Origin of the sequence: Streptomyces sp. NPDC050625, from assembly GCF_040654755.1 — a bacterium.
Classification (GTDB): Bacteria; Actinomycetota; Actinomycetes; order Streptomycetales; family Streptomycetaceae; genus Streptomyces.
Genome location: NZ_JBFAIQ010000038.1, coordinates 1 through 57,671, shown reverse-complemented (window position 1 = coordinate 57,671; position 57,671 = coordinate 1). Strand labels below are relative to the sequence as shown.

General features: G+C 66.9%; 45 protein-coding genes and 5 pseudogenes (1 of these 50 running past the window's edge). 21 read left to right on the top strand and 29 right to left on the bottom strand.

What is annotated here, in order from left to right; genetic code table 11:
- The 3 genes from AB0I54_RS42120 to AB0I54_RS42110 all read right to left on the bottom strand — a co-directional run.
- On the bottom strand, positions 1 to 331 hold the 5' end (the start) of the coding sequence (locus AB0I54_RS42120; RefSeq protein WP_363301655.1) for a DUF2332 domain-containing protein. The gene continues 629 nt to the left of window position 1, outside the view; only the first 331 of its 960 coding nucleotides appear in the window; it begins with the start codon at positions 329 to 331; its stop codon lies beyond the left edge, outside the window.
- The gene (locus tag AB0I54_RS42115) at positions 328 to 1,335 is read right to left on the bottom strand and encodes a polyprenyl synthase (protein WP_363301654.1); all 1,008 of its coding nucleotides are present in this window, start codon (positions 1,333 to 1,335) and stop codon (positions 328 to 330) included. The genes AB0I54_RS42120 and AB0I54_RS42115 overlap by 4 nt, the downstream gene beginning before the upstream one ends.
- A 162-nt stretch (positions 1,336 to 1,497) precedes the next feature.
- Positions 1,498 to 1,641 (bottom strand): hypothetical protein, encoded by a 144-nt coding sequence (locus AB0I54_RS42110; protein WP_363301653.1) that lies wholly within the window; start codon positions 1,639 to 1,641, stop codon positions 1,498 to 1,500.
- Positions 1,642 to 3,054: 1,413 nt separating this feature from the next.
- On the opposite strand from AB0I54_RS42110, the gene AB0I54_RS42105 reads away from it, so the two are divergent.
- Entirely contained in the window at positions 3,055 to 4,488 is a 1,434-nt protein-coding gene (locus tag AB0I54_RS42105) for an amino acid permease (RefSeq protein WP_363301652.1), read from the top strand.
- A 651-nt stretch (positions 4,489 to 5,139) separates the two neighbouring features.
- A pseudogene (locus tag AB0I54_RS42100) lies at positions 5,140 to 5,275 on the top strand (transposase); the annotation flags it as partial.
- Between the two features lie 418 nt (positions 5,276 to 5,693).
- On the opposite strand, the gene AB0I54_RS42095 reads toward AB0I54_RS42100, so the two are convergent.
- The 3 genes from AB0I54_RS42095 to AB0I54_RS42085 form a co-directional block, all read right to left on the bottom strand.
- The gene (locus tag AB0I54_RS42095; protein ID WP_363301651.1) at positions 5,694 to 6,848 is read right to left on the bottom strand and encodes a DUF418 domain-containing protein; all 1,155 of its coding nucleotides are present in this window, start codon (positions 6,846 to 6,848) and stop codon (positions 5,694 to 5,696) included.
- A gap of 269 nt (positions 6,849 to 7,117) precedes the next feature.
- Positions 7,118 to 7,453, bottom strand: coding sequence for a DUF4913 domain-containing protein (locus AB0I54_RS42090; protein WP_363301664.1), 336 nt, complete (start codon positions 7,451 to 7,453; stop codon positions 7,118 to 7,120).
- Between the two features lie 244 nt (positions 7,454 to 7,697).
- Positions 7,698 to 9,473, bottom strand: coding sequence for a TraM recognition domain-containing protein (locus AB0I54_RS42085; RefSeq protein WP_363301650.1), 1,776 nt, complete (start codon positions 9,471 to 9,473; stop codon positions 7,698 to 7,700).
- Positions 9,474 to 9,844: 371 nt separating this feature from the next.
- On the opposite strand from AB0I54_RS42085, the gene AB0I54_RS42080 reads away from it, so the two are divergent.
- Positions 9,845 to 10,165 carry a hypothetical protein gene (locus AB0I54_RS42080; protein ID WP_363301649.1) on the top strand — a complete coding sequence of 107 codons (321 nt, stop codon included), beginning with the start codon at positions 9,845 to 9,847 and terminating at the stop codon, positions 10,163 to 10,165.
- Between the two features lie 31 nt (positions 10,166 to 10,196).
- On the opposite strand, the gene AB0I54_RS42075 is transcribed toward AB0I54_RS42080, so the two are convergent.
- From AB0I54_RS42075 to AB0I54_RS42045, 7 genes are all read right to left on the bottom strand, one after another.
- On the bottom strand, positions 10,197 to 11,618 hold the full coding sequence (locus tag AB0I54_RS42075) for an ATP/GTP-binding protein (protein WP_363301647.1): 1,422 nt from the start codon (positions 11,616 to 11,618) through the stop codon (positions 10,197 to 10,199).
- 131 nt (positions 11,619 to 11,749) lie between these two features.
- On the bottom strand, positions 11,750 to 13,240 hold the full coding sequence (locus AB0I54_RS42070) for an SCO6880 family protein (RefSeq protein WP_363301646.1): 1,491 nt from the start codon (positions 13,238 to 13,240) through the stop codon (positions 11,750 to 11,752).
- 180 nt (positions 13,241 to 13,420) lie between these two features.
- A complete protein-coding gene (locus AB0I54_RS42065) occupies positions 13,421 to 14,638 on the bottom strand; it encodes a hypothetical protein (RefSeq protein WP_363301645.1) in 1,218 nt (405 codons plus the stop codon).
- Position 14,639: 1 nt separating this feature from the next.
- Complete coding sequence (locus tag AB0I54_RS42060; protein ID WP_363301644.1) at positions 14,640 to 15,140, bottom strand: hypothetical protein; 501 nt, start codon at positions 15,138 to 15,140, stop codon at positions 14,640 to 14,642.
- A 248-nt stretch (positions 15,141 to 15,388) separates the two neighbouring features.
- Positions 15,389 to 15,664: a hypothetical protein gene (locus AB0I54_RS42055; protein WP_363301643.1), complete on the bottom strand. Its 276-nt coding sequence runs from the start codon at positions 15,662 to 15,664 to the stop codon at positions 15,389 to 15,391.
- Positions 15,665 to 15,707: 43 nt separating this feature from the next.
- Entirely contained in the window at positions 15,708 to 15,983 is a 276-nt protein-coding gene (locus AB0I54_RS42050) for a hypothetical protein (RefSeq protein ID WP_363301642.1), read from the bottom strand.
- Entirely contained in the window at positions 15,980 to 16,444 is a 465-nt protein-coding gene (locus tag AB0I54_RS42045) for a DUF6668 family protein (protein ID WP_363301641.1), read from the bottom strand. The genes AB0I54_RS42050 and AB0I54_RS42045 overlap by 4 nt, the downstream gene beginning before the upstream one ends.
- A 517-nt stretch (positions 16,445 to 16,961) precedes the next feature.
- On the opposite strand from AB0I54_RS42045, the gene AB0I54_RS42040 reads away from it, so the two are divergent.
- Positions 16,962 to 17,714, top strand: a complete 753-nt coding sequence (locus tag AB0I54_RS42040; RefSeq protein ID WP_363301640.1) for a lytic transglycosylase domain-containing protein — start codon at positions 16,962 to 16,964, stop codon at positions 17,712 to 17,714.
- Between the two features lie 54 nt (positions 17,715 to 17,768).
- Here the strand turns inward: AB0I54_RS42040 and AB0I54_RS42035 are convergent, their stop codons facing one another.
- Positions 17,769 to 18,686 carry a C40 family peptidase gene (locus tag AB0I54_RS42035; RefSeq protein ID WP_363301639.1) on the bottom strand — a complete coding sequence of 306 codons (918 nt, stop codon included), beginning with the start codon at positions 18,684 to 18,686 and terminating at the stop codon, positions 17,769 to 17,771.
- A 454-nt stretch (positions 18,687 to 19,140) separates the two neighbouring features.
- On the opposite strand from AB0I54_RS42035, the gene AB0I54_RS42030 reads away from it, so the two are divergent.
- From AB0I54_RS42030 to AB0I54_RS42015, 4 genes are all read left to right on the top strand, one after another.
- On the top strand, positions 19,141 to 20,106 hold the full coding sequence (locus AB0I54_RS42030) for a hypothetical protein (RefSeq protein WP_363301638.1): 966 nt from the start codon (positions 19,141 to 19,143) through the stop codon (positions 20,104 to 20,106).
- A gap of 258 nt (positions 20,107 to 20,364) precedes the next feature.
- A complete protein-coding gene (locus AB0I54_RS42025; protein WP_363301637.1) occupies positions 20,365 to 20,610 on the top strand; it encodes a transposase in 246 nt (81 codons plus the stop codon).
- Positions 20,611 to 21,766: 1,156 nt separating this feature from the next.
- A complete protein-coding gene (locus AB0I54_RS42020; RefSeq protein WP_363301636.1) occupies positions 21,767 to 24,127 on the top strand; it encodes a BTAD domain-containing putative transcriptional regulator in 2,361 nt (786 codons plus the stop codon).
- 2,161 nt (positions 24,128 to 26,288) lie between these two features.
- Positions 26,289 to 29,222, top strand: a complete 2,934-nt coding sequence (locus tag AB0I54_RS42015) for a BTAD domain-containing putative transcriptional regulator (protein WP_363301635.1) — start codon at positions 26,289 to 26,291, stop codon at positions 29,220 to 29,222.
- A 60-nt stretch (positions 29,223 to 29,282) separates the two neighbouring features.
- Here AB0I54_RS42015 and AB0I54_RS42010 read toward each other — a convergent pair whose 3' ends face one another.
- Positions 29,283 to 29,411: a hypothetical protein gene (locus AB0I54_RS42010; protein WP_363301634.1), complete on the bottom strand. Its 129-nt coding sequence runs from the start codon at positions 29,409 to 29,411 to the stop codon at positions 29,283 to 29,285.
- A 227-nt stretch (positions 29,412 to 29,638) separates the two neighbouring features.
- On the opposite strand from AB0I54_RS42010, the gene AB0I54_RS42005 reads away from it, so the two are divergent.
- The 5 genes from AB0I54_RS42005 to AB0I54_RS41985 all read left to right on the top strand — a co-directional run bounded on the left by AB0I54_RS42005 (position 29,639) and on the right by AB0I54_RS41985 (position 33,972).
- Positions 29,639 to 30,367, top strand: coding sequence for a GntR family transcriptional regulator (locus tag AB0I54_RS42005; RefSeq protein WP_363301633.1), 729 nt, complete (start codon positions 29,639 to 29,641; stop codon positions 30,365 to 30,367).
- A gap of 87 nt (positions 30,368 to 30,454) precedes the next feature.
- Positions 30,455 to 30,811: a hypothetical protein gene (locus tag AB0I54_RS42000; RefSeq protein WP_363301632.1), complete on the top strand. Its 357-nt coding sequence runs from the start codon at positions 30,455 to 30,457 to the stop codon at positions 30,809 to 30,811.
- Between the two features lie 373 nt (positions 30,812 to 31,184).
- Positions 31,185 to 32,288 (top strand): hypothetical protein, encoded by a 1,104-nt coding sequence (locus AB0I54_RS41995; RefSeq protein WP_363301631.1) that lies wholly within the window; start codon positions 31,185 to 31,187, stop codon positions 32,286 to 32,288.
- A gap of 531 nt (positions 32,289 to 32,819) precedes the next feature.
- Positions 32,820 to 33,413, top strand: a complete 594-nt coding sequence (locus tag AB0I54_RS41990) for a sigma-70 family RNA polymerase sigma factor (RefSeq protein ID WP_363301630.1) — start codon at positions 32,820 to 32,822, stop codon at positions 33,411 to 33,413.
- 253 nt (positions 33,414 to 33,666) lie between these two features.
- A complete protein-coding gene (locus AB0I54_RS41985; protein WP_363301663.1) occupies positions 33,667 to 33,972 on the top strand; it encodes a hypothetical protein in 306 nt (101 codons plus the stop codon).
- A 69-nt stretch (positions 33,973 to 34,041) separates the two neighbouring features.
- Here the strand turns inward: AB0I54_RS41985 and AB0I54_RS41980 are convergent.
- The 3 genes and pseudogenes from AB0I54_RS41980 to AB0I54_RS41970 all read right to left on the bottom strand — a co-directional run.
- A pseudogene (locus tag AB0I54_RS41980) lies at positions 34,042 to 34,170 on the bottom strand (IS110 family transposase); the annotation flags it as partial.
- 200 nt (positions 34,171 to 34,370) lie between these two features.
- Positions 34,371 to 35,528: a hypothetical protein gene (locus tag AB0I54_RS41975; protein WP_363301629.1), complete on the bottom strand. Its 1,158-nt coding sequence runs from the start codon at positions 35,526 to 35,528 to the stop codon at positions 34,371 to 34,373.
- A gap of 498 nt (positions 35,529 to 36,026) precedes the next feature.
- A pseudogene (locus AB0I54_RS41970) lies at positions 36,027 to 36,708 on the bottom strand (helix-turn-helix domain-containing protein); the annotation flags it as partial.
- A 1,597-nt stretch (positions 36,709 to 38,305) separates the two neighbouring features.
- Between AB0I54_RS41970 and AB0I54_RS41965 the strand changes: the two are divergent.
- Entirely contained in the window at positions 38,306 to 39,031 is a 726-nt protein-coding gene (locus tag AB0I54_RS41965; protein ID WP_363301628.1) for an alpha/beta fold hydrolase, read from the top strand.
- Here AB0I54_RS41965 and AB0I54_RS41960 read toward each other — a convergent pair.
- A complete protein-coding gene (locus AB0I54_RS41960) occupies positions 38,994 to 39,140 on the bottom strand; it encodes a transposase family protein (protein WP_363301662.1) in 147 nt (48 codons plus the stop codon). The two genes, AB0I54_RS41965 and AB0I54_RS41960, sit on opposite strands and share 38 nt — an antisense overlap.
- 307 nt (positions 39,141 to 39,447) lie before the next feature.
- Here AB0I54_RS41960 and AB0I54_RS41955 point away from each other — a divergent pair, with 307 nt between their 5' ends.
- Positions 39,448 to 40,092 (top strand): TetR/AcrR family transcriptional regulator, encoded by a 645-nt coding sequence (locus tag AB0I54_RS41955; protein WP_363301627.1) that lies wholly within the window; start codon positions 39,448 to 39,450, stop codon positions 40,090 to 40,092.
- Between the two features lie 400 nt (positions 40,093 to 40,492).
- Here AB0I54_RS41955 and AB0I54_RS41950 read toward each other — a convergent pair whose 3' ends face one another.
- A complete protein-coding gene (locus AB0I54_RS41950) occupies positions 40,493 to 40,993 on the bottom strand; it encodes a transposase (RefSeq protein WP_363301625.1) in 501 nt (166 codons plus the stop codon).
- A 100-nt stretch (positions 40,994 to 41,093) separates the two neighbouring features.
- Between AB0I54_RS41950 and AB0I54_RS41945 the strand changes: the two are divergent.
- Positions 41,094 to 41,453, top strand: a pseudogene (locus AB0I54_RS41945) (transposase family protein); the annotation flags it as partial.
- Positions 41,454 to 42,307: 854 nt separating this feature from the next.
- Here the strand turns inward: AB0I54_RS41945 and AB0I54_RS41940 are convergent.
- The 6 genes and pseudogenes from AB0I54_RS41940 to AB0I54_RS41915 form a co-directional block, all read right to left on the bottom strand.
- A pseudogene (locus AB0I54_RS41940) lies at positions 42,308 to 42,598 on the bottom strand (transposase); the annotation flags it as partial.
- Positions 42,599 to 42,738: 140 nt separating this feature from the next.
- A complete protein-coding gene (locus AB0I54_RS41935) occupies positions 42,739 to 43,068 on the bottom strand; it encodes a transposase family protein (RefSeq protein WP_363301624.1) in 330 nt (109 codons plus the stop codon).
- A 198-nt stretch (positions 43,069 to 43,266) separates the two neighbouring features.
- The gene (locus AB0I54_RS41930; protein WP_363301623.1) at positions 43,267 to 44,007 is read right to left on the bottom strand and encodes an MHYT domain-containing protein; all 741 of its coding nucleotides are present in this window, start codon (positions 44,005 to 44,007) and stop codon (positions 43,267 to 43,269) included.
- A 533-nt stretch (positions 44,008 to 44,540) separates the two neighbouring features.
- Positions 44,541 to 44,681: a hypothetical protein gene (locus tag AB0I54_RS41925; RefSeq protein ID WP_363301622.1), complete on the bottom strand. Its 141-nt coding sequence runs from the start codon at positions 44,679 to 44,681 to the stop codon at positions 44,541 to 44,543.
- Positions 44,682 to 44,696: 15 nt separating this feature from the next.
- Entirely contained in the window at positions 44,697 to 46,112 is a 1,416-nt protein-coding gene (locus tag AB0I54_RS41920; RefSeq protein WP_363301621.1) for an amidase, read from the bottom strand.
- A 375-nt stretch (positions 46,113 to 46,487) separates the two neighbouring features.
- Entirely contained in the window at positions 46,488 to 47,315 is an 828-nt protein-coding gene (locus AB0I54_RS41915) for an SDR family NAD(P)-dependent oxidoreductase (RefSeq protein ID WP_363301620.1), read from the bottom strand.
- A gap of 305 nt (positions 47,316 to 47,620) precedes the next feature.
- On the opposite strand from AB0I54_RS41915, the gene AB0I54_RS41910 reads away from it, so the two are divergent.
- On the top strand, positions 47,621 to 49,345 hold the full coding sequence (locus AB0I54_RS41910) for a dihydroxy-acid dehydratase (protein WP_363301619.1): 1,725 nt from the start codon (positions 47,621 to 47,623) through the stop codon (positions 49,343 to 49,345).
- Between the two features lie 33 nt (positions 49,346 to 49,378).
- Here AB0I54_RS41910 and AB0I54_RS41905 read toward each other — a convergent pair whose 3' ends face one another.
- The 3 genes from AB0I54_RS41905 to AB0I54_RS41895 all read right to left on the bottom strand — a co-directional run bounded on the left by AB0I54_RS41905 (position 49,379) and on the right by AB0I54_RS41895 (position 53,041).
- Positions 49,379 to 50,620, bottom strand: a complete 1,242-nt coding sequence (locus AB0I54_RS41905) for a helix-turn-helix domain-containing protein (RefSeq protein WP_363301618.1) — start codon at positions 50,618 to 50,620, stop codon at positions 49,379 to 49,381.
- 365 nt (positions 50,621 to 50,985) lie between these two features.
- Positions 50,986 to 51,729: a GntR family transcriptional regulator gene (locus AB0I54_RS41900; protein ID WP_363301617.1), complete on the bottom strand. Its 744-nt coding sequence runs from the start codon at positions 51,727 to 51,729 to the stop codon at positions 50,986 to 50,988.
- Between the two features lie 421 nt (positions 51,730 to 52,150).
- Positions 52,151 to 53,041, bottom strand: coding sequence for an alpha/beta hydrolase (locus tag AB0I54_RS41895; protein WP_363301616.1), 891 nt, complete (start codon positions 53,039 to 53,041; stop codon positions 52,151 to 52,153).
- A gap of 317 nt (positions 53,042 to 53,358) precedes the next feature.
- On the opposite strand from AB0I54_RS41895, the gene AB0I54_RS41890 reads away from it, so the two are divergent.
- From AB0I54_RS41890 to AB0I54_RS41875, 4 genes are all read left to right on the top strand, one after another.
- The gene (locus AB0I54_RS41890) at positions 53,359 to 54,225 is read left to right on the top strand and encodes a fumarylacetoacetate hydrolase family protein (RefSeq protein ID WP_363301615.1); all 867 of its coding nucleotides are present in this window, start codon (positions 53,359 to 53,361) and stop codon (positions 54,223 to 54,225) included.
- Positions 54,226 to 55,100: 875 nt separating this feature from the next.
- A complete protein-coding gene (locus AB0I54_RS41885; protein ID WP_363301661.1) occupies positions 55,101 to 55,505 on the top strand; it encodes a GntR family transcriptional regulator in 405 nt (134 codons plus the stop codon).
- A 13-nt stretch (positions 55,506 to 55,518) separates the two neighbouring features.
- The gene (locus AB0I54_RS41880) at positions 55,519 to 56,505 is read left to right on the top strand and encodes an ABC transporter ATP-binding protein (protein WP_363301660.1); all 987 of its coding nucleotides are present in this window, start codon (positions 55,519 to 55,521) and stop codon (positions 56,503 to 56,505) included.
- Positions 56,502 to 57,512 (top strand): ABC transporter, encoded by a 1,011-nt coding sequence (locus tag AB0I54_RS41875; RefSeq protein WP_363301614.1) that lies wholly within the window; start codon positions 56,502 to 56,504, stop codon positions 57,510 to 57,512. Before AB0I54_RS41880 ends, AB0I54_RS41875 begins: the two co-directional genes overlap by 4 nt.
- Positions 57,513 to 57,671: the final 159 nt, after the last annotated feature.

Sequence of the window (57,671 nt, the reverse complement as noted above, 5' to 3'; positions counted from 1 at the left end):
TCTCGGCCGGGTGAGTCAACAGGGCCTGCCGAAACAACGTCCATGTGCGTTCGATGTACACGGAGTTGCCGAGGTTGGGTGTGAGGTGCTGCAGATGCGCTGCCAGATGCGGGGCGCGCCCTGTGAGCACAAGCCAGCGCACGCCCGCCAGGGCCCTCAGGCCGAACAAGGGCTCGCACGCGTCCGGATGGTTGCTGATCAGTTGGCCGATGGGGCCGCGTGCCACGATGTCGTCGGTGAGCCGGGTGAGCATGCTCGCCGACATCGACATATCTGGCCCCATGGCCGCCGCCATGCGGCGCAGCTCCTGAACACGACTGTCCGGAATCACGCCGTGTCCTCCGTTGCGCCCAGTCGCGATGCCTTGGCCGACGCCTCGAGCATCCATCGGATCAGGTCTCTGTCCTCAGAGGGGGGAGCCAGCTTTTCAAGCAGCAGGCACATGTGCCGGTGCACCGAGCGAATGCGCTGGTTGTACGTGACCGATACGTCCGGTGTGTTGAGCCATTCACCGAAGGCCACTCGCGCCGCCGGATCGTGCCGTGCCCGCACCCGAAGCGACGTCAACGTATCCCATTCGGCGGTTCCGGCCGCCGACTCAGCGGCATGGGCGAGCAGCAGGGTGGGCGTACCGTTGATCAGATCCTCGTCGGTCTCGGCCGACTCCGCGGCCCGGTCGTTGGCCAGTTGGCGCACTACGCCGAAGAGTCTGCCAAAGGCCCGCCACCCGCGCAGCAGCTCCTCGCCTGCACCGGCCAGTTGGGCGGCCATCACCGCATCCCTGGCATACGGTGCCCCGGACTTGCCGGCGTACGTCCTCATCACCGTGGCCCATGAGGGGAAACCGGATTCGGCGGAGACATCGGCCAGCTGACCTTCGGCGGCATGCAGCGAGCTGTCAACGCACTCCCGCCCCCAGCTCGATCTGAGATGAGGGGGAAGTGCGTACTGGTCGAGCACCGTCAGAGGGACAAGGGCGAGGCACGCCGCACTGGCGATGCTCGCCTGGGCTGTTGACAGCCCGGTCGAAGCGGCGTTGTACTGGCCATCCGCCAGATCGTCGAAGACCTCCGCTCCCGTCCACCAGATCCGGGAAGCGACGGCCAGTGGAAGTGCACGGTCGGGGTCGCCGCCAAGTGCGCCCAGCACGGGAAATGGCAGCAGCCGGGAGACGCTGGCCTTGCTGCGGTCGCTGTGAAGAAGCCGCGCCACAGCGTCTGCGAGCACGGGATGATCGTCGCCGAGCAGGCAAACGGACGTTCGTACCGCTGCCGTGATCTCCTCTTCCCGGGACAGCAGGTCCTCGTAGGCCCGGGTGACGTCGATGACTACCATGACTCACAAAACCTCCGGATATGAGACCTGGAGCCGTGAGCACCGGAGCATTGCGGCGGCGGGAAAATGATCCGCCCTTGCTCCTTGCACCCACGGCCCCCGCTTCGCGAGCGTGCCAGTCTGGGAATTAGGGACACGCTCGACAGTCCTGGTCAGATCCGCTCAGCAATACATACCGCTGCCATAGCCGCCCCCCTCTTCATTGGACACCGTGTAGTCGACCTGACCGGCAAGCTCGGGAATGTCGACGTCCAGGTGGCCAGCAAGGATCTGCTCCGCAATCGCCGTAGCCGTGGTGCAGTTCATGTCAGCCCCACTTTCAGAGGGAGCCCTCGACAGTCTCCTGCCGGAGGCGTCGTTTGATGACGCCGACGGTAGAGCGAGGCGCATTCGAGCGTCAAATCAAAAATGAGATTGAATTCACACTGAACTATCTGCTCTACGTATACGTTGTGTCCGTAGCTGCGGTTTCCTCAATCGATCGACAGTCCGCTCGCGGCTCCCCCCGACGCCCTCTCCCACCCCCGTGTCGATCCGGGGCCATGCCGACCCTCAAAGGACTCGAAATTGCGCAGGTCGAGTGAGAAACCATCCGCTTGCCGAACATGACCCTTTGGTTCGGCTTGGGCGGTAGGCGTGAACTCCGGGCCTCGCCAGGAGACGGACGGTGCCCTCCTTGTCAGTCCCAGCGAAGCAGCGTGGTGAGCGAGTTGAGCCTTTCAGCGTTGGCGCTCCAGGGTGAGGACGACTGCGATTGATGACATTCGATTCGGCTGCACCGGGCTCTGCGGAAGATCCGCCACGACTTCAGTCTGCGCCGCCGCGCTCGACTGGAGCCCGTGCCCCGGACGGTGTTGACGGTCGTCCTCACCCCCCGAGAGGCACGCCCGGGAAACACGGTGCGGCCTGCGTGCCGCCGACGGAGCAAGTATCGAGCGCCCAGGCAATCCGCCTGATAGGGCAGAGGGAGGAGCACAAGCAGCCGCCCACCTGTCGCGATGACAGTTCCCCCGGCCACCGGAGGCTCGCGTGCTCAGGACGCCAAGAGCAACACGAGAGCCAGGTCTCGCCAGCCCTCGAAGAGGGCCAACCTGGCCGACGAGGATCGCCGGGGGTCGCCCAGCGGAGTCTCGCGTATGCCGAAGATAGAAGCGCCCTCTCCCCCGCACCATGGACAGATGCCACGCTCGCAGTGGCCTGGGTTCATACATATGCTCAACCACCGCCAGGCACTGGGCAGTCCGGCGGATCGACCAACCACGCTGAGGACGTGGGTCTAGCCAGGCACCAAGGCGGTCTTGCCTGTTTTGCACAACGGCGAAGGTGGCGTTCACCGAAACGCGGGGTGTACGAATCCGAATCCATCCCCTACTCTCTCGTCCCTGGTGGGACGTCCAGGCCATCGAGCTGGCTGTTGAGCTGGACGATCTCAATCGCTGGAACCGTGCGGAATTCCGTTGCACGTCTGCCCCACAGGGCCCCACGGTGCGCCTCGCCCGCACCGCGCCGTGCAGCGTTCCCTGTATCCAGGACGCCAACACCGTGCCCGTCCTTACCGGCCGGAATCGCGGCAGAACCACGATCAGCGCGCCCGCAGACCTCGTGTGAGCGCGCGGCTGCCCTCTGCCCCAACAACGCGTGGCGCCTTCGCGCGCCCTGTTCCCCGTGGATCAACCTGCTCCGAACATGCCCCAAACTCCTTCGATCGCTGAGGAATTCATGAGCACGCAACCGACCACCACCACCCCACAGCAGTCGCCGAGCGGCCTCGCGCAAACCTCCTCCCCGGACGGGCTCAAGGCCGGACTCAAGAATCGCCACCTGTCCATGATCGCCATCGGTGGTGTCATCGGTGCCGGACTGTTCGTGGGCTCCGGCTCCGGTATCGCCGCCGCCGGCCCGGGCATCCTGCTGTCGTACGCCCTCGTGGGCGCGATGGTCGTCCTTGTGATGCGGATGCTGGGCGAGATGGCCGCGGCCAATCCGACCTCCGGCTCCTTCTCCTCGTACGCGGACCGGGCCCTCGGCCGCTGGGCCGGCTTCTCCATCGGCTGGCTGTACTGGTTCTTCTGGGTCGTGGTGCTCGCGGTCGAGGCCACCGCGGGTGCCAAGATCCTGGAGGGATGGGTTCCCGCCGTGCCACAGTGGGCCTGGGCACTGATCGTGATGGTCGTGCTGACCGCGACGAACCTGGCCTCGGTCGGCTCCTACGGCGAGTTCGAGTTCTGGTTCGCCGGCATCAAGGTCGTCGCCATCGCCGCGTTCATCCTGGTCGGCGGGCTCGCGGTATTCGGCGTTCTGCCCGGCTCGGACAGCCACACGGCCGGGCTGGCCAACCTCACCTCACACGGCGGCTTCCTGCCCAATGGCCCCGGCGCCGTACTCACCGGTGTGCTGATGGTCGTCTTCTCCTTCATGGGCAGCGAGATCGTCACCCTGGCCGCCGGTGAGTCCGAGGACCCGCAGCGCGCGGTCACCAAGGCCACCAACAGCGTGATCTGGCGGATCGCCATCTTCTATCTGGGCTCGATCTTCGTCGTAGTCAGCCTGCTGCCGTGGAACGACAAGTCGATCATCAAGAACGGCTCCTACGTCGCCGCGCTCGACTCGATCGGCATCCCGCACGCCGGCCAGATCATGAACGTCATCGTGCTCACGGCTGTGCTGTCGTGCCTGAACTCCGGCCTGTACACCGCCTCCCGGATGGCCTTCTCGCTCGGCGAGCGCGGTGACGCGCCGAAGGCCTTCGCCCGCACGAACAGCCGCGGCGTACCGCAGGCCGCGATCCTGGGATCGGTGATCTTCGGCTTTGTCGCTGTGTTCTTCAACTACAAGTGGCCAGACACCGTCTTCTCGTTCCTGCTGAACTCCTCCGGCGCGGTGGCCCTGTTCGTATGGCTGGTGATCTGCTTCACCCAGCTGCGGATGCGCCGGATCATCCTGAAGGAGCCCCCGGGCAGGCTCGTCGTACGGATGTGGCTGTTCCCGTATCTGACCTGGGCGACCATCGCGATGATCTCGTGCGTGCTGGTCTACATGCTCACCGACCCCGAAGGCCGCGAACAGGTGTTGCTGTCGCTGCTGGCCGCCGCCCTCGTGCTCGCCATCTCCGTGGTCCGCGACCGGCTCGACATCGGCCGCGCCACCAAGTAGGCCGGCGTCCCGCGCAGGCGCGGCGGAGTCGGACGCGCCACGACCCTGCGCCGGGGCAGGTCGGCAGGAGCTGGTACCTCCTCCGGATACTGCCGGAGCTTCCCGGCCCGGCGCACCTCGCCGGGCCGGAAGGGAACGGCTCTTCGGCCACGCTGCCACCAGCTTCCGCGCGGCGGGCAGCAGTTCCGTTCGCAGCTCGCTCCGATGAGCCGAAGCCCCGGAGCTGACGAAAACCATCGGTCAGTGCCTGGTGGGGCTCATGCGCTACGCATCCTTCCGGCTCCTTCCTAGACGAACCACTCGACATGCCGCCGTAAGTCGGTGAGCACGAACCCGGGAAGAATCACCAGTCGTCTGCCCGTGAGGAAGCTCGGATCGCCGGTGACCGGTAGTCAGCTCGGTCGGCGCCTATGTGATCCGTATCGTGCCTTCGTCCAGCTCGCCGTCCTCGCCTCGCAGCTCGGCCAGCTCTTCCGGCCGGAGTGTCGCGAACGCGCGAGCAGGACCATCAGCTGCCAGAAAGGCTTCGTCTCCGCGATGACGGCAAGCAGCACGTGGGTGTCGCCCATGCCGGCGTGGTTGGGGGCCTGTCCCCGAGAGGTGGACACCTCCTCCCCGGCCCCGCCAGGGGCCGGGGAGGAGGGATCCCTCATGGTGATGAAGTTCTACTCGCCCGAGTTCACGGCGGACGCTGCCGCGTTGTACCTGTCGGACCCCACCCACCACCTTCAAGGGCATCGGCAAGGACCTGGGGATCAGCCGGGAGACGCTGCGCAACTGGGTGCGGCCGAGCGGGCCCGCCGCGATCAGAGCGGCACGAGCCTGATCACGAAGGACGGTCCCGGTGAGCGAGGGAGAAGAGCTGGAGGCCGAGATAGCGGCCCTGCGCGCGGAATTGAAGACCTCGCCCCGGCGTGGTCCGGCACGGGCCGGGCCACGCCGGGGCGGTTCGGGCAATACGAAGTTTGCGGCGGTACTGCCGCATCTGAACAAGCGGCTCCATATTTGGGCCAGCAGGACCCCATGAGGCGTCATCCGCAGTTGAACGGCCGTCTCCTGTGAAGTCACGGACGCCTGACCGGCCACGCGCCTTGCGACATCGCCTGGCTGGCCGACGATTCCAGCCAAGGACAATCGAAGCGTCACTCAGTCGAGGACCAGATCACCGACCGATCCATGGCCAGTCACTGTCAATTGACGAACACTCAGCAACGCACGGTGGACGTCCCGGTGATGCGCCGCAGGAGCAACTCTGCGGGACCGTACCGGGCGTGTGCCATGGCATGTCTGGCGGCCAGGAGCTGTGTTACGTAGAGGCCAAGGCACCCCAGTGCCAGGACGCCGGGGCCGACGCGTCCGTACAGTGCGAACCCGTAACCGGTGAAGACGAACGCGAGGACCAGGGACTGAAGCAGATAGTTTGTCAGCGCCATACGTCCCGCCGGAGCCAGCGCTTCCCGCAGCCGCCTGCCGAACCGTGAACGCCCCATCAGCAGAAGGAGGCCACAGACGTATGCAGCGGTCAGCACAGGAGCTGTCAGGATGCCAAAGGCCCTCCCGACGTAAGCGAAGCGGGCGTCCAGCGGACCGTTCTCACACATCGCCATGAACATGCTTCCCGGAAGCCCGATCAGCGCACCGAGTCCCAGTATGGGCTTCGCCCACAGGGTGTATCGGGCCGGTTCCTCGAGAACTCGGTGTTTTCCGGCTGCGAAGCCGACCAGGAAGGCGGCGAAGAGATGACCCGAGTAGAGAATGGCTCCGCCGACCATCTGTCGATAAGCACCGACGTTGGCACGGATGATGTCAAGCAGTCCACCCCGATACGCTGCGGCATCGCTTGCGGCAACATCAGTAGCAGCACCCGAGCCCGGCCCCGTCAGGACCAGCGTCAGCACGCCGATCACCAGAAAGACTGCCGTCAGAAAGGCGATGATTAGACCGGCGATACGCAGCGCAGTTCGCGCCCGCAGACGTCGTACAGCCATCAACACCAGCCCGAGCACAGCGTAGGTCGTCAGGATGTCGCCGGGATACAGCAGCACCGCGTGCGCTGCGCCTATGAGGAACAGTCCAAGGAGTCGACGCCCGTGACGCCGGGCGAAGGGCACTCCATCCCTGTCGGCAGCACGCATCTGCAGGGTGAAGCTGTATCCGAAGAGAAAGGAGTAGAGCAGATAGAACTTCATCGTGCACAGGGCCGTGACGAGCCATGCGGCAAAGTGGTCACCGACAGCGACGGGACCTGTGGGCAAGACGTCCACGCCCGCGATGACCTGGGCGTTGACCAAGCAGATACCGAGCAGAGCGAAGCCGCGCAGGGCGTCGATTTCCGCAATGCGAGCAGCCGTACCCTCCATACCGGCCTCCGGGGCTGGCTTTCCGCGCAGCGTGCCTGGCAAGTGAAGCGGAGGCATCTTCGTCGCCCTCCATGTTCGAGATGTGAGCAAAGTGAGCCGGTCCACCTGCGATTCGGCGGAGACCGAGCCGAGGCCGACACATTGACGCGCGTGGACACCCGAGGTTGGGCCGGGCAGCTGACGTGCCGAGAGATGTGGCGCTGAATCCCGGTCCTTCAGGGTCCGGGGTTGTCAAGCCCCCTCGGGGACCCAGCGGGTCGCCATCGCTGTCACTCCATCCCGGACTCGACGGGCGGCGGTTCCTTTGGCCGGTGACCGCCCGGCTTGCACCCGGCGAACGGGCCGGAAGGGTCGCGCAGGGAGGACATCACCGGCTGGAGGTAGTCGCGGTGCCACGATGCCGGCCCCGTCAGCGGTGCCCTGGACCCGGTCAGCTCCTGCCAGGCCATCCAGAGGCCGTAGAGCTGGGCGACGGCCTCCATGTGTTCCCACCAGCGTGGGCACCAGGGAGCGTTGGAGGTGGTCTCCCGGCCGTAGACCGGCAGCAACAGATGATGGACCCAGCGCATCAGACTGAACAGCGCAGTCGTGTACTCCTCCTCCATCTTGTAGAGGATGAAGGGGGATTCGGTGTCCTCGGGGGGCTGCTCGTCGCCGCCGGGCTCCGCGGTCGCCGGGGAGTCGGCACCGGGCTCGTGCTCGGGGCTTGCATCGTCCGCTCCCGCGGGCCCGGGTTGACCCGTCCTCGTGGCTTCTGCTTCGAGCGATGCGGTTCCCGTGCCACCGGGCTGCACATCCGTTTGCCAGTCCTCACCGGTGACCGGCGGCGTGTTCGGTGCGGCATGCAGCTCATCGTTGTTCGACAGCATGTGTGGTCCATTTCTGTGTGGCCCGGAGGGTGATGGCCTCGGCCTCCTTGGCCGCCGCCGCCGAGATGGCCGCCGCGCCGGCCTCCTTGTACCAAGGGCGCAGGCGGATCAAGGCCGGCCTGATGCCGGTGGCCAGCAGCAGAGCGGTGCCCTTGGGAAGGGCGCGGATGCGGTCGGGCGGAAGGATCGGATCCAGGCGATAGGAGACGGAGCGGGAGGTGCCTTCCTTGCTTTTGGAGAGGCTCACCGTGCTGACGTCCCTCTGGCCGACGAGTTTGGAGATTTTCTCCACGAAGTCGGCGTCGTCGAGCCCGGCACCGAGCAACTTGATGGTCGCGGCACTCCAGAGCGCGTCCATGCCGGCTTCTCCCCACACGCGGCTGCCCTGCCGGTAACTCTGCAGCAGAGTGACGACGTTGACGCCGCGGGATCCCAAGTGGCTGTAGAGGTCGGGCAAATCGGAGATGCGGCAGACGTTGGCCGCCTCGTCCAGGACCGCCGTCATGGGCGGATCGAGGCGCCCGCCCATACGCTCGGCCGCGACCACGCCTGCACGCATGGTCGCATCTGCAAGACCGGCGATGACACCGGCTGCCGAGCCACCGCCGTCTTTGGACAGCAAGTACAGCGTGTCGTTGCCGAGAACATGCTCGTGCGGCCGGAACTCCGGCAGGTCCGGGTTGGGCATCACCCAGGCGACGATGTCGGGGTCGAGCAGGCATGAGACACACTGGCGTGCGGTCTCGTAGATGCCATCGCGGGTCTGCTCGGCGCCGCGGATGGTGCCCTGCAGTTGCTCGGCGAGGGCTGTCATGCTTGCGTCGCGCAGTAGGTCGATCGGGGTCCGGTCGGCCGGATCGGCCAGCCACGCAAGAAGGTCGAACACCGATGCCTTGCCGCGTGCGGCAGCGAGGAAGAGGGCCGTCAGCGTGTTCTGAGCGGCCGAAATCCAGAAGTCCTTCTTCGACGCGTCGTCGTTGACCGATGCCACGAAGTGGCCGGCCAGACGGCGCGCGCCCTCGACGGTCACGCATTCGGCGAGCATGTCCCACCACATCTCACGCGGTGCATGGGCGATGCCTTGCGGATCGAACGTCCATACCTTGCCGACGTTGGCGCGCTCCGCTCTGGTGACCGCGAAGACATCGGACTTGTTGGACGTCAGGAGCACCGAACCGCGAGCCCTGAGGACTCGGGGGATCGCGATGCCCGTGGACTTGCCCGCGCGGGGAGCCATCAGATGGAGTTCGACGTCTTCGAAGGAAGAACGCAGTTCGGGGCCGTCGGGTTCCAGGTTGCCGAGGAGATTGCCGGTGTCGTCCGGATGCAGTTCTTTCTTGCCCTTGAGCGAGGGGCGCAGGTCGCGGGCACGTCCGGCGATGCCCTCGGGTGTCAGGGCCGCCAACTCGCGCGCGTTCGCTAGTCCCTTGGGCCGTGAACTCGATTTCCAAACTTTGCGCAGTACAAGGACCATCGGTGCGAGGCCCATGGCGAACACGGCGACAATGCCTGCATACACTCCTGCAGGCGCGGCGTCCGGCCACAAGCGGGCGGGGCCACGGGCAGTGAGCTCGACGAAGGTCGAGAGGGCGAAGGGCGGTGGGTCCCAGCCTGCTCCGGTCAGGGCGGCACCGAGGGTCCCGCCGAGCCAGACGCCGCCGAACACGACGAGGGACACCGCCGCCACGGCGACGATTGCCCACGGCGCCAGTTCGGAGCTGTGCATCCTCCCCTTGGCTGCGGAGGTGGCTTTCATCTGGTCTCCTCCGAGGTAACCCCGCCCTCCTGGGCAGGGAGGTGCGGGACCGCTGTGGAGTGGGTCAAAGGCGGCAGGCTCGCCGCCGGTGCGGACCGATGTTCACTGCCGATGGCCCGCAGGTGGTGACGAAGTGGTGTAGTAGGAGGTGCGCCACGAGGGCGGCGTGCGCCAAGTGAGCGTTCAATTACTGCTGCATCCCCAGTGATGCGCAGGTGGCCGAGTCGGGGCACTGCGCCCGCTGCTTGGGTGACGGCAGGCTGACACTGGCGCAGATGACCGGTCCGCTGGACATCGTCCGGGCCCGTCCGCTCCTGCCGGGCGCGCACTCGTCCACGGTATCCATGCAGGACGCGGCAGGCCGCTGATGCGTGTCCCTGCTGGTCAAGGGACCGGCCTCGGGGACGCTGCCCGCCACCGACACGGCCGACGGCAGGTTCGCTCGCTCCGGCCCGGATGCGGCGTGGCGCGAGTTCCGCAGCGTGCTGCGCCTGCGGGACACGATGCGGCTGCACGTCCGGACCAGGACGTGCGAGGGCGGCATCACCCATGACCGCGACGTGAGCACGGCACGGAGCCTCTTGGCCGACGGACTGGCGGCATCGGCCTGTGGAGCCAGTACAAGATCTCAACGGAACACTCCGGGCGGGCAGTCGGTGATGAAGCAGGAAGTGCCGCGGCGCGAGCTGTAGGAATTCACGGCCCTTCACGGCCGGGAGGATGTCAAACTTGTGCTTCCCAGCTCGTGTCCACCGCTTGGATGTGCGGCTGGCTGGCCGTCCAGCGGCTGTTGGTGTCGTGCAGTTCGCGTTCGGTGTCGGTGATCGCGACCTTGATGGGGATGCCGGGCCGACCACCTACCTTGATCAGGAACCGGCCGCGACCGGGTGGCTCCTCGTGGCCTCCGCTCATCGCCCAGCCGGGGGGTGACGACCAGGAGGAGACCAGTTCGACCTCGCGTCTGGAGAGTCCGACGACCCGGCCGAGTTCCTCCATCTCGGCGCGGGGCAGCCCAGCGCAGACGACCATGCCCGCACGCTCGACGAATCCCCGTGCCTTGGCCCGGTCGGACTCGCTGCCCAGGGCTTCCGCGTCCTTCAGGGTGTGGGTGATCTTGGCGTCACCCAGGCCGAGGGAACGGTTGAGCCGGGTGAGGGCGTCGATGCGGTCGACGATGCCGGAGGCGGCGCGCAGTGGCCGCCACAGCTCGTCGAGCACGGTGAAGAACCAGCGGCGCGGGGCGAGTCCGGCGTCGGCCAGGGCGTGGGAGGCGGCCACCGTGCCCAGGCCGTCGGACCACGCCGCCAGCATGGCTCCCGCCGTCAGTTGGGTGTCCCCCTCACCGATGCGGGAGATGTCGATGCACACCGCGGCCGCGTTGGGGTTGATGCGGGTGGAGGTCTCGGAGGCGAAGGTGTTGCCGAGCGGGCCGTCGAGAATGCCGAGCAGGGAGCGGTGCAGCGGGTCGACCGCGTCGTGGTAACGGGATTGGTCGCCCCTGTCCAGTGTCACGGCGCGGACCCGGTCCGGCCCTTCACGCAGCACCGCCAGCAGATCGGGCAGCAGCGGTGCCTTGCCCGCCGGTGTCCTCTCCCGCAGGTGGTGCAGGGCGGCGGAGAGCACCGATTGCTCGTGGTCGTCCATCGGGCGGGAACGTACGACCGTGATGAGCGCGGCGACCATGTTGAGGACGCGGCCGTGGGTCTCGGCCTCCAGCGCCTTTCCGGCCTCGCCTCCGAGCCTGGCCGCGGCGGCACCCATCGCGCCCGGGTCGAGGATGTTGATGCCGCCAACCCCACGCCCGATGGAGATCACCTGCCCTCCCAGTGCCCTTACGGTGTCGGCGTAGTCGGGCTTGAGGTCGCCCAGCACCAGCGGTACGACGCCGGTTGCGGACAGCCCGATGAGCATCCGGTTGACGAGGGTGGACTTGCCCAGGCCCGGCATGCCGAGCATGAACAGCGACGGGTTGGAGATGTAGCGGGCGCGGGTGAACCAGGAGATCGGATCCCCGCACACGGTGGCGCCGGTCTGCAGGTGCTGGCCGAGCGGCACCCCCGTCATGGGAGCGGCGGAGCCCGCCGCGAACGGCCACAGTCCGCACGCCTGGACGGTGGTGGCCCGCCACATGGTCGGCGCGTCCATATTGCCGATCTGCCCTCCGCCCGGTCCGGGCCAGCCGCGTGTGCCGGCGAGCGTGGGCCGAGGGGCGGAAGCACCTCGACTGCCCTTGGTCCGGGACCGGCTCGTGGAAGCCGGGGGGGCTGCCTTGCCGTTCACAGTGCCTCCTGCAGCTCGTGCGGAACGAGAGTGTGCTGCCACGGCAGGACGCCGACGGGAAGCGTGCAGGAGAAGGCCGCGGCCTGCATCCGGTCGGCCGGGCGCAGGCTGATACGGGCGGCTGCCTGGAGGTTGCGTACGGTCACATTTGCGTCCGCGAGCTGGTCGGCCGAGTCGACGGTCACCGTGAGCATCAGCGAGAACTCCACCAGACCGGCACCTGCGGCCTCCTCCGCCGCCGTCTGCTCGGCCGCCTGCATCTCCGAGGCCGCCCGCGCCTGGACCATGCCGCGGCCCGAGGTGGCCATGAACTGCGCTGCGCGACGGTCGGCTTCGACGATCCGCGCCGAGGTCGCCGGGTCGATCGGGCGATACAGCAGGGCGACCCGCTTGCGCCGGGTGCCCGGGGCGGCCTCCAGGAGTCCGTGCAGCACGTTGGAGCGGACGGTGCCGCGCGGGGCCAGGGTCAGCAGCCACGTGCGCGAGACACCGGAGTCGTGATGGTAGGCGTTTGCCGTCTCCACGCACGCGGCCGGACCGGCGTCGTCCCACTCGAGGCCGGTGCCGCCGTACTGGGCACGGGCCTCGAGGACCTCCGCCGAGACGGCAGGATCGTAGGCGACCCGTACGACCTCGGCGATGCGCTCCGCCGACAGCGGTGCGGCCGAGCCACCGCCGGCCCCGACCAGTCCCGCGAGCAGGCCCGGGATCCGGATGGCCAGGTCTGTGACGACCTCGGCCTGGTCCCGCTTTTGCCCCTGGGGTATCCCGTAGGTGAGGGTGATGTAGGTGTGCATCTCGGAGGAGGCCGACGGATAGCGCTGGACCACCTCTTCCATGACAGCCCGCGCCGCAGGCGGTGCGTCCGCCTTGATGCGTGGCAGCACCTCGCTGGCCAGCCGGGTGCCCGGATCGGGGGCCGTCTCTACGACGACGGAGGCACCGCGCAGCTCCGGCTCGTGCGACAGCCTGGCCAGCCATTCACCCCAGGAGGCCACCCACACGTCCACCTGGTCGGGGTCGACGAGAGAGCCGCCATCCGGCTCGCAGCCGAGCACGATGGTGTAGAGGTTGCGGCCGCTGTAGTGCAGTACGCCGAAGGGCCGGTCGTACGCGTCACGCCCTTCGCTCATCGTGACCCGGCTGAGCAGCCCTGGGGGGAGGAACCGCCCGCCGGGGCGCTGGGACAGCGGGCCCGACACGTAGGTATGGGACCCCTTCGCCTTGCGGCGGAACCAGCCGATGCGCAGGGCGAGCAGCTGGTAGAGGTTACGCCCGTCCTGCGTACGCATCGTGAGGGGTGCGAGGCCGAGGGCGAGCGGGACCAGCACGACCAGCGCGGCCAGCAGGGAGACCAGCGAGACCAGCAAGGTCAGCACGAGCCCGCCGAACACGCCGAAGGTGCCGATCAGACCGAACGGGCCGAGCCCGGGACGTCTGGGGCGGCGCCAGTTCCCGTAGGTGGGGCGCGCCACTTCCGTGGACATGGAGATTCCTTCCCGAAGAGCTGTGCGTGTGCAGGTGCTGGAATCGCGAGTGCCGGGCGGGCGGGAGCAGCCACACCCGTCGGTCACCGGTTCCCTTCGTCGCGCGAAGCGACCTGGTGTGGCGTCGCCTGCAGGGGCGGTGAAGGTCGACCGGCGCAGGGCAGCATCTTCCGCCTGCCGTCAGCGTTGGCCACCGTTGGCACCGCCGGCCGCTTTGGCGGCATTCTGCCCGACTGCCTTGGCAGCGTTCGCGGCCGCCCCGATGGCCATGCCCGCGGGACCGGCCGCTGCCGCCGAACGGGCACCCATGGCGCCGCCGGCGCCGCCGCCACCCTGCCCGGTCGAAGCCCCGCCGGCTGCCGACTGGCCGGCCCGCCCGGCTCCGCCAGCGCTTCCGGCTCCCCCAGCGCTGCCGGCTCCCCCAGCGTTGCCGGACGCACCGGCCGCACCGGAGGCTCCCGAAGGGCCGGACCGACCGCCTGCGCCCGGAGCGGACGTCATCCCGCCTCCTCCGATCGACTTCGCACCGGAAGCAATCGCGCTCTTCGCTGCGCCCGTGGCGACTTCCGTACTTCTTTGCCCGATGTCCCCGTCCAGCTCCCCGGTGGGCACGACAAGCTTCAGCAGCGCCGGCAAAGCCAGCGCGGACAGGAGCAGGACGCCGATACCGGCGATCTTCTGGTGGACGCCGCTCTGCGGACCACTGTTGATCATGGTCTCACCAGCGAACATGACTAGTGCTGCACCAGGTTTGTACAGCAGCCAGGCGAACATCCAGCCGATGTGCTTGCGCCACCAGGTGCTGCCCCAGTCCGTCATGGATGCGGCGGCGGCGACCGGCAGGGTCCCTAGCAGGATGATCATCACGCCCAGACGGACGTACAGCAGGATCGTCTGCAGGATCGCGGCGATGAGCAGCAGGAACGCCAGGATCAACAGCAGGAGTCCATCGATCCCGTTGCCGTCGGTGCACCCGATGCTGGTGAGCTGCTTTTCCGCGCCTGCCTGGAAGAGATGGTCCGCGTAGCGGTCCGACAGACTGGCGAGCGCCGTCATCACGGCCGTCGCGCCACCCGCCACCAGGACTACTCGCAGCAGGCCTGTGAGTGCCTTTTTGCCGGGTTCGCCTCGGCGTTCCAAAGCCATTCGGGCGGCGGCGAAGAGGAGGGACCCCACGGCTGTGTAGACGACAACCCACTGAGTCTGGGTACTGATGTCCTGTGCTGCACCCCCCGTTTCCAGGGTGGGGATTTTCGTGGTCAGATCGCCGAAGACATCGATGGCGGCGGCGAGCATGTTATTGGCGAATGCCCTGATGATGGTGCCGATCGGATCGCCCAGGAAGCTGAAGAATCCAACGACGATATCCGTGACCGGATTTCCGGTGGGGCAGGCCATGTCAGTCCTCCCACCGTACGAATCCGTCGGCGCGGCTCACGGGGGACACCGTCGAGTGCAGCCCGCCACCGGTTTCCGGCTCGATCTTCCAGTCGCCGCCGCTCCACCGCACCGCGACCGACGTCGTGTTGAGGCCGCCCTGGCCGGTCTTGACGAGCAGGATCACGGTCGCCTTGTCACGGCTGTAGTCCGCGAGAGAGAACCCCGCATAGCTGCCTGTCTCACGCGCCTTCACGCTGATCTGCGGGATCGACGCACGCTGCGATGTAAACATGTCCCTACCAAAGCCGGCCACAACCTGTTCCTCGACGATCACGCGCCAGCTGGTCCCGCTCATCTGCGCGGGTATGACATGAGCGGCCATGACCGCCCCCATGGGGGTATGGGCGAAGCACCACAGCACCGGTCCCTCGGAGAGGGTCGGGCCCGCCGACGGCGAGATCGGCACCTGGGCGCCGCCGATCGTTCGCCACTGCACATCGCGCGGTGGCGTCGTGGGCACGGATGTGTCGGTGTCGTCCGTGCGGCACATTCCGGGCCGTCCGTGCGTGCTCGCCGACAGCAGCCCGGGGGCAGCGGGTGGCGTGTCCTTTCCATCACGGTCGCCGCCCGTAACGAGCGAAATCAGGGACAGGAGAAGGGCGGCCGCGAGAAACCCGGCCGCCAGGAGCCGGCTTCGCTGTTTCCGGAACGGCGTGTTTACCTCGCCGTTGTCGTCGTATGGTGTCCGCATTCCAATGCCCGCCCGACTCAGGCGAAGACGAACTGGACCAAAGGTCCGGCGGTCGAGACAAGGACGCAACCGCCGAGCACCATGCCCAGGCGGCCCATGTGTTCCGAGCTCTCGCCCCGCTTCAGCGAGATGGTCATCATCGCGCCCGTCACCAGTACTCCGGCGACGCCCGCCGCGGTACCCGCCCATGCGGCGATGCCGAGCACGAGATTGACCTTCTGGGTAAGTTCGGCAGGGGCGTTGCGAGCCGGGTTGGGGACGGCGGCAAGATACGACGCAGCCTCGGTGAGCATGACAAACTCCTGGGTGATCTAAAGGGTATTTGGGCGGCTGCGGTCAAATCGTGAGCGGGCCAAGGAATTGGATGATCGGTCCCGCGGTCGCGGCCAGGACGCATGCGCTGAGCACGATGATCAATCTACGCATGTGGGACGCCCCCTCGCCCGGTTCTCCGCGGTGCAACTGCAGGCCCATCAACGTGCCGGTGACGATGACGCCGCCCACACCTGCCGCGGACGCACACCAGGCGAGAGTCCCCAGCAGGAAGTCGGCATCGGCGCCCGGGTTGAAGGTGCCTGCGAGCACACACGCCATCGATCCGTTGGTCATCATGAGCTTCTCTCCGGGACAGGCATCCATGTTTGGATGAAAGCGGCGATATCGGTGATCTCTTTTGGGGGCTTCTCCACCGGCCGGCCCATGCGCCAGGACGGGATCCAGGGAACCCGGAACGATCGGACCGCCGAGCCGACCACACGGACGCGTTGTGCCAGTCCCAGGGGGAGGCGACCGGGCGCGTCCGCGACAAGAACGAGAGCCATCAGTTCGATGCCCGCCGGATGCCGGCCAGTGCGTACGGCCTCCAACGCGCGAGACGCGCCCTGCAGACCCGCGGCATGAGTCCTGGCCACGAGCAGGAACCTGCCGGGTTCGCCCCGGGTGACGTCTGGCCAGCGAGTCCCAATGTCCACACCACCCAGTGCCCTCGAGAATGTCGTCGCCCCGGCCCCGCCGTGCGCGCAGACCCAGCCGATGCCCCCGCCCGTGGTCCCCCTATCAGCGTGCGTGGCCATACGTGGAGAAGAGGCTTGCACTGGCCCGGATTCGGGACGCCCTGCGACGGGCCCGCGCACCCAGGTCTGCGCTGCGGAATCTGCGGCAGGAACGCCCATCGGTAACGCCTCTCTCCTAGACCGGTGGGATCTCCGCTCCCTCAGCCGCGCCGAAGCACACGTGAACCCCGGATGGTTTGTCCAACAGCGGCGACGGAACCTCCGCCGCCCGCCGGTGGGCTGCATCGTTTTCAGAGCGAGGAGAGAGATGGAGTGCCGCTTCGTCCGCCTCCCCGGCCCAACTCGCCCTTCAGCAGCTACAACGGACACACGTGGGCAGCGGGTTCACAACTTCTGTAAACCGATGGCGTTGAACCCGAACCCACCCACGCCCGTTTGGGCGTGCGAGAGCTCCGCGCTGCAGCGGCAGGCAGCACCGTCCCGTTCACGGCAGGCGGCCGTCCCGTTCACCGGTCTTTGGCAAAGAAGGTTCATCATGAGCGACAGGGCACGCCCCAAACGCCAAGCAGGCTCTGCCATGGCTCAGAGCGCCGCTGTCAGAGCTGCTGTGGCTGCAGGCGGCCTGGGCTGCCTCACATCCCCCATCGTCGTGCTGGTCGCGATCGTCGTGATCATCATCGTGGGGGGGTTCGGCGTCCTGCTGGCTCCGCTGATCGCGTTCATCATGCTCTTCAAGGGGGGCGAAGCCCCGCATGTGGACCCGAACAACGTGGCCAACGTGTTCCAGAGCGACGGCAAAGGGACACTCGACCCGACCACAGTGCCCGCGGACCTTGTGGATCCGATTCAGGAAGCTGGCACGTTGTGTCCGGAAATCGGCCCCGTCGTGATCGCCGCACAGATCGACCGGGAGTCCGGGTTCGACGCCAACCTGGTGGGCCCCGACGGCGAACAGGGCATCTCCCAGCTATCGCCAGAGATCTTCGCACGCTTCGGAAAGGACGAAAACGACGACGGCAAGGCTTCCGCACTCGACCCGGCCGACGCCATCCTCGCGCAGGGCAGATATCTGTGCTCACTGGCCCAGCAAGTAAGGCCGTTCGCCACCTCCGGGCAGCCCCCGCAGGACCAGCTGAGCATCACTCTCGCAGCATACGACGTGGGCATCGACGCCGTGCGGGCGGCGCATGGCGTCCCGACGACCGACCGGTCACAATCCTATGTCCTGGGCATCCGGGCCCAGTTCGCCACGTACGAAGGAATCGTGCCCAAGCCGTCCCCCTCGCCCTCCGCCTCGCCCTCCGCCTCGACCAACACCAGCGGGCAGTGACAGGTCACAGAGGGCTCAAGCAACGCGCTTTCGGCGAAGCGGAAGGCTTGTGGTCTACGCGTCCGGGCGAACAACGCCCAGGATCTGCATGGACGCGATAGGCGCAAGTGTGACCGTGCGCCCCGGCCGCGGTGCCTGAACTATCGAGCCTTTCCCTACATACATGGCGACATGGCTGGCATCCTCGAAATAGATCACCAGATCACCGGGCCGAATATCCTCGATCCTGACATGGGGCAATCGGCGCCACTGCTCTTGCGAGGTGCGCGGGATGGGGTGGCCTGCCGCGGCCCACGCTTGCGAGGTCAGGCCCGAGCAGTCGAAGGAATCAGGCCCCTGTGCGCCCCAGACGTAAGGCTTGCCGATCTGCCGTAGCGCATAGGCGACTGCTGCCCCCCCAGCCGAACTCGGTTTCACATTCAGGTTCTTGACGACCCGGGATCTGAGCCAGGCGTTCTGGGCTTTTGCGGCCGACCTCTGCTCAAGTTGGGCCAGGCGCCTCTTTTCGCCCGCTTTGAGGCGGGCCTCGATGCTTCTCGCCTTGGAGATGCGCTCTTCGATGTCCCCCCGCGCCGCGTCTCGCTGCATGCGGCTTTCCTCCAGGCTCTTCAACTCGTTGGCAGCATCCGCAGCACGCATATGCAGGCTGTTCTTCGCTGTGTCCAGGGCCTGAATGAGCTTCTCGACACCGAGCTGAAAATGGACGGTCTGGGCGGCATTATCCAGGGCGTACCCGGGGTCCCCGGAAAGCATCAGCTGGACTTCGACAGGTATTCCGCCACCCCGATACCGAGCACGGGCCGCCGCGCCTGCTTGTGCCGTGAGGCGCTGCAAGCGAAGTTGAACGCGATGACCCTCCTCGGTCAGTGCAGCTACCCGCTTTGATTGCTTCTTCACCTGCTCGTCGGCTGTGTTGTACGCCTCGGTAGCGACTTCGGCGTCGTGGTACAAGTGCCGGAGTTCCTCATGCACGGAAGCCAGCGTCGGCTGTGGATGCGGGCTCCCCGGAGCTGCCTGAGCTTCCGCGACACTCATTGTTATGGTCCATGAAAGGGTCAACGCGGTAAGAGCCCGGTATCTCAAGAAAGTCATATGCCACCGCTCTGTCCAGGGATAGGTTGTAGGGGGCGGCGGTCAGCTCATGCCGCGCCCGTCTCGCGCAGAAAAGGTTCGAACACGCGTCGATCCATACGACGCGCCGCTCGGGAGGTCCGTTCACTGCCGATCGCGGCGGGGCGTCCCAAGACGTGGTGAACGAAAGCGGTGTGCCGTCCGTTGTGAGTTGCAGTACCCGCATCGCCATGACGTCCTGGCACTCCAGCGCAGGCCGGAACGGCCGGCAGGTACCTCTTCCCGGCAGTGTCGCTCGCGCCGCTACAGAGCGAGGTGCTACGGCGCAAGGACGTATCGAGCAGAGGAGTCGGAAGTGAAAGCTTTCGGATCACTAGTGAAGGCTCGTTCGAGCAAGGCCCGAACAGATCCAGCTGCTCAGCCTTCTGAGGCCCCGGCTTACGTCGACGTCCTGATCCCACGTGAGGGCGAGGCCGTGATCAATGGAAAGCACCTCAGGGTCACCGATGAACAATCTGTCCATAGTGCAGTGCTGGACACTCTCCACCAGAGTGCCCTGTCCCTGAAACAGTCAGTCGTGGCTGATATAACTGACCACCCAATAGAAGCGGCGTTCCGCATCGAAGTTGCACCGGATGGTTCGAGCCGTGTTCTCGAGCGCTCCACTCCGTGGCCGGTCTCAGACGCGTCTTCGGACCTCGATAGCGGCGTCGGCGACGTCAAGGACACGGTGGGGGAAGAATCTGCTGCCTCTGCTGCACGGGGGGAGATCACCCGAAAAGATGCAGGTACCGGCACGACTCGCACGATCTCGCCTGTACGGCTCCTGCCCGGCCGCGTTGTGCCGCCCGTTCCCATTCCCGATCACCTGGCGAGCTCGATCCGTCACATCAACGAACTGTTGGAGGCGGGGTATCTCAATCAGGCGCGTGTCAGCGCCACCGCGCTCCGTGAGGAGCTCACGCGAGACGCCGGTGCCGAGCACCCTGACGCGCTGGAAGCGCGTTCCCTCGAGGCCTTCATCACTTACCTGCAGGGTGATCATCGGAATGCGGTCGTCTTGACGCTGGCCGTTGCTCGTATCCGTTGTCAGCAGCAGGATCCTTCGGCCATTGACGACGCGACCAGGGCTACGGCGATTTGGCAGAAACTCAGCGACGTGCACGCCGTAGCCACTCATGGATCCGAGCTACTGAGGATGTGGCACCGACTGGCTGCCCGGATGCAGCTGACAACCTGGCATGCTGTTCTGACGCAGTACATCGAACAGCGCCTGCACGAGAACGAAGAGAAACCCTCTTACGCTACTTGGCGCGACTAGCCGGTGATCACGGTGGTCGCTCCCGCCCACCTGCTGGACGTCAGCACGCGTCGGGTCGAGAAGCTTGCCGAGTCCGTGGTGACCCAGCTGTCGAAGCCCCAGGTGAGCGCGATGGCCAAGCACTGGACGAACAGGTCGCCGCGTTCCGTAACCGACTTATGGCCGTCGGCCCCTACGCGTTCGTCGGGGTGGACGCGCCCACACAGAACGTCCGCGAGGGCCGCCGAATCATCGACGTACACGCGCTGATCGCGGTCCATGCCAACATCGAACGAGAACCGCGAGAGTCTCGGCCTGGACGTGGCCATCGCCAAGGACAGCGCCGGCTGGCTGGCCCTCCTGCGCTCGCTGATCGCCCACGGCCTGTCAGGCGGCCAACTGGTGATCTCCAGCGCGCACACGGGCCTGGTCAACGCGAACGGCGCACCCGTGCCCGGCGCGAGCCGGCACCGATGCCGTCCTCAGCATGCGCTGCACCAAGTTTCCCGACGGGCCACGTACTGATTCGCAGTCGGCGTCCACGCGCTCGCCGGAAACATTCGCCATCGCCTGGTGAACGGCATCGGCGCCGGTGATGGTCATCCCCACCGAGTACCGCAGCCACCGGCGCCGCTGATGGAGCCAGGCCACGTCCTCATGCGTTCCGCCACCGGGATCGCACCGGATCAGGGTCTGCCGCCCGTGCCGGTGGGCTCCGCAGCTGGGCGATGGCCAGTCTCGTGGCGATGATGCGCGCCGAGGCGGTGTTGGAGCCCGCGTTGCTTGGCCGCAGGCCCACGACCGGTTCCCCAGCCCCGCCCCGTCCGTGGTCGACAAAGCCCATCAACGTGAGTTGTCCGCAGGTGTTCTTCCAGGGCGGTACCGCATCCTCCTCGCCGGGAAAGCGCAATCACCAGCACCCCTTTATGTCCACGGTCACCGGTTCACCCGCATCCGGCGCCGCCTCACCGGCCAACCTGCCGTACGCACTCTTCAATTTCGGCGCGGGCCGTCCGCGTCCCGGCCAAAGCCCGAACACGGCCGGCTCGGCCCGCGGGAGACCGACATCGGACAGGCAGTCCCCGCCGAGGGCAAACGCAAGTGCCACGTCCGGCACGATCTTGCCCAGACCGTGCACCGCAACGGCCTTTCCTCATGACGCCAGTGCCGTCGATATCGCGGCGGACGCGCAGCTCGCGGCCGGGTTCAGCGCCGGGATCACCACGTGTGCGGCACGTGGCCGAAGCCGTCGACGACGCCGTCCCGAGCTGTGGATTGAGCCAGGCCCAAGGCCACCTACCCATCAGCCGGAGCGTGGAGCTCTTCACGAGAGCGAGGGCCCTGCGCGGGATTGAGGCTCCGGGCCAACTGAAGCACGGCGGCGGCCCTCCCCCGGCGGCCTGGGGGTGGCACAGCGATACTGCTGCGCCGATGTCGGGATGTCACGGACGTGTCCGCGTTCCATAACCGATGTGTTCCGGGGTGAGACGCCTGAACCGCATAGTTGTATCTCCTGGTGACCGTCCCCGGGCAGTGCGAATCGCGCCGAACCGGGCCGGAGGGAGCTGATCAGATAGCCGCCGCGCGAACGCGGCCGGTTTGGTCAGGGCTCCTGCCCGGTCCTCCGTGCGCGCGGCGTGCTCACCGCGGACAAGACCCTTAAAGAGCGATTGGCCGTCAGATGACTTCGACGTGGAACCAAAAAGAGGACGTGCTCTCGTCTTCTGACCGAGTTGAAGCCCTCCGCTTCGCGCTTCTCGGGCCCGTTCGGGCCTGGAACGGGGGCCTTGAAGTGAAACTCGGCTCGCCTCAGCAGCGGGCGGTACTGCTGGCGTTGCTCCTTGGCCAGGGGCGGCCTGTCCTGGTCCATGAGTTGGTCGAAGCCGTTTGGGGCGGCGTTCCTCCGCTTGGTGCGGTGTCCACAGTGCGTACCTACGCCTCCCGGCTGCGTAGGGCTCTGGAACCCGATCGGCCGGTCACCATGCCGCCGCGGGTGGTGCAGTCCGTTGCCGGCGGCTACGCGATGCGGACCTCCGGAAGAGGCGCCCTGGACCTAACCGAGTTCGAGGCAGATGTGTCCGAGGCCGCACTTCTCCGAAGCAGGGGCGAGCACGCCAAGGCTGCGAGCCTGCTGGCACGAGCTCTCGATATCTGGCAGGGCCACCCTCTGGCCGGGATACCTGGTCCTCTCGCCGAGGCCGAACGCGCGCGTCTGTCCGAACGGCGCTTGAGCGTGCTGGAAACGCGCATGGATCTCGATATTCAGCTGGGACGTCATGATCAAGTAGTGGGTCAACTCGCGGCGCTGAGCGACGTGAACCCACTTCGGGAGCGGCTGCATGCCCTATTGATGCTGGCGCTGTACCGATGTGGCCGACAAGCCGAGGCGCTGGAGGTCTACCGCAGGACGAGCCGGTTTCTGTCAAGGGAACTGGGCACCGCACCAGGGCCGGAGCTGCAGAAACTCCACGCCCGGATGCTGGCCTCGGACCCGGCGCTGGCCCACCCGGACCTTGCTGACGCAACGGACGCACGCATCGACGTCACAGGCATTCTCCGTACGGGTCCTCGCGCCGGTGAATCCCGCAGGACGGTCGGCGGCAGTTCATTCGGTGCGGCGGCCGCCGCAGAACAGTTGGCTGCAGGGGCGCAGGGGGCCGGTGCCCGGCCCGCCGACAAGCATGCTGCGAGGCGGCCCGGTACTTCCCCCGAGGCCCCCTACGTTCGGCCGCGACAATTGCCGCCCGACCTGCCCACCTACACGGGGCGCTCAGGGGAACTCGCCCGCGCGCAAGCGTTGGTCCCCGCACCTCATGAGCCATCGGCCGTCATCACGATCGGGGGTATGGCCGGTGTTGGCAAGACCGCGCTCGCGGTACGGCTTGCGCACACTGTCGCGGACCAGTTCCCCGACGGGCAGCTCTACATCAACCTCCGCGGTTTCGATCCCGCCGGTGAGATGGTCGACGCATCCGCAGCCATCCGAGCCTTCCTCTCCGCCCTTGGCGTATCCCCCACGCAGGTGCCGAAGGATGTGGACGCGCAGGCAGCGCTGTATCGCAGTGTCCTGGCCAACCGGCGGCTGATGATCGTGCTGGACAACGTGAGAGACAGCAATCATGTACGCACCTTGCTGCCCGGCAGCCCTGGTTGCTTGGTCATCGTCACCAGCCGTGATCAGCTGACGGGACTCGCCGCCACACACGGTTCGCATCCGTTCACCCTTGATGTTCTCAGCGAGGAAGAGGGTGCCGTGTTCATGGCCGAGCGCATCAGTGCGGAGCGCGTGGCATCCGAACCAGAGGTGGTGAGGGACATCGTTGCCGCCTGCGGACGGTTGCCCCTGGCGCTGGCCATCGTCGCAGCCCGCGCTGCCATCCGCGCAGATTTTCCGTTGTCCACCATTGCCTCGGATCTTTATGAGGCCAAGGGCAGTCTGGACGCCTTCGTAGGCAGCGATCCCATCACGGACGCTCGCGCCGCTTTCTCTTGGTCCTACCAAGTGTTGACATCGCCGGCCGCCCGGCTGTTCCGGCTACTGGGCCTGCACCCCGGGCCCAGTTTGACGAGCTCAGCAGCGGCCAGCCTTGCTGGTCTCGCACCAGCCGATACTCAGCTCCTGCTCGCCGAGCTGACACGCGCTCACCTCTTGGTCGAATACGCACCGAAGGCCTACACCCTCCACGACCTGCTCCGCGATTTCGCCACTGAACTCACCAAGGAAAGCGAGTCAGTTGAGGAACGACGTGAGGCAGTACGCAGGTTGTTCGATCATTATGTGCACACTGCGCACAGCGCCGCGCTGTGTCTGTCACCGAGCCTTCCCAGGATCCCCCTCCCACCGCCCGTCGCGGGCAGCGGTCCGCACGCGTTCCGCGATCGCAATCAGGCTCAGGCATGGATCGATTCGGCGCGCTCCACTGTGTTCGCCGTGGCCAAACAGTCGACAACAGATGAGGGATTCGAGACCCACGGCTGGCAACTTGCCTGGGCACTGGTGTACTACATGCAGCGACAGTGGGGTTCCGAACCGAGCAAGTGAACGTGCGCCAAGCCAACCCGGAGGCGGCGCGGTGTCGTGAACCGTCCCCGGTACCGACAGAGATGCAGTTGCTCCGGTCCGGTGGACAGAACGACACGCTGGTGTACTGCGCGGACCCAACCGGTAGTCGCAACACAGGCGGTCCTGACGCCGCCGCGGCTTGTTCCGCCCGCTTCCACGGCGATGCCCGCGCCCCTAGGACCGGCGTTCCGTCCAGGAGCCGGATCTCCCCGACGAGCTGGTTGTGGACATACTCCCGCCGCTGGTCCAAAAATGAAGCATGAACCCTGGTCGTCAAGGCGGTGACTGTCGTTCGCTCATGCAGCCTCGATTGGGTCGAAGCGGACGGCTCACCAGCGAGCAGCCCCGATGGAGCGAGTCTGGGAGCCGCGAGGCAGCCGGACCGGGTAGCGGATGGTTGCCGTCCGGTCACCGCACTACCCGGCGCCCATCAGGCACATGACGGCCATCCACATCACCATACTAACGACTGTGCTCTGAACCGAACCAGGGCGGGGGCACGTCGAGTCAGAAAAGGCTTCCGTCCTCAGAGTCGGCACGAAAGGCTGGACCATTGTGCCACCACGGAGCCGTAGACAATCACATGGCCCGATCCCAATTCCCCGCGCCAGCAACAACCTGGTACATCACCGAACGCGGGTGTAACCCACCATGGATTCACTCAACAACGAGAGGAGTTGCGCACCAGTTGACAGACCTACCTGCGAGTCACCCCTTCCCTTCACAAACCCCCAAGTCTCCACATAAACGACACATCCGGGACCACGAGGAAACATCATGACCACACCAGCCCAGACTGATCCATATGAGTGGGCGATGAAGCTCGCCCAGAATCTCATCGACATGGACAATACCCCATCCTCCGATCAGGATAGATTCCGCACCATTGCCAACATCATGAATTTGAAGCCAGAAAATCACCAGATTTTCCGGTTGGCGCTACTGCGGAAGATGGAATCCAACAAGGAACTACAGGACGCTCTCGCTGGAGGAAACCTGCCCAACGTACAGTCCGTGCTGACCAATAAATACCCGGAGCACGTCGCGCGGCAGGAAACGACCGAAGCGGCGCCACAGCGGCAGATGGCCACGCGGCCCCTGCCTGAGACCCGAGCTGGCAGGGCGATCAGACTCGCCCAATCACTCATCGACATGGACCGCAATCAGCGAGGATTCGAAGCCGCTGGCGAGATCATGGACTTGCCTGAACCAGGCCGGAGAGATGTGTGGGTGGCGGTGCATCTTTTGCTAACAATCCCAGAAAACAATCAGGGCCTCAAAAATGGGCTACTGCCCAACGTCCGGGACTTTCTGAAGCAATTCCGGATCGGACCAGGGGGCAGCCCTGGGAGAGTCCAGCCGCCACCTTCCCCGACCAGGACCACGCAGCAGCGCGCAGCCGGCGCGGGGAAGAGCGTCACGCGGCCCCTGACTCAGAACCCGCAGCAAGCAAGCATCGCTTCTGCTGCTGCCACCAGTTCTTCCCGCAGCAACCCAACGACCGGCCCGACTTCAGGGTCACAGCTGCGACGCAGACCTCACGTGCGGCGAACGACAGCGCCCAGCCCGGTCAGCCCTGGAAGCGTCCAGCCGCCACCTTCCCCGACGAGGACCACGCAGCAGCAGCAACGCGCAGCCGACGCGGGGAACAGCGTCATGCGGCCCCTGACTCGGAACCCGGAGCAAGCAAGCATCGCTTCTGCTGCTGCCACCGGTAACGCAGGGAACCGCAGGCTCCCCACGCCTCCAACGGCCAGATCTACACCGACGATCAGCAGGCCTACTACCCCGACACGCGGTCTGAGCGGCCGGTGATCCCTGTTCGCGTGGGCCATCGGCACCAACAGTGTGCCGGGCTGCTGTCCGATCCCCTCGAAGTGTGGAGATGTTCGGATGCCAGCAACTGCGTGCCCGCACGGTCACTGGGGGCAACTGCCAGCCAGCTGGTGGGCTGGTGGCCGTAATGCCGAACGTCCATCGCGACGCGCCACTCGATGGGGGCACCGCCGAAGGCCAACGAGATGACATCGCCGGGCATACCCACCACCACGCCAGTGACTGATCTGCGCGTTGTCACGGCAAACTGTGGATGCGCCATGAAGGTTTTGTCGCCAGTGTCGCTTGGAAGGGATCGATAGCTGTGCGTTTCACCGTACTGGGTCCGGTACAGGCATGGGTCAACGGCAGGGAAGCACCCCTGGGTCCGCCTCAGCAACGTGCAGTGCTCGCGGCCCTTCTGCTGCAGCGCGGCCGGCCCGTTGGCGTCACTGAGCTGGTCGACGCACTGTGGGGCGAGGAACAGCCCTCGGATCCGGTCGCGATCGTGCGTACGTACGTGTCGCGGCTGCGCAGGGTGCTGGAACCGGACCGGGAACCCGGCACACCCCCACAGCTGATGCTGTCCATAGCCGACGGATACGCGCTGTGCATCGATGAGTCTGCCCTCGACCTGGCCGTGTTCGAGGCGCGGCTGGCGGAAGCCCGAGGACTGCTGAGAGAGGGAGATCCGGTACGTGCCAGTGAGTTGCTGCGTTCCGCACTTGCCGAGTGGGGCGGCACTCCGCTGTCCGCGGTGCCCGGCCCGCTCGCAGAAACCGAACGGTCCCGGCTGGTGGAACTCCGGCTGGGGGCGATCGAAGCCAGGTTGTCCGTCGACCTCGTGCTGGGCCGCCACGAGGACGTGGTCGGCGAGTTGACATCGCTGCGGACGCGCCACCCGCTGCGGGAACGGCTCAGCGAACTGCTCCTGCTGGCGTTGTACCGGTGCGGCCGTCAGGCCGAGGCACTGGAGGTGTACCGCTTGACGCGCCGGATGCTGGTGGAAGAGCTGGGTGTCGATCCCGGGCCTGCACTGCGTGAGCTGCACAGCCGTGTGCTGACCGCGGATCCATCACTGTCCTTGCCGGGAGTGGTGGTGGCAGGCGGTGGTGGGGACGACGTCGATGCAATTGACAGTGACGCCGAATGCTTCGGCTGGGTGCCGGATCGGGAAACCGGTGTCGACTCGGACGTGTCCTCGTTTGACGAGCTTGCAAGACACCAAGAGGGAACAGACGAAGGCGCGATCATGGTGCAGCCTTCTCAGCTCCCTGCGGTTTTGACCGTCTTCACCGGGCGTATGGCCGAACTCGCCGACGCTGAGGCGCTCCTGTGGGACAAGAGACGACCCGCCGTGGTGTCCATCAGCGGCCTGGCAGGCACCGGCAAGACCGCCTTCGCCGTCCACTGGGCACACCGGATCGCCTCACGCTTCCCCGATGGCCAACTGTTCGTCAGTCTGCGCGGTGTCGATTCCGGCATCACAGCGGATCCAGAAGCGGTGATTCGGCACTTCCTTGAGGCGCTGGGCATGTCGTCGCACGAGATACCGATGGATCCCCTCGCCCAGGCCGCCCTTTATCGCAGCCTGCTCGCGGAGCGCCGAATGCTGATCGTGCTCGACGACGCGCAGGATTCCGAACAGGTGCGTCCTCTACTTCCCGGCACGCCGTCGTGTTTCGTCATCGTCACCAGCAGGATGCAGTTGCAGGGACTGGTGGCGAGCAACGGCGCCCACCCCTTGTGGCTCGATCTGATGTCTTCGGATGAGGCCAGGGACATGCTGGCTCGCCGGATCGGTGCCGCACGCGCGGCGGCCGAGCCCCAGGCCCTGGACACGATCGTGGAACTCTGCGGGCGGCTGCCCCTCGCCCTGGCCGTCGTGGCGGCGCGGGCCGCCATGCATCCCTGCTTTCCACTGTCCGCCATCGCCGAGGAACTCACCGAGAGCCAGGGGAGTTTGGACGCCTTCGCCGACGGCGATTCTGCCACCGACGCGCGAGCGGCGTTCTCGTGGTCGTATCGCGCCCTTTCTCCTGGGGCGGCGCGGCTGTTTCGGCTGCTCTCGCTCCATCTCGGGCCGGAGATCTCCATGCCCACCGCGGCCAGTCTGGCCGCGCTGCCACCGCGCGAGGCACGTACGTTTCTCGCCGATCTGGCCCGCGTTCATCTGCTCACCGAGATCGCGCCCGGTCGCTTCGTCTTCCACGACCTGCTGCGGTGCTACGCCGCCGAACTTGTCCGTGAGCACGAAACCGAAGCGGAACGGCACCGAGCCGAGCAGCGCTTGCTCGATCACTTCCTGCACACCGCGCTCGGCACCTCCACCCTGCTCGCACCATACCGCGAGACCGTGGAACCACCAGAGCCGCTGCTTGGCACAACCCCTGAGCAGATCACCGACATGCAGGGTGCCTGGGGCTGGCTGCAAACGGAGCGCCGGATACTGTACACAACAGTCGTGCAGGCAAGCACCGGTCCCTTCGCCGGGCATGCCTGGCCGCTGGCGTCCGCGATGGTTCCCTTCCTGGACAGGCAGGGATACTGGCAGGATTTGCTCCTGACCCAGGAGGCTGCTCTCGCCGCTGCACGGCGCGTGAGTGACGGCACAGGGCAGGCGCACGCACACCAGATGCTGGGTTTTACTTTCGTCCGGCTGCAACGCGCTCAAGAAGCACGCCCTCACCTGGAGCGGGCTCTCGAACTCTTCACCTTTCTCGGCGATCCTCTCGGTCAGGCTCGGACACACCGCATTCTGGCCCTCCAGGACCTTCGCGCTGGCAGGTACGAGGCCGCGTACGGTCGCTACCAACTGGCTCACGCACTGTACGAGCGCTCCGGGCAACTGAGCGGGCAGGCAAGCGTGCTCAACGAACTCGGCTGGATTCACATCATGCTCGGCTGGTTCACGCAGGCAGTCGACTACTGTGCCCGAGCCATCACCCTGCACCAGAAGAGCGGGGACCTGATGGGCGAGGCCGCCGCGCACGATGCCCTCGGTTATGCCCATCACTGTGCCGGCGACCACGCCACGGCCATCAACTGCTACCAGCGCGCCCTGACGCCGTGCCGGCGCATCGGCGACCGCTGCCTGGAGGCCTCAGCCCTGGGCCACCTGGGAGAGGCGCAGCGAGCCTTGGGGAACACCGAGGCGGCACGTGCCGCATGGCAGGCGGCCGTCTCCATCCTGGAAACGCTCGACCACCCGGACGCCCGGAGGATCCGGGCCAGTCTTCGCCTCCTGGACCAGCCGTAGCCGCAGCCATTGACGCAGGCCCGTACCGGCTTCGGACGCGTGGTGCTGAGGGCGTGAGCCCTACGGCTCCTCGGAGCAGTAGGTGTTCCCCGAACAGCCCGTGCCGGCCGCCCCTGCGAGGCCGCTCGCCGCCACGAACACACCGACCCGCAGCCGAGTGCGAACAGCGTTCATCGCATCCCTGGCCATGGGACTCCTCCTTGACGTGCACAGCGGGCCGGTCACCGAACCCGCGCCTGTGTAAGGAGCTGTTGCATACGTGTCTCGGAGCGTCAACGTCCCCGGCCACCTTCTCCGCGGCCAGAGCTGCCGAGCCAACGGTGAGGCCGATCTGGTCATGATCACCTGTGAAAAACTGGAGAAGCCGACGACCGCAGCCCGCTGCGGGCACGCGCCATACGGACAGGGAGCAGTTCATGAGCGAGACGCAGCGCATCACCACCGGAGCGGTGCCCAAGCACGAGCAGCTGCGCGACATCCTGGCGGAGATGTGCACCTCCCAGCTGTCACCCGGCGATCCCCTGCCCAGCGAGCGGCAGCTGTGCCTGGTGCACGGAGTCAGCCGCATCACGGTCCGCGAAGCCATCGGCCAGCTGGAGAGTGAGGGCCTGGTCACCCGGGTGCGGGGGAAGGGCACCTTCGTCGCCGAGCGTACCTACCGGTCCGAGCTGCACCTCGCCTCGTTCTCCGAGGACATGCGCCAACTCGGGCTCAAGCCCGGCACGGTGGTGCTGTCGGTCAACCGCAATCCCCCACCGCCGCAGACCGCCGCCGTACTCGGCCTGCTTCCCGACCAGGATGCCTACCACGTGCGCAGACTCCGACTCGCGGACGGAAGCCCGATCTCGGTCGACGACGCCTGGTACGCCGCCCACCTCTGCCCCGGGCTGGAATCCGTCGACCTCACGGCATCCATCTACGACACCCTCGCCACCCAGTACGGCCACCCGGTCGACCGCGCCGAGCAGACCGTCGGCGCGGGACAGGCAAGCACGGAGGTCTCCACACTGCTCGGGATCAGGAAAGGCGGTTCCGTCCTGACCTTCGACCGCGTCGCATACAGCGGCCGCCAGGCGATCGAGCACACCCACTCAAGGTACCGAGCCGATCGCTACCAGTTGCGGATGAGCTTGTCCCATCAGTGAGCGGTGCGTGGTGTGAAGTCGCAGGTCGGGCGGGCTGGTGTGCGCGGGTTTCGGGGTGCTCGGGCCGGTCGGCGGCGGGTGTCCACGATGAAGATCATCTGCCGGTCGGCCGGGACGGTTCTCTGGTTGCCGCTGCGCCTGCGTCAGCGGGCCGTCTACGATCCGTCACCGTGCCGGTTCGCCGGAGACCGTGGGGAGGATGTGGGGATGTCCGATCTGGAGCGGATCGCACCTCGCCGTAGCAAACTGGACACGCTCGCCGAGGAGTTGACCAAGCGGCTTCAAGAGGTCGAGGCCGAGCGGGAGGAGCTGGGGATCGCTGAGCGGGTCCTGCGCCGCCACCGGGACTGGATCCCCACGGAGTGCCCCGGCTCGACGGCTCGCCTCGGCATGAAGGCGATTCGCGCAGATGTCGCGCGGCTGCTCAAGTTCGCTGGGCGGTAACGGCCTTCCCGTCCCCTTCGGCTGCTTCCGGAGGATTGCGGTTCCCGCGAGCGTCACTGAAGCACTCGTTCGAGCGTTCCGGACTTCTGGCCTTACGCAGTGACGGACCTGGACGAGGTGTTGACGAGACAGATGCACAGCTCAGGTGCCGCCTCCTGCCTGCCCTCCTCCCCCGGCTTGCCGGTGCCGTCTCGCACACGATGCCAGCGGTTGCTGTGAGATCACCTCCCTCACCGTCCGCCAACGGCTTGACACCGGAATCACTCAGAGCAGGCGGGCGATTCCATTGAACAACGGCCCCGGTTCTTCCGTCGTAGCAAGCACGAGGGTGTGTGGCCGCAGCAGGACGATTGAGAGAATCGGAGTCTTTCGCATGTTCCCCAATCGACGGTTTCGTCTGACCGCGGTGTTCATGGCCGTCCTCGTGGCCCTGCCCGCGTGCGCGCGGACCGATTCCGCACCCGGATCGGGGGGAAATGCTGATCAGGCGCCGGGGCATCGGTCGGCCGACGGGTGGAAGGACTGGGCTCCCTCCCAATGGTTGCGGAATGCCGGGGACTTCATCAATCCGGTGGTCAAAGGCCTTTGGAATGCCGACCGGATGTCGCACTCCCGAAACCCGGACACTCCGGTGTCGAACGCCCTCGGCGATGCCGGTGTGTCGGATCCCGAACCCGCCCCAAGCAAAGCGCAGCCGGAACCCGCGCCGTACCACACGGTTGCCGCCGTGGTCGGCAAGGTGTTCTTCGACACCCCTGAAGGTTCCAGCGTGTGTTCCGGCACAGCCGTTCGGGACCCAGCCCACCCCGGACAATCCAACTTGGTCTGGACGGCAGGGCATTGTGTGCACGCAGGCGCTCGAGGCGGCTGGTACCGCAACATCGTGTTCGTCCCGTCGTACAACAACGAGGGGCTGTCCGGCCGTGCCCGGCAATACGCCTCCTTGGACCGCATCGCACCGTTCGGCACCTGGTGGGCGGACTGGGCCCAGACCTCCTCCGAGTGGATATCCGAGGGAGCTGCGACTGGTGGTGCGGGCGCGCCGTTCGACTTCGCCGTCCTGCATGTTCGGCCGCCGGCCGGTTTTGCGTCCTTGGAGGAGGCGATCGGCCAGGCCGCGCCCGTCCGCTTCGGCGTGCCCACGCCGACCGCCGTCTCGGCAGCGTCCGCATGGGGTTACCCTGCGGCCCGGCCCTTCGACGGGGAGCACATGTTCTCCTGCCTGAACCGGCCCGGACGGCTCTCCATCCGGGCGGACCAGCCGACGATGTACCGGATCGGCTGCACGATGACAGGCGGCTCGTCGGGCGGAGGCTGGTTCGCCCGCGACGCCCACGGGTCGCTCGCTCTCATCAGTAACACGTCCATCGGTTCCGTCTCCGCCACCTGGCTGGCCGGGCCCCGGCTCGGCTCAGTCGCGAAGGGGGTCTACGGTGCGGTGAGCGCGAAATTCGCCCATGCACGTGGCACGAAGTGAAGTCCCTGGGGGGCCGCGATGCCACCCCCAGGTACCGTGGCCGTGTGACCGGTTCCGGGCAGGAAGCCCGCGAATGGCCCGGGACGTCCAGCGTGCGTGCAACCACGCCACGACGTCGACGTCGGGCGGACCACGTAGCCGCGCCGGAGCCCCAATCCCCGGCAGCCTACGGGGCACCACGCGGTCACCCGCGGTCCCTGGCACGAGCACAGGCCGCTCGCGCTGTCCGCGGCGGAGCCGTGCGAACCCAGTTTGTGCGGGGTACAAGGTCAATGAGTCACTGACCCAGCAGCACGTCACGCAGGCGCTGGGCGTGTGCACGACCGGATGAGTCGAAGAGCAGCCCCACATGAGGCTCACCGCCTACCCAGCCGGAGCCAGACGTAAAACAGGCATAACAACGGGTGTGCCCGCGTCAATCATCCATCAATCGGATGTGGCACAACGCGCCTCAGCATTTATGCCGGGGCCGTAGGCGCCGATCCGGCCTCGCTACCCGTTAGCACGAACGGGCATCACGAGGAGTCAACGATGAGCTTGAACGTCATTGGACCCACGGGCACCGAGGAGCGGGAACAGGCTCTGATTGCCAAGTGCACCGAGCACGTGCCGGCATTGCTGGCTTATGTGTGCCGGCTGTTGGGCGGCGATCGCCACAAAGCCGAGGACATCGTGCAGGAAACCCTGCTGCGCTGTTGGTGCAAGTACCGCTCGGGCGAGGATATGCTGCGCCCCTGGCTTTTCACCGTCGCACGCAACCTGGTCATCGACGGACACCGCAAGAAGCTGGTCCGCCCCCAGGAGGTGGACGGCGCCGCCTGGCTCGATCTGGAAGCCTGCGAACTCGACCACATCGAAAGAATGTTGTCCGCCGTCGTAGTCAGTGAGGCTCTCAAGGCACTGTCTCCGCTCCACCAAGGAGTACTGCACCAGACGTACTACCTCGGCAAAACCGTCGAGGAGACGGCCGAGACACTTGGCATCCCTGTGGGCACGGTGAAATCAAGGATATTCTACGCTCTTCGTGCCCTTCGCCTCGCGCTCCAGGAGCGCGGTGCCACTCCCGTCCGGAGCGACACCGAGACCCCACAGATCCTGCGTCACCGGTCAAGATCCGCCGCCTGATCGACGAACACGCATGGTCCGCCAACAGCACTCACAAAACAACGCTCGCTGCCACGTGCTGGATGCTCGAAGCACAGCGCCGGCACGGGGCATGGGAGCACGGCACAACGTCGGCCCTGGAGCCGAAGGGACTGACGTCCAGGCCCAAGTTGAGTGAAGCACCGTGCGAGGTGCTTGAGCACGAACTGGCCAGGGGCCTGCTGCGTGCTGTCGGCCGGACCAGACCTGGACGCCGACGCGGACCAAAGCGCTCATCGGGTCCCGGTTCCACAAGAGCATGACATTGTGGGCCATCGAACAGATGCTGCACCGGAACGGCTTCAGCCACCAGGTCCTGACCCTCAGCGCGATGTGCCGCGGGTCCGTTGTCGCGGTAGACAACGGTAAAGCCATTCCCGTCGGCTGGCGGTGGTGTGTCCCACTTCGGCATCACGCCTCGCTGCCCGCCCCTTGGGTCCTGCAGACTGCCCCATACGCACGTTCCATACCGCATCCCATCCAACACTCACCGCCCCTACCCTGGCCGCTCGACTCCAGAGCGAACACCCCCAAAGCATGAAGTCCCGCACGCACCCTCCAAACGCACAACGAAGCTCCCGCACGTATGGGTTCAACGATCCGTCGATCCGGCGGCAAGCGAAGTGACTGCACATACCTTGCGACTGCCGGACCGCAATGCTGCCACGAACAGACCTCGGCTGGTTTCCATGGCTACGGGTATCGGTGACTCAGGGCTGTCACCGTGCTCGGCCTGTAGGTGCCGTTTGGTGTCGGCGTTCAGCGGCTTGGGGTTGTAGCCGGGCATCAGGGGTGGCAGCCGACGCGGTCGGAGTTCTCGTTCCGCCGACGAGTGGAGGAACCCAACTTGGTAACACCTCGTTCAGGAGCCCAGTGGCGAGGGTCCAGGCCAATGCCGTCCGCCGCATGGTCCGGCGGACGGCCGCAAAGGGGCTGAAGTCAGTCGGCGAAGCGGACCGAGCCGACATCCTCCGTAAAGCCGATGGCGGAAAGGTCGGGAACACTGGCCGCCAGCACCGCAGAGGTGCCGGTGCAGTTGGGGTTGGACCAGATCTTAATCGGGCCGCCGAGGAGCTGGGCGGACTTGGCCGGGAACGGTCGGACGGTCTTGCACCCCGGCCCGGACACGCCGATGGACCCGTTCGGCTCCTGGAAGTTCGTACCACTGTCCAGGATGACGCTGCCGCCCCCGAGGGCGACGGACGGCTCGCCGGATTTACCTCCCTGCGGCGGGTTGTGGTCGTTGCCGCCCTGCGCCACGGGCAGGACCTTCTGGCCTGTCGGGGACACTGCGAACCAGGTGCCGCCCACGCCCTCGCCGTTGGTCTGGCCGGGCGCGGTGTCCTTGCTGAACCGGTAGACGGGCCAACCGCCGATCGTGACCTGGAGGTGGCCGTCATCGCGCCGAACGACACCCACCTGAGAGGCGGGCACACCGTCGACGAAGATCTTGGATCCGGGACGGACGAGGACCGGCGGCCAGGTCGTGGCGCAGGCATCGTTGCAGTTGGACTTGGACGGCTTCGCCGTGTCCTTGTCGAACCGGTACAGGGTGAAACCGGCGCCGTCCGCAACCACGGGGTTGAGGTTGCCCGCGGCGCCGGCAGTGAGCTGCACCCACTTCATCGCGGCGGCAGAGTTACGGGGGCCCTTGTAGAAGTCGCCCGTGTTGGCAGGAGCGTTGTTCTGCTGGGCGGTGCCATCGAGGTAGTCGAGGCCGGAGTTCGTGCCGCCCCGGGACGGCAGTGCCTTCCCACCGTCTGGTGTGACGCCAAACCACGTGCCGCCAACGCCCTGGCCGTTGGTCTGGCCGGGCGCGGTGTCCTTGCTGAACCGGTAGACGGGCCAGCCGCCGATCGTGACCTGGAGGCTGCCGTCATCACGCCGCACAACACCGACCGCGGACTTCTCCACACCGCTGAGGAAGATCTTGGATCCGGGACGGACGAGGACCGGCGGCCAGGTCGTGGCGCAGGCATCGTTGCAGTTGGACTTGGACGGCTTCGCCGTGTCCTTGTCGAACCGGTACAGGGTGAAACCGGCGCCGTCGACAACCACGGGGTTGAGCTTTCCCGCGGCGCCGGCAGTGAGCTGCACCCACTTCATCGCGGCGGCAGAGTTGCGGGGACCCTTGTGGAAGTCGCCCGTGCCAGCCGGGGCATTGTTGGCCTGGGCAGTGCCCAGCTTGAAGTCCAGTGTATGTTCCAGCTCGCTTGGGCCAGAGGAGGACGACGAACCCTCGGAAGACGACGACGAGGTGTTGTTACCCGGACCGCAGGCGGTGAGAGCGAGTGTGCCCAAGACCGCCGCCGATGCGAGCAGAGTGACACGGTTACGCAACACGATGGTCAGCTCCTTGTCTGTGCGTTATCCGGCCAGTCCGGTCACGCACTTGCACCACGGTCCCCGGCTTGCGCCCGGATCACCTCGTCACCGTTCTGAGACGAAACACAGACCTCCCCGTCGTTTGTGTCATCGGGCGGATGCAGCCGGCTGGGGGGCGACTGCTGCACTTGCTTCTGTGACACCAAGGCGCGCCCCATGGTGCGATGGATGCCGTCTCACTGCTGTCGGCAACCGCCCGGCAGCTGGGTACAGGGTCAGGAAGTCGGCGGCGCGGCGCCGTCCGAGCCGGTAGCGGAAGGTGCCGGTGGTGACCTCCAGTGCTCCCAGCACCGTGAGCTGCCGGTTTCTGCCCGGGGTGGGGATGTGCGGCCGACGGCTGGGAAGCGTCCAGCTGGCGCGGACGTGCGGCAGCGGATGCAGGTGCGTCTCGTCGGCGGCCCATACCACCGCCCCGGTTGGCAGCAGCCGCAGCCGTTTGGCGATCGCCGCCACCACCGCGTTCCGGGCCGGATCCCCGCGGGAGATCAGCTTGGGCCGCCGCCAGAGGGCCATCTGCCGCACCCGGCGATACAGCGTGCGTCGGCTGACGTGCGGTCTGCCCAGGTACCGGTACAGCCTGGGCACCGTCCACGGCCCGGGCCGCTTGAGCAGCGCGCCGATCCGCGCGGTCAACCGGCTGCCGCCCAGCCGCGGCCGCCCGCACCGGGGCGATCGGCAAGACCGGCCAGTGCGCAGGTGTTGTGCGGCCGATCCAGCGCCGCACCGTGGCCGGATCACGCTCCAACATGGCGATCTGCGCAGGCGGCAGGCCCTGCAGGGACAGCAGCACCATCACCGCGCGCACCACCACTCGCCCCCGGCCCCGCAACAGGCCGCGTAATCGCCGGCACTCGCAGGCCGACGCGTTGGCGAACACCGTGGGCGGGCGCATACTGACCACAACCTCGCCGGGTGGGACGGACGTTGATGACACCCTCGATCCAACCCCCGGCGAGGACCGTGTCAACGCCTTGCGCCGACAGTGGCACCATCTCCCGTTACGCGCAGAACTTCTGGATACGCGCTCAGCTGGTCGGGTCGTGTCCCGCGTCGTGGTGTAGGGCTCAAGCGTCACGCGTTCCGGTACAAGGCCCCTGACGATCTCCGAAGAGGCAGCAGTCCACGAAGCGCCCTGCTGAGGCAAGTTGAGCACCCGGTCTGGCGGAGCCGTCATCCCCGACCGGCGGATTCCAGCGCCTTGATCGGCTGCACCACCCGGCGGGACGCCGTCGCTGATCGCGCACCGGACGGCAGGCGGGAAAGTTCGCCCGCCTCACGGCACTGCCGCGACCGGCCACCTGACCTGCGGCACCGACCCTGCCCGCCCCACGACCCGAGGAACCCTGGAGCACCCGGCCCGAGCGTCGGGCCCAAGCCATGCCCGCCCCGCGACCTGCAACCGACACCACCAGTCCACCGCCATCAGCGCAGCCCAGCCATCCGAAGCGAAAAGGAGAGGCTAGGGCTTCGGCAGTGTCTGAGCACTGGAGTCGAGACAACCCGCGGGAGGCACGCTTGTGGCGAGGGAACTGACAGGTTGGGAACAGCAGGTCCTGGCTCGACAACCCGGAGTTCTGCGAGGCGGCCGAACGGCTGTGGCCCGACCCACGCCCGCAACGCGGGCCAGGCGGCAGCGGAGGATGAGCCAGCCGTAGGCCCGCCCAGCGATTCAGGATCGGCGTGAAGACCCTGGTTCCAGAGGTACGCTGCATGATTTCCATGCCGGGTCGCGCGTGACGGGATGAACCGCTGGCGGACCGGGCGCGTTGAGCCAGTAGCAGGTGCGTACGCCGAGCCGCGGATTCCCGGCCACAGAGTAAGCGAGACGCCGATGACCTGGCCGTCAAGGACGGTAGCGAAGACCCCAAGCCGTTCATCTGGACCAGCACGGCCAAGGGGATCCTCGACTCCCTCGCCCGCTTCTGCCGACGGATCTCTGGCGCAGCGAACCAGTGGCTTGGTCCGATCGTGAACGCCGGGTCTCCTGGTCGGCGTCGGGGCGATGGAGGTGTATCGGCAGCTGAGCTCGGCTGCTTGGCCTGGGGCAACACCGGTTTCAACCCACGCACCCTCCATTGGATAGGGCGTTGGACATCGCGTCCAAATCAAAGTAATCTCGGCGTTGCCCGACGCTGCTGCGGACCATGGACAGTTCTCGGTAGGTGCTGCATCCGGCAGCCGGCACTCCCCCCGTCCCGGCTGCCGGATGTACATCCGCCATCACCCGAACCCGGGAGATCTCGCGCGGCCGAGACACCAGAGGAATGTGACGCTGCTGCGCAGCGTCTCGGCCTCTGGTGAGTAGTTGACGTCCTGGGCGTGCTTGCGAGGCGGCCGACAGCGTGCTGCTTGTCACACACACCACCGACGTCGACTGCGCCGTTCGGCGCACCCCTGCACTGCTTCATCTGAGCAGTATCGTCAGCCGCTCTTGGCGATCCGCTGCCCCCTGGAGCGACTGGATTCCAGGAAGACCTAGGAGATTCGGCTTGGCTACCACCGAAGTACCCCGCCCCACTCTGCTCCTGGTGCATGGCGCATGGCACGGGCTCTGGTGCTGGGAAAAGCTGGAGCTCCATCTCATTGCCGAAGGTTGGGCGACTCGAACGGTCGAGCTGCCCAGCGCTGCGAGATCAGACCTCCCGAACGTCGAACCCCTAGCCGGCATTCACAGGGACGCGCAGACCGTCCTCAAAACCCTTGAAGACATCAAGGGGCCCGTGGTGGTCGTGGGCCACTCCTACGGCGGAATTCCGGTCACACAAGCCATCGCCAACGCACGCAACGTCTGCCATGTCATCTACCTGGCGGCATACCAACTTGACGTGGGCGAAAGCCTGTACGGGTTCCATGGCGCGCCCGAACCGGAGTTTCCGACAGGAGTCATCCAGCCTGCGCAAGACCGTGTTGCGGTGGCGGCATTCTACGCTGATGTACCCGAGGAGGAGGCCGCGCGAGCGGTCCGGAATCTCGTGCCGCAAAGCGTGAGGTCGTTCAGCGAGCGGGTGACGCAAGCGGGGTGGCGAACCATTCCGTCCACCTACATCATCTGCGAGCAGGACAAAGCTCTGCCGTCCGAGGAACAGGAGAAGCTCGCCGCCCGCGCAAGTGCCGTTCATCGTCTGCAAAGCAGCCATTCGCCATTCCTGTCGATGCCTTCGAAACTTGCAGCCCTTCTCACATACATAGCCCATGGAAGCCGACCCGCATACTGAGCGCGACGGTCTCGGTCACGCACCGGCAGGCGGTCTCAGTGGAGTCGCCGAACCCCACGGCGATTTCGGCCAGGGTCCTGTCCTTGCGTAGGTGAACCAGAACGAGCAGGACCTGCCGGAAGCAGCCAGCTCGTGCCAGAGGGAATTCAGCACGCCTTCAGGCGTAGATAAGCCAGAAATGTACTCAACGACCTCATTCCGGGCGTCGCGCATGGCTCGACACAGGACCAACCGGGCTCCTGCATCCAGCCGTTGACGAGTGAGATCACGAGGGCAACGACCAGAAGCCCTGTCGGCTCACGGCCCCGACCGCCAGCCGCCATCGCCCAAGGAACCACACGACAAGAAGCGTTCAATGAGACGCGCCTCGAGTCGGCCCCCGCCGCCCGAGATCTGCCCGCTCGTAGGATGGACATATGGTATCGACCACCCGCCGCGCCTCCACCGCCTCCGGCCGGCGAGCGGCAGTGGAGACGCGGATCTTATCTGCGATCGGAGAATTACTGCGCGACGGCAAGACCTACACCGAACTGAGAGTGGAACAGATCGCGGCTGCCGGCGGTATCTCCCGATCGGGGTTCTACCTCTACTTCCGCGACAAGGTAGATGTGCTCCTGAGGCTGAGCACTTCCCTCAAGTCGAACAGCTTCGAGATCGTACAGCACTGGCAGCCCTCCGGTCCGGCCGACGGACTTGACGGGCTCGCCCGCACATACGAGCAGCTGTTCAGGCACTACCGCAAGCACGCGTCCCTCCTTGCAGCGATCAACGAAGTGGCTGCTTACGACCCGTCCGTCCTCGAGTCGAGGACAGCCACTCAAGACCAATTCATCGACCACACGGTGAAGCTGCTGATCGAGGAACAGCTGGCCGGCCGCACATCTGCTGATGTCGATCCGCTGTGCGCCGCCAGGGTGATGGTGCGAGGCGGTCTCCAGGTCATCGCCCAGCACGTCGCCACAAGCGATGGGCATGACGATGCCGGGGTCGCCCTCGAGATGGCTTGCGGCTATTGGTATGGCATCTTCCGGCGCCCTGTGAGGTCGCAGCACGACTCTTGAGTCGGCACCGGTGTCTTTGACATGACGCTGAGTGGCGGCGCTCCGGCTGCCTGTCATCCCTTCGCCACGTCCGCGCTGGAGCAGGGCCTGCAGCCGGGCCGCGTAGCCGGCGGGCACTGGCAGCTCGTTGAGGAACACCGCGCCCCTGGTGCCGAACAGGTCGCTCATCGGGACGGCGATGCCCAGCTTGCCCATCACGCCGTGGGCCCGATTGCGGCAGCTGGTGCGCAGACGCACCTGTCCCTCCCCTCGTAGCGTGAAGACCATGACTGCAGGGGAAGTTGGGAGTGAGGTTCCCCTCCTACTGTGGAGACCGACCTGCTGCAGCGCATCGATCGTCTCCAGCAAGTCATCGACCACCGTGCGCGCGGCCACCGGCAGCGGCAGCGCGTTCAACCATTCACGGCCCTGAGCGCTCCAGCAATTGTGCGCCGCGCCCTTGCGGTCGAATCCGTGATCGGCGAGCACCGCGTGGATCCGGTTGTGCAGCAACGTGCGCCACCGCACCAACGGCGGTGCGGTGGCGCAGGATTGTCCCCTGCCGGCGGACGTGCGGCGGTGCGATCCACGCCTCCGGAAGCAGGTCCGCCCGCAGCAGGTGTGCCAGGGTCTCGCCGTCAACCCTGTCGTTCTTCAGCCGGGCGGCCGCGATCGCCCTGCACTGCAGCGGGTGCGCCAGGTGCGGCTCGAAGCCGTGGTCCTGGAGCAGCTCGAGCAGCCGGCCCCAGCCAAAGGCCGCCTCAAAAGCAACCGGCGTACCGACGGGCAGGTCGCCGATCACTTCCCGCAGCGTCTCTCGCCCGTTGGGCACGTTCCGGTTCACCGCCAAACGACTGCCACCGTCCATCACGTAGATCTGCGACCGCCGGCGATGCACATCGATCCCGACGTACGCCTGCATCTCGGGCCTCCCCTTCGACCCCGCTCCCCGAGCCCATCGTCCCGCGGGGCCACCCACCTGAGGAGCCCCCGGCCCTCATAGGGCCAGGTCATAGCCGACCCCGAAGGGTCGTCTTTTGTGGGCTTCACCGGCCCTGACCGGAGCCGTCCACGATGCGCGGGCCACTCGCGAGCACGGCATCATCGACGCCCTCACCGAAGTCGGCATCACCTACTGGGCCGACAAGGGCTACCAGGGCGCAGGCGGCACAGTCCGTCACCCCTTCCGCGCCGGCCAGCAGGCCGTCAACCGGTCCCACGCGAAGATCCGGGCACTGGTCGAACAAGCCGTCGCCACCCTCAAGTCCTGGCGGCTCCTCCGCAGACTCCGCTGCTCAACGACCCGGATCACGAACATCGTCCAAGCCGTCCTCACCCTCCATCTGGCCAGCTCAGACTGGGGTCTGGGCGGAATTTCGTGACGGTCACGATCGCAGCAGGACGCGGGTGCGGAGGAGCCGGAAGGATCCCCTGCCGTACATCTTCCGCTTGATCGTCTTAAACGGTTGACGTGGCCTTCGACGACGCCGGAGCTGTAGGCGAGTGTCATGCCGGCGAGGACGGCGTCCCAGTCCTGGCGCAGGAATCCGGCGAAGCCCCGTATCGGGTCTGGCCCGTTGGTTTCGGCCTCGCGGACCCAGGCGGCCAGGAGGTGGCCGCGGCGGTCACGGACCAGGCCGGTGAAGACACGGGCCAGGTCACAGACGGTGGCGATGTCGGGGCAGGCGATGCGTGCCTCGTCGAGTCGGGTCTGTTCGTCGTGGCTCAGGGTGTCGCGTGGGCGCATGATCCAGGAAGTGAGCTTGCGCGGGCTGGGGATCGGCCGGGGTGCTTCGGTGGCCGCGGTGCCGCCCCGCAAGCTTCGGACGTAGAGACGAACGGCCCGGTGGTTCCCGCGGAAGCCGTGCTCGCGGATCTCCCGGTAGATCTGGGTCGCGTTGGTGCAGCCGTCGCTGAAACGCTGCTGGATGTACGGGCGGTACGGGTCGATCTGGCGGGGACGTCGGTCGCGGGCCGAGGCGATCAGCACGTCGAGGTCGGTGGTCAGATAGCGGCGGACGGTCTTCCGGTCCAGGCCGAGTCGGCGGGCGATGGCGCTGATCGTCCACGTTGCCTCCCGTAAGCGGTGGATCTCCGCATGCCTCTCGGTCACTCGCTGCATGAGCGGGGTGGCAGGGATGTTGTCGAGTGGCGGCGTCAGCGGCAGCAGTGTCGTGGGCGGTGCAGTTGCCGACGTGGGTGTGTCCACGTCGTCCAAGGCGGATTTGTGCAGGCAGGCACGGTGTTGGTGGCACGTTTTCTCGACTGCGGCGGACAGGCTTTGAAGCATGTGCCAGCGGTCGGCTACCTCGGTCGCCTCCGGTGCTGCCTCCTTGATCGCGCGGCTGTAGCCGCTGTCGCGGTCCCGGCAGATGATCTCGGCGCCGGGGTGTGCGGTGAGCCAGGCGGCCAGCGTCTCGCTGGTGCGGTCGGGTAGCAGGTCGACCGGGGTGGAGGTCTCGACGTCGAGCAGGATGGTCCCGTAGGTGCGCGAGCGGCGGAAGGCAAAGTCGTCGACGCCCAGCACTCGCGGGCTGCGGGCGGGTACCTCGGGCGGATGCAACTGTCCGAGCAGCCGGGCCCGGCCGACGGGCACCGCCAGTGAGCGGCACAGCCGTGTGCCCGGCCGACCGCCCGCCACGAGCGCGACGGACCGCCACAGCGTCTTCACCCCGGCCCGGCACGGGCATAGCGCGTGGTCAGACCCTCGACCTGCTCAACGAATGTGCGTCGTCCGCAGTCTGCGGCGTCGCAGAAGAACCGCCGGACCTCCAGCTTCACCACCACGCGGCGCCCGCCGACGGGATACTCGGTCAGCCGTCGCCCGTAACGACTGTGCACCCGACGCGAGACGGTCGCGCAGTCCGGGCATGTCAACTCCGGTACGGCGCTGTGGGCTTCGGCCACAACGACCCCGCCCATCTCGGTCAACCGGTCCAGCACCATCCCCACCGCATTCGGGAACAGTGCGTCCTTCAACGCGGACAGAACCCCCATGACCAGGGCATTCCCGCTGCCAAACACGGAGCTGGGAATGGGCGATCGTGACCGTCACGAAATTCCGCCCAGACCCGAATCAAGAGATCCTCATCACCGGGGTGCCGGTCGCCAGGTGGTGCGGGGTCGCGATGGTTGTACCGGCTGCCGGGCTGGGGAGTCAGCGCTGGAGGCGTGTGGTGCGGCTGTTACCCGGTCCTATTGGTCGTGGGCAAGCATCATGTCCGGGTCGAACATGACGATCACGGCGGCGACCAGGAGGGCCGCGAGCGGGCCTGCCAGCATGACCAGGAGGAACGACAGCAGGGAGGCGGAGGGCTGTATGGACACGGTTTGGCCCGTGAGGTGGACGGAGACCGCGGCCATGCCGGTGTAGTGCATCCCGGTCACGGCTCCCCCCATGATCAGACTCGCGCCCAGGCTGGACCACAGGGTGTGGATGGAGATGGCAGCCCACAGCGCCGCTGTGGCCGCTGCGATGGCGATCACGACGGAGAGCGTCACCGTCACGGCGTCATAGCGCAGGGTGCCGTTGGTGTGGATGGCGCTCATGCCGAGGTAGTGCATGGCCGCGACTCCGAGCCCGGCGATCATGCCCGCCACCGCCAGGTTCGCCGGTGTACCGCCCCGGTAGCCGACGAGGAACACACCGATGGCGACGACAGCGATTGCGACCGCGAGGCTGAGGAGCGTTCTCATCGAGTCGTAGCTGACGAGGGCGCCCTGGACGCTGAAGCCGATCATAGCGATGAAGTGCATGGTCCAGATGCCGCAGCCGATCGATACGGCGCCCAGCGCCAGCCATCCCACTTTGCGATGCGGGCGCCGCAGCGACCGCGTCGTGCACCGCAGCCCGAGTGCCGCCCCGAGGCAGGCCATCAGATAGGCGGCCACAGGAGTCACCGCGCCGAAGTTGAAGTTGGAGACTGTAGCGCTCATGGAGCAATCCCTTCACACAAGTGACGGCAGGCGTACCCGCGGCGGCCTGGGCTGCCATTCGGCGCGCCCGTTCGTCCTCGCAGTGCTGGGTGACGGACCTGAATCATAACTGTCCAGTCGTCTATTAACATCGCGGCACGGCCAGCCGCGACATCTCGATACCCAAGACCAGGCCGACATGGTCCAGCCAGATCTCGGTGACCAGACGCTGGAAACCGACCCGGGCCACCGTGCTGGTCCGGAGACCCCCAGGTCCTCTTTGGTCACCAGCACCCGGTCCGTTGACCGCCCGCTCGACCAACGCGTACTGCAATCGCGTGGACTTCTGGTGGTCGACCACCTGCTGCCGGCCGGTCACCCTTCCCGACGGAGTTCTCCCACGGCATCACCGCTGCCGGTGGCGAAGCGCAGGATTGCCGCCGCACTGCGCCGGGGGCCCTCCGGAGAGAGCCCCTGACTTGCGGGAATTGCCAGCGCCACGGTCGCAGCGACAGGTCTCGTAAACGCCGGAGGCTCGCTGCACGCGACGGTGATCAGGTCGTGATGACGTGGCCGCCTGCCGGCTCGATGTCGCGGGCCTCAGCCACCGAGTACAGGTCTGCGGCCAAGGTCGCAAGAAGCGCTCGCAAGGCGTCAAGTGCCTCACGTTCCTGCGGATCGTCAGTCCAGTTCATGATGTTCCCTTCCTCCTAGGCGCCGGCTGGTGGGATGAGCGGGGACCGCTCGAGGTGGAACGAGGTCCGGCGCTGATACGCGTCGCCGGCGCACAACACGTGTGCCTCATGCCACCATGGACCGGCAATGGACATGGCGAGCGGCGTGCCGACGCTGGACGTGCCGATGGGTACGGTGAGAACCGGCACCCCCACTGCAGGCCAGTAGGGCGTCTGAACGCTCGCAAGCACTCCAATCGGATTCAGTGTTGACACGTCCGAGAGCAACGGTGGTCCGACATGTGCGGTCGGAGTAACGATCAGGTCGACTTCTTGATAGAGCGCGGAAAGCTTGTTGCGGATCACTCGTCGTACGCGCTGTGCCTGCACGTAGTCCGCCCCGGAGAACGCGTCCCCGGCACCGACAGCGATGCGGAATCCCTGACCGTAGTCGCTCCAGCGGGACTGGAGATCGGATTGGTGGTACGCCAGCGCCTCGCTCAGCATGATGACGAGATCGGTGGTGATGCCCTCCGCCCACATCGGCACAGTGACAGGCACCACCTCGGCGCCTGCAGCCTCCAGCTCCCGCAGCGCTGACTGGAACAGATCAGGCTGGGCCGGGTCGATTCCACCCGTCGCAGCAGCTTCGAGTGTGTCGAAGCCGATCCGGACTCCAGCCAGATCCCCGGTCAGCGCGCCCAGGTAGTCATCGACCGGCCGATCGGCGCAGTATGTGTCGGACGCGTCGTAACCGGCGATCACGGAGAGCATGAGGGCACAGTCAGCGGCGCTGCGGGCCATCGGTCCGGGGTGGTCGGCCGTGTAGCCGAGAGAAACAATGCCGGACTTGGGGACTCGACCGAACGTGGGCTTCAGGCCGGTGATCCCGTTGAACGCGCTCGGCATGCTGATGCTGCCGGCCGTGTCGGTGCCGATTGCTCCGAGGAACATGTCGCTGGCGACTCCTGAAGCGGAACCCGAGCTGGAGCCGCCGGCCCATCGGTCGGCGTTCCACGCCGAGGCAGGCACCGGAAAGGGTTTGGAACGGTCGGGGTTGCCGATGGCGAACTCCAAGGTCGACGTCTTGCCCATGACGATCCCGCCGGCCTGCTTGAGGCGCGTCACGATGGGTGCATCACCGATGCGCTGCCCCCACTCCGGGTCGAGAACGAGACTTTGCGCCGTGGTGGGGCCCTGCGATTCGGCGACGATGTCCTTGATGCCGAGCGGGATGCCTGCCAGCGGTCCGAGCGCCTCGCCCGCACTCCGCCGGGCGTCGATCTCCCGAGCCTGCGCTCGTGCCTGTTCGGCGTAACGATTGATGAAGACGCCGAGGATTTCGTCCAATTGGTCTGCGGCGTGAATGGCGGACTCGACGAGTTCTTCGGACGTCGTCCGACCGGACTCCAAGGCTGCCGCGGCCTCGGTGATGGTACGGGGTTGATCCATTGCCTGCTCCTTCGTACCGGCTGCTCGAAAGTGTGTGATGGGCCGGGTTCGGCCGCAATGAACGGCGTATTTCGTTCCCGGTCACGCGGTGCTCTCCGCCGGGAATGTGCTCCACCAGGCAAAAGCGTCGCGCGGTCGTTGAGGTGTGCCTCCGTGACGGCCCTGAATCCGGCGTAACTCGCGGGCGGCCCCGAGTTGCGCCGAAAACAGGGAGGGAGACGGACACCCGACCGATGCTGGTCACACCCCGCGGTGGGGTCTTGATCGTCGAACCGGTGAGAGTGCCACGGCCACCGCGGCCCGCACACGTCCCGCAGCACTTCTGACCCGGGTCCGGTGGGACAACCGTCCGGTGGGACAACCCCCCGTGACCCCCTACGCCGCGATCCGACGCACCAGTGGCCACGGAAGGTGTCGCACCGCCAGCCCGAACGCCTTGTACCGCAGCGAAGGCGTCGAGACGTCCTTCCCCTTCTCCAGGTCACGCAGTGATTGCTGCACCACGGTGGATGCTTCCAGCCACATCCACCGGGGCACTCCCGACCGGTCAACACTGTGGTGGAGTTCCGTTCGCACGAAACCCGGGCAGACCGCCAGGATCCGAAGCCCGGAGCCGGCATAGCTCATGTTCGCCCATCGGCTCAGGCTCAGCAGCCATGCCTTGTGCGCCCCGTAGGAGCCGCGCGGAGTCCAGGCGGCGACGCTGCACACATTGATCACCCGCCCGTGCCCGCGCGTGCACATCGCCTTCAGGGCGGCGTCCGTCAGATGCATGGGAGCCCGCACGAGAAGGTCGAGCAGCCGATCCTCGTCGGCGATGTCGGTGGCGCCGAACACACCGGACGGCAGGGCACCCGCGTTGTTGATCACCAAGTCCACCGGCCTCGACTGATCTTGGATGCGCCGCGCCGCACGGCCCAGCCCTTCCGAGGTGGCGAGGTCGGCGGCGAGCACCTCGGTCTGGATGCCGTGGGAGTGCCGAAGCCGGACCGCCACCGAGGTGAGACGCTCCTGGTCGCGAGAGACGAGTACCAGATCGATGCCACGTCCCGCGAGTTCCTCGGCATAGGCCAAGCCGATGCCGCTCGTCGGCCCGGTGACCAGGGCACGTCGCGGCGCGTCCCCGGCGTATGCCACATCTCGCTTCGAGCGGGGTCCGGGCTTCATGAAGGAGGAACGGCCCCGACGGAATGCCTTGAACATGCCCACATCCTGAGCCGCGCACCGGCGGCGCCGTCAAGGCGCGCCGACTCTCTGCGGGGCTCTGCGGCCAAGTCTTGGTGGACACACCAATCGCGCGAAGAGATTGGTGTGACGACGTTACATCGACAACGGTGAGGTCACGGCGGAGACTCGGGCTCCGGATGTCGACCGGTGCACCACTCATCGACGCTCATGGGTTTCGTGAGCTGTCTTCCGCGTGCACTGAGGTGTGGCTGTGACCCACAGGCACTCCGTATTCGCGTCGATACTGCACCAAGTCCACACTGCACAAAAAGGGGCGAACTGTGACTCACAGGCGATCGCGTACGGTGACCGAGGGCCTGGAACGTACGGCCCATCGGTGGCAGCTCCGACTCACGGGCCTGGACGACCGCGCGCTCGCGTCACCCTTCGTGGGCGTCGCGCACACCTTCGGTGAGGTGAGTCCCTGCTCCTTGTCCCTGGGTACCCAGATCGACGCGGCTAAGACCGGTGTCGAGGTCGGCGGTGGCAACGCGCGAGAGTTCGCGACAATCTCGGTCTCGGACGTCCTCACACAGAACCACAGCGGGATGCGGTTCTCGCTGATGTCCCGCGACGCCATCGCGGACTCCGTGGAAATCGTGGTGCGCGCGCAGCAACTCGACGCACTCGTGGGCATCGGTGCGTGCGACAAGACCATTCCCGGCCTGTTGATGTCCATCGTCAGGCTGAATCTTCCCAGCCTGTTCCTCCACGGCGGTTCGATGTTGCTGCCTTTCTGGCGCGGCAGGGAGACGAACCCGCTGTCCGTGCTTGAGGGCATCGGCCGTGTGCAGTCCGGAGAGATGACCGCGGCCGAACTCGACGAGTTCTCCCACGGCATGCAATCGACACTGGGTGCCTGCCCCGGGCAGTTCTCCTCCGGCACGGGGGGCACCTACGCCGAGGCCCTCGGGCTTGCCCCTCTCGGTTCGACCACCATTCCGGCTGCCTATACCGCTCGCCAGGCGGTGGCGCGGCGCAGCGCGGAGCAGTTGCTCATGAACCTGCGGGCCGGCGGCCCGCTTCCGCGTGACCTCGTCACGCGCGAAAGCCTGGAGAACGCGGCGGCGGCCGTCGCCGCGACGGGCGGCAGCACGAACGCGGCCCTGCACCTGCCGGCGATCGCGCACGAGGCCGGCATCGAGCTGACCCTCAAGGATCTCGGCGAGGTCTTCCGGCGCACCCCCCGGATCGCTGCGCTCGCGCCCGCCGGGCCGTACGTGCCCCAGCATCTCAACCAGGTCGGAGGCAACCCCGTGGTGCTCAAGGCGCTCTGGGAGGCGGGGCTTCTCCATGACACGTTGACCTTCGACGGTTCACCGCTCTCGACTGCGCTGAGCTCGGTGCCCGAGCCGGACGGTCAGATCGTTCGGTCCGTCGCCGAGGCACTGAGTCCGACCGGCGGGCTGGCGGTTCTGAGCGGCTCCATGGCGCCAGAAGGGTCGGTCATGAAGGTCGCCGCGAGCGCGACCCGGCACTTCGAAGGCCCTGCCCGGGTGTTCGAGTCGGAACAGAGCGCCTTCCGCGCGGTGCGGCGTCGCGAATACTCGGACGGCGACGTGCTGGTGATCCGCAACGAAGGTCCGCGCGGCGGCCCGGGCATGCGAGAGATCCTCAGCACCACATCAGCGATCGTCGGCCAGGGCATGGGAGAGAGCGTGGCGCTCATCACCGATGGCCGATTCTCGGGCGGGACTCGTGGCATCTGCGTCGGACACGTATCTCCCGAGGCCGCTGACGGCGGGCCCATCGCACTCGTACGCGACGGCGATCTGATCAGGATCGACGCGGACGCGGGCAGCATCGACCTGCTCGTCAATGAGGAGGAACTGGGCAGGCGCTCGCGAGCGTGGACGCCTCATGATCGGACCGCCGCCCTGGCAGGGGCCGAGGAAAAGTACGCGCGCCTGGTCGGACCGGCGCATCGGGGCGCGGTCACGCATGCGGGTGGACTCGTCTGGCCGCAGGAGCCCCTGGGTGCGGAATCCGATGAATCAGATGAATGAGATGAGTCGGACGGCGGTCAACCTGGCGAGGCGCTATGGTGCGCGCTCGGCACGCTGGAAGTCTGCTGCAAGGCCGAGAGTCCTCGTCGACTCCAGCGCGAGGCACATCTCGGCGAGCTGACGAGGATCGCGCAGCGAACGTCCGCACAAAGACTCTATGCGGCGAAGACGGTAACGGACCGTGTTGGGATGGCAGAACAGCGAGTCAGCGGTGGCGGGGACCGAGGCGCTCCTCTGGAGCCAGATCTCCAGGGTGTCCAGGAGCACGTCTCGATCGGGCGGCGGGAGCGCCAGCACAGGCCCGAGCACCTGCCGTGCCAAGTAGGACATGACGTCAGGGCTCGCGACCGAGGCGACTGCGAGTGGCGCGCGGTGGAAGACGACGACGGGCGCCGCCCCACCGCGGGACGCCGTCATCGCGATACGGGCCCGACGCATCGCCGACGAGGTCTCGGTGATCTCGTCGAAGGGCGGACTGAGGCCGATGCGGGTTCCGTGGCACTCCTGGAGCACCTGCGTCACCGGCTCGATCTGGGTGGGCTGTGTCATGGCAAGGACACCGAACACGACGTCCGGTCTGGACCTCCACGCCGTGGTGAGGCCAGCCAGGTCGAGCTTCTGCCGGAGCTGTCGGACGTCTGGTGCGGAGTGTGCGTCTAGTGCCACCCCCACGTAGGGACCACGCCGTGGGAGCCCGAGAAGTTGTGCCGTGTCCCAGGCGACGCTGAGGTCGCCGACGCGTCCCTCGATGAGTGCGTCGAAGGCAGCATCCCGCTGTTGCTCCTTGCGCCGCGCCAGTTCGAGCGCCGCCTCCCGGTGGCCCTCGCCCGCTGCTTCGGAGAATTCCTCGTGCATCGACCAGATCCGTGAGGCGGCCCACGTGACGTCGTGCGTCGAGATCCGCCCGGAGAGTTCTTCGGCCTGCTCGACGATGGCTTGCCACATCGTCGCTGCGGAGACGCGATAGGAACGCACGACGGCGTCCCAGGGAATGCCTTCTTCGGCACGCAGTCGCCCGGTGTGCCGGGCTTCGGTCGTGTCGAAGGCATTGCCGGTTCTCAGCGAATACAGAACGCGCACGAGTTGAGTGCGGATCCTGTCGGCGAGGTTCTCGTCCGTGACCACCTGGTTCGTACGGTAGAAATCGACGTCACGACGGATCGCGGCGGAGATGTTCGTCGCCAGCTCGTCGAATTTTTCCGTCAGGCGGTCGACAAGTTCCCCAAGATTGCCGTCCAGGGGATCATGTTCTGAGGTGGTTCGGGTTGCCGCCATGAGCGGACCTTAACCGACGCCTTCCTCGGCCGTACAGGCAGAAGTGTGCGGATAAGACCGAGAAGCGGCGCAGGGGCCGAATAGGGGCACTTGGATGTTCCCGCCGTTCCAAAGTCATCAGCCGTTCTTCGATGGATCGCGCTGCCGACACGGCTCAGAGCCGGCAATGGCCACGAGCCGACGTCGGAAGTCAGCCTGTCCTGACGAGGGACGCCAGGAGTCCGTGCGCCGTACGGAAGGACGGCGTCGACGCGCTGTCCGGCGTGCAGGTCACCCCGCCGACCGCTGGGTCGTCTCGGCGTCGCCTCCTCGGCCGTCGATGGCGTTCACGGGACGGGTAGGTCCTTCGACGGGATGTCGCACCCTCAAAAGCCGCCCCACGCCGGACGCGCTGCCGGCGGCGGTGCCCCCGCTTCGCTGCCCGCCCGGTCGGCGGTGACGCGGGGGATGCCCGAGATCTGAAGCCGCACGTCGCTACGGAAGTGCATGAAGGCGACGACGATGCCGTCACCGTCCGTGTTGCGGATCACCTGGTCCATCGCGGTGACCGGATCGCCGGGAGCTATGCCGAGCACGGCGGCGACGAATTCGTCTGCCCGGGAAGCGTTCAGTACCAAGTCGTGCGCACCCAGTCCCGTGGCCGAGGCAGCGCCGATGATCGAGTAGAAGTCCGCGGTGAACTCGGAGCGGTCGAGTCGCCCCGCCTCGACCGCTCGCACGTAGTTGGTGATGACGCCGATCGGCTCATCCCCGAGGTGGAAGACGTAGTCGATGCGGAGCGTGCGGTCGCCGGACGTGACACCCCGCAGACGCGTCGCGATCGGGGCCGGTGTGCTGCGGACCCAGGACCAGCTCACGACGTGCGGACTGACTGCGCCGGCTCCGAGATGGCACTCCAAGGACGTTCCGGGTCCGGGGATGCACAGGTCCATCGGGCTGTGCTCCCCTACGACGCGGGTGCCGAGCCCGCGGCGACGCACGATGAGTCCTTCCGCGACGAGCTGACCGAGGGCTTCACGTAGTTCGGCACGGCGTGCGCCGAGCTGTGCCATCAGCACTGTTTCGGGCGGCAGCGCCGCGCCCTCCCCACCATGGGGGGCAGCATCCATGGCCGCAGCTCGCACGAGATCGCGGAGGCGGTGCACGATGAGCTCACGCGCCACACGCACAGCCTCAGAGAACATTCCCGCGCGCCGAGTGTCAACGGTCATTCGGTTCGCCTCCGATCCGCTCTGTGCCCTGGATGACTGCGGGGTCCTGCCGCTGGCTCGGACGGACGGAAGGCGGAGACGGACGGTCCGCCCGCTGCCGAGGTGTCTCTGGCCTCGGCTCTCGGGCGGAGGCCGGCTGCGTCCGGGCCGGTTCCATCGCTGGTACAGCAGCGTGCACGGCGTGCCATCACGCGGCGCGGCACGGCGTGCAGGCGCACCTGCAAGAGACCGGCACGGCTCGGCGGCCGAGGCAGGGACGATGAACGATCCGCGACGATGCGCTGCTCGAACGCCTCGCAGAGGTTCCTCCGGACCGGAGTCAGACCGGCCCGCCATCCAGCGTGGCGAGGAACGCCTGGAGGTGTTGCAAGGTTGCCTCAGGCTGCTGCTCGACGAGGAAGTGGCCCGCTTCCACCGGCCCCCCTTGCACATTGGTCGCATACTCGCGCCACACGGCGAGGGGCTCGAAGAACCGTCCGACGTCACCGTGCGCACCCCAGAGGACAAGGAGGGGGCATTCGATGCGTCGATCGCGGGTGGCCGCGTCATGTTCGAGGTCAATCGAAGCGGCCGCACGGTAGTCCTCACACATCGCGTGCACCATGGCGGGGTCCTCGAAGCACCTCGTGTACTCCGCGAGGGCTTCGGGCGTGAACAGGGCTCCAGCGCTGCCAAAAGCCCCCAGCGCGTACTTGAGGAACCAGCCGGCCTCACCGGCGATGAGCCGCTCCGGCAGTGGCTCGGGTTGAGTGAGGGTGAACCAGTGCCAGTATGCCGTCGCGAGATCACGGGTCACGTGGCGGTACATGTGGTCAGTCGGAACCACGTCGAGGATGGCCACCCCCGTCACGCGCTCGGGATGATCCAACGCCAGACGATGGGACACCCGTGCGCCGCGGTCATGACCGACTACCGCGAAGCGCTCGTACCCGAGCGCCGTCATCAGGCCCACCTGGTCCAGGGCAGAAGTACGGAAGGAATATGCAGCGTGATCGCCACCGCCATGCGGCTTCGAACTGTCTCCGTAGCCGCGCAGGTCCGCCGCGACCACCGTGTAGTCGCGTGAGAGGCCAGGTGCGACCGCATGCCACATGACGTGGGTCTGAGGTGCGCCGTGGAGCAGCAGGACCGGAGGCCCCGAGCCGGCCGTGACGATCGAGATCTCGACATCTCCCACAGGGACCCGGCCCTGCTCAAATCCTTCGAACATGTGCGCATTCTCGGAGGCTCGGGGAGAGCGCCGTCAAGGCGTGGGATGGCGGGTGGACCGCGGCCACGTCAACCTTGGTCACGGCACCAATTTCTCCGTGGAATTCATGTCGGGGCAGACATCGACCGTACCACCGGTCCGCGCCAGACTCCGTGCCCGGGACGATTGATGCCGGTGCGTGCCGACGTCCTGCCGGTGGCGCGACCAGTCGGGTTTCGGCCACGGATGCGACGGCGATCTCCTCGATCTCACCGCCTCCTGCCAGCCCTCAGCCCTCAGCCCTCAGCCCTCAGCCCTCAGCCAGGAGACCCCATCCGATGAAGCTTGCGAACGTGGACGGACGAGCCGTCATCGTGACGGCGTCCGACCGGGGATTCGACGTCGCCCGAACGTCGGGGGGCAGATTCGGCCCGGATCTGGCCTCCGTGTACGACGACTGGGAACGGTTTCGCGCATGGGCGGAGAAATCACCGACTGGGCGAGAGGTATCGTTCACGCGCGCGCAGTTGTCGTCACCGTCACCGACGCCACGGCAGATCGTGGCGATCGGCCTGAACTACAGCGAGCACGCCTCCGAGTCCGGCTTCGAGGCACCCGACCGGCTTCCGCCGCTGTTCACGAAGTTCGTCTCAGCCGTCACCGGGCCGGACACGGAGGTGATGATTCCCTCCGGAGGGCACGTCGACTGGGAAGTGGAGCTCGTCGCGGTCATCGGACGTACCGGGTTCCGGATTGCCGAGAACGAAGCGTGGAGCTTCGTCGCCGGCCTGACGATAGGTCAGGACCTGTCCGAACGTATCACGCAACTCACGGGCCAAGCACCGCAGTTCAGCCTCGGGAAGTCGTTTCCTGGCTTCGCTCCGGTCGGACCCTGGCTCGTGACGCCAGACTCCCTACCGGACCGCGACGACCTACGCCTGGGATGCGCGATCGACAGCAGGACCGTCCAGGACGGTCGAACTCGCGACATGATCTTTCCGGTCGCTCGGATCGTTTCCGAGCTCTCGCGAACGATCACGTTGTACCCGGGAGACCTGATCTTCACGGGAACCCCGTCCGGAGTCGGCGTGGCCCGCAATCCGCAACGGTTCCTCGAGCATGGTGAAGAGCTGGTCTCCTGGATCGAGGGCATCGGTGAGATGCGGCAGACTTTCGTCGCTACTGAGGTTTGCGGTTCGGGGTGACGTCATGAGTGGGTCCGGTCTGGGCGATGCAGCCGTCGTGCAGTCCAGGCTGAGACCGCGTGCCTTGAGGCGGCGAGTACGGCCAGTTCGTCGATAGGGGCATGGGTGCAAGGTTGCCCCTGCAAGAGGTCGCTGGCCGCCCGGCCCGGCATGACCGTTCCCCCTCGCAGCGGGAATTCCGCAGTCTCCGGAATCTGGCCGGAGGCGGTGGCTGCGATGGTGATCGAGGAACTGACGCCGAGGGGACCTTACGTCGACCCGTAGCGCTGGGTCGCCCTCGAGCTGATGCCCGTACCGATGTTGCTCGCCGCACCGGTCACGGCGAGCACCGGCGGCACGCGCTCGGACGAGCTGACGACCCGGCACCATGGTGCGTCAGGGATCCACGAGCCAGCTTTCCCGGGACCGCCTCGGCCACCCGGCTTGTCGACCGCGTGCCCGGAGCGCCATCGCTAGTTCTGCGGTACAAGACGGCTCCCGCCGCGAGGGGTTTCGCGGCGGAAGCCGTGGAGTAGCGGATTCCTCAGCGTAGTCGTCAAGCTTCGGCGACTCGACGTCCTGTCGGTGAGGGCTCATCACTCGTCTTCGTCGTCCAAGTCGTAGGGCGGGATGGTCCATCGCATCACAAGGTACGGGGCCTTCACTCGCGCGCTTCGCCGCTGTCCAACGGCGGGCGCGGACAGGCTCAGGCGGGCGGGTTTGGTGACCGGAAGGATTCCCATGTCATGAATCCGTCACCGTTCTGTCCCGACAGGGGCCGTGGGGGCCGGTGTGTTTGACAGGCCTCGGATCAGCGCCACATCATCATTCCACTAATCGACTAGCGAAAGGGGGTTGAGGGGTTCGTGGAGTTCCGCATCGACAGGCGGAGCGGGATGCCCGCCTATCAGCAGATCGTCCAGCAGACCAAACAGGCCCTGCGGCTGGGCGTTCTCATGCCCGGCGACCGGCTGCCCACCGCCAAGGAGGTCGCTGAGACCTGCGCGGTCAACCCCAACACCACACTCAAGGCCTATCGGGAGCTGGAACGCGAAGGTCTGGCCGAACCACGGCCCGGCCTGGGCACCTTCATCCGCCGGTCATTGGCCCGCCCCCAGGCGGGTGCCGACTCCCCGTTGCGCGGGGAGCTGGAGGCGTGGATGACGCGGGCACGCGAGGCGGGCCTGGAGCGGGAGGACGTGGCCGCGCTGGTCGCGTCGGTCCTGGAGGAGCGGTACGCCCACACCACGGCGGCCGCCGGCACAACGGAAAGTCTTGAAACGAGGGGTACCAGTGAGTAACGCCATAGACGCCATGGACGACGGGGGCCCGGCGAAGGAGCTGGCGATGGAGGCCAACCGGGTGGGCCTGAAGTACCGCCGGGGCTGGGCCCTTCAGGACTGCTCGTTCCGGCTGCCGGCCGGCCGGATCTGCGGCCTGGTGGGCCCCAACGGCGCGGGAAAGACCACGCTGATGGCGATCGCCGCCAATCTGCTGCAGCCGACGGAGGGCACCCTCAAGGTGTTCGGCGCAGCACCGGAATCCGCGGAGGCCGGACGGCGTACCGCGTTCCTCGCCCAGGAGAAACCGCTGTTCCGCCGCTTCACCGTGGCCGAGACGCTGCGCATGGGCCGCGAGCTCAACCCCGGCTGGGACCAGCGGGCCGCCGAGAACATCGTCCGTGCGGGCAATGTGCCCATGGAAGCGAAGATCGGTACCCTATCCGGCGGGCAGCGCACCCGGGTCGCCTTCGCCCTCGCCTTCGGCAAGCGCCCCGACCTGCTGCTGCTCGACGAGCCGATGTCCGACCTCGACCCACTGGTACGCCACGAGCTCATGAGCACGTTGATGGCCGAGGCCGCCGAACACGGCACCACCGTGCTGATGTCCTCCCACATGCTCAGCGAGCTGGAGAACGTCTGCGACTTCCTCCTCGTCATCTCCGCGGGCGGACTGCGCATGGCCGGTGATGTGGACGAACTCCGCAGCGCCCACCTGTTGTTGCACGGCGTCCGGAGCAACGAGAGCGACAGCGAGCGGCAGGGCCATGCCCAGGACGTCCCCGCGGAACTCGCCGGTCACACCCTCGTCGAATACCGCACCAGCGGACGCCAAGTCACCGCCCTCGTCCGTCCCGACGGCCCGGTGACCGGCCAGTGGCAGGCCGCCACCCCGAACCTGGAGGAACTCCTGCTCTCCTACCTGCGCTGCCCCGACGCGCCACCGCTGATCACCTTCCAAGCCCACGTCCCGGGCCAGACCTATGGCTCCGACGGCTCGCGGGCGGTGGCTGCCCGATGAGCAACCTGACCAAGACCTCAGCCACCAGGTCCAACGGGTCCACTGCGTCCCCCATGGCCACCCGCGGCCGTCGGCTCAGCGGCCTGAACTGGCTCATCTGGCGCCAGCACCGAGCCGGCTTCTGGACCCTCCTCGCCATCACCGCCATCTGCGTGGCGTGGCTCGTCTATCAGCGCACCGAACTGATAAACCAGCTCACCGCCCAGGGCTGGCCTGACTCGACGCCCGACAAGTGGCTCAATGGCGAACACCCCCAACAGTTCCAATTCGTGGGCTGGTCCCTCGGCTTCATCCCCATCGTGCTGGGCGTCTTCCTCGGCGCCCCTCTACTCGCCGGTGACCTGGAAAACGGCACCGCCAAACTCGTCGCCTCGCAGTCCGTCACCCCCATCCGCTGGCTGGCCACCAAGCTTGGAATCAGCGCCCTGGTGGTCATTGTGTGCACGGCGGCGCTCTCCGTCGCGTTTGGCCGGTGGTGGGGTCCGGTCAAGTACGTGCCCACAGCGCTGGAGTGGAGCGATGGCGCCGCGTTCGACAACACCGGCCCCGTTCCCGTTGCGCTTGCGCTCTTCACCGTCGTGGGCGGCGTGGCGATCGGCATGCTCCTGCGCCGCACCCTGATCTCCATGGTCGTCACCTTCGCCTTCGCCGTCGTCGTCCAGCTGGTCTGGAGCTACTTCCGGCTGGACCTCGGCCACGTCCTCACGGTCACCACCCGCAAGGGAATCAGCCACGGCGCGTTCCCGCAGATACCTCAAAATGCCCTGGAGATCGACCACTGGTACATCTCGGGATCCGGGCAGACCTACGGCTGGGGCACCTGCGTCGCACACAAGTTGTCCGAGAAGGTCTGTATTCAGAAGTTCGACCTCGTGGGCTGGAAGGTGGACTACCTGCCGATGTCGCAGATGAGCAGCATGCAGTGGTTCGGCGCCTCGATCCTCTTCGCCCTGACCGCAGCCGTCACCGTGTTCATCTTCATCCGGGGCCGCAAGCGCATCGTCTGACAGCCACGAGCCGGTCCCCCGGCGCTCGGGTCAGCCCTTCTCCCTGCGCGCACGGTAGACCGTGGGCGCCCCCCCCCCCCGCCCCGGCGGGGGGGGGGCGCCCCGGGGCGGGGGGGTCGGGGGAGGGAACAGGCGAGGCAGCCAGACAAACCCAACCGC

Bases quoted from the DNA above. Each gene is read 5' to 3' on its own strand.
- AB0I54_RS41995 (WP_363301631.1), top strand. From the start codon at position 31,185: ATGTTCCCCAATCGACGGTTTCGTCTGACCGCGGTGTTCATGGCCGTC.
- AB0I54_RS41885 (WP_363301661.1), top strand. From the start codon at position 55,101: ATGCCCGCCTATCAGCAGATCGTCCAGCAGACCAAACAGGCCCTGCGG.
- AB0I54_RS42020 (WP_363301636.1), top strand. From the start codon at position 21,767: ATGACTTCGACGTGGAACCAAAAAGAGGACGTGCTCTCGTCTTCTGAC.
- AB0I54_RS41880 (WP_363301660.1), top strand. From the start codon at position 55,519: ATGGACGACGGGGGCCCGGCGAAGGAGCTGGCGATGGAGGCCAACCGG.
- AB0I54_RS42115 (WP_363301654.1), bottom strand. From the start codon at position 1,335: ATGGTAGTCATCGACGTCACCCGGGCCTACGAGGACCTGCTGTCCCGG.
- AB0I54_RS41895 (WP_363301616.1), bottom strand. From the start codon at position 53,041: ATGTTCGAAGGATTTGAGCAGGGCCGGGTCCCTGTGGGAGATGTCGAG.
- AB0I54_RS41920 (WP_363301621.1), bottom strand. From the start codon at position 46,112: ATGGATCAACCCCGTACCATCACCGAGGCCGCGGCAGCCTTGGAGTCC.
- AB0I54_RS42070 (WP_363301646.1), bottom strand. From the start codon at position 13,240: ATGTCCACGGAAGTGGCGCGCCCCACCTACGGGAACTGGCGCCGCCCC.
- AB0I54_RS41905 (WP_363301618.1), bottom strand. From the start codon at position 50,620: ATGGCGGCAACCCGAACCACCTCAGAACATGATCCCCTGGACGGCAAT.
- AB0I54_RS41915 (WP_363301620.1), bottom strand. From the start codon at position 47,315: ATGTTCAAGGCATTCCGTCGGGGCCGTTCCTCCTTCATGAAGCCCGGA.
- AB0I54_RS42000 (WP_363301632.1), top strand. From the start codon at position 30,455: ATGAAGATCATCTGCCGGTCGGCCGGGACGGTTCTCTGGTTGCCGCTG.
- AB0I54_RS42005 (WP_363301633.1), top strand. From the start codon at position 29,639: ATGAGCGAGACGCAGCGCATCACCACCGGAGCGGTGCCCAAGCACGAG.
- AB0I54_RS42085 (WP_363301650.1), bottom strand. From the start codon at position 9,473: ATGAAAGCCACCTCCGCAGCCAAGGGGAGGATGCACAGCTCCGAACTG.
- AB0I54_RS42090 (WP_363301664.1), bottom strand. From the start codon at position 7,453: ATGGAGGAGGAGTACACGACTGCGCTGTTCAGTCTGATGCGCTGGGTC.
- AB0I54_RS42055 (WP_363301643.1), bottom strand. From the start codon at position 15,664: ATGCTCACCGAGGCTGCGTCGTATCTTGCCGCCGTCCCCAACCCGGCT.
- AB0I54_RS41950 (WP_363301625.1), bottom strand. From the start codon at position 40,993: ATGCAGGCGTACGTCGGGATCGATGTGCATCGCCGGCGGTCGCAGATC.
- AB0I54_RS42075 (WP_363301647.1), bottom strand. From the start codon at position 11,618: ATGGACGCGCCGACCATGTGGCGGGCCACCACCGTCCAGGCGTGCGGA.
- AB0I54_RS41900 (WP_363301617.1), bottom strand. From the start codon at position 51,729: ATGGATGCTGCCCCCCATGGTGGGGAGGGCGCGGCGCTGCCGCCCGAA.
- AB0I54_RS41925 (WP_363301622.1), bottom strand. From the start codon at position 44,681: ATGAACTGGACTGACGATCCGCAGGAACGTGAGGCACTTGACGCCTTG.
- AB0I54_RS42105 (WP_363301652.1), top strand. From the start codon at position 3,055: ATGAGCACGCAACCGACCACCACCACCCCACAGCAGTCGCCGAGCGGC.
- AB0I54_RS42040 (WP_363301640.1), top strand. From the start codon at position 16,962: ATGGCTCAGAGCGCCGCTGTCAGAGCTGCTGTGGCTGCAGGCGGCCTG.
- AB0I54_RS42010 (WP_363301634.1), bottom strand. From the start codon at position 29,411: ATGGCCAGGGATGCGATGAACGCTGTTCGCACTCGGCTGCGGGTCGGT.
- AB0I54_RS41955 (WP_363301627.1), top strand. From the start codon at position 39,448: ATGGTATCGACCACCCGCCGCGCCTCCACCGCCTCCGGCCGGCGAGCG.
- AB0I54_RS41990 (WP_363301630.1), top strand. From the start codon at position 32,820: ATGAGCTTGAACGTCATTGGACCCACGGGCACCGAGGAGCGGGAACAG.
- AB0I54_RS42050 (WP_363301642.1), bottom strand. From the start codon at position 15,983: ATGATGACCAACGGATCGATGGCGTGTGTGCTCGCAGGCACCTTCAAC.
- AB0I54_RS41935 (WP_363301624.1), bottom strand. From the start codon at position 43,068: ATGGGGGTTCTGTCCGCGTTGAAGGACGCACTGTTCCCGAATGCGGTG.
- AB0I54_RS42110 (WP_363301653.1), bottom strand. From the start codon at position 1,641: ATGAACTGCACCACGGCTACGGCGATTGCGGAGCAGATCCTTGCTGGC.
- AB0I54_RS42045 (WP_363301641.1), bottom strand. From the start codon at position 16,444: ATGGCCACGCACGCTGATAGGGGGACCACGGGCGGGGGCATCGGCTGG.
- AB0I54_RS42095 (WP_363301651.1), bottom strand. From the start codon at position 6,848: ATGGAGGGTACGGCTGCTCGCATTGCGGAAATCGACGCCCTGCGCGGC.
- AB0I54_RS41890 (WP_363301615.1), top strand. From the start codon at position 53,359: ATGAAGCTTGCGAACGTGGACGGACGAGCCGTCATCGTGACGGCGTCC.
- AB0I54_RS42065 (WP_363301645.1), bottom strand. From the start codon at position 14,638: ATGGCCTGCCCCACCGGAAATCCGGTCACGGATATCGTCGTTGGATTC.
- AB0I54_RS41875 (WP_363301614.1), top strand. From the start codon at position 56,502: ATGAGCAACCTGACCAAGACCTCAGCCACCAGGTCCAACGGGTCCACT.
- AB0I54_RS41930 (WP_363301623.1), bottom strand. From the start codon at position 44,007: ATGAGCGCTACAGTCTCCAACTTCAACTTCGGCGCGGTGACTCCTGTG.
- AB0I54_RS42025 (WP_363301637.1), top strand. From the start codon at position 20,365: ATGCCAACATCGAACGAGAACCGCGAGAGTCTCGGCCTGGACGTGGCC.